This is a genomic window from Microcoleus harperi Pol14_C6 (assembly GCF_036701295.1).
In the GTDB taxonomy this organism is placed as follows: Bacteria; Cyanobacteriota; Cyanobacteriia; order Cyanobacteriales; family Microcoleaceae; genus Microcoleus.
Genome location: NZ_JAUBQN010000009.1, coordinates 1 through 57671, shown reverse-complemented (window position 1 = coordinate 57671; position 57671 = coordinate 1). Strand labels below are relative to the sequence as shown.

Below are 57671 nucleotides of genomic sequence, written 5' to 3'. Positions count from 1 at the left end.
GCTCCATTACAAACGGTGCTCGTGGTTCCTTTTTTAGTGCAAATTGTCGGCACGGTAGGAGTTGTAGGTTGGCTATCTTTCCAAAACGGTCAGCGGGCAGTCAACGAGGTTGCCGCTCAGTTGCGGGGAGAAATTAGCGATCGCATCAAAGACCGCATGGAAAATTATATGTCAATTCCCCACATTGTCAATCACCTGAACGTTCAAGGCATAAAATTGGGGCAGTTGAACCTAGAAGACCACCAAAAACTAGAACATCATTTCCTAGAACAAATTCAATATTTTGATTCGATCAGCATCATTTACACAGGTAAAGAAAATGGAGAACATTCGGGAGCAATCCGCACTAAAGAGCGGACGTTGATATCTGCTGCCGACAGCTCTACTGGCAATAAATTAGCTCGGTATACGGCTGACTATCAGGGAAACCGCGTTCAATTAGTGCAAATTTCACCCGATATTTACGATCCGCGAACTCGCCCTTGGTACATAGCTGCGGCTGCGGCAAAAAAACCTATTTGGACTCCAATTTATACAGATTTTTTGACGAGGGAACTGGCAATTACTGCTGCTTTGCCTATCTACGACGCTGGTAAATTGTTAGGCGTAGCTGGCAGCGATTTGCTGTTTTCTCGAATCAAAGAATTTCTCGTCGGCCTCAAAATTGGCAAATCGGGACAAACTTTTGTGATGGAGCGATCGGGGATGTTAATTGCCACTTCAACGGCGAGTCCAGAATTTGTGGTGGAAGGTAAAGAAACAAGACGCATTAAAGCTTCAGAAAGCGAGAATCCGGTAATTCGCCAAACTGCACAGCATTTAGAGAAATCCTACAATAGCTTAGCTAAAATCAATAATTCTCAACAACTTACTTTTGATGTTGATGGCAAGCGAAATTTTATTCAGGTAGCTCCTTTTAAAGACGATCGAGGGTTGGATTGGCTGATTGTAGTAGTTGTACCAGAGTCTGACTTTATGGAGCAAATTAACCTCAACACGCGCACGACTTTTTTACTGTCGCTTGCAGCTTTGATGGGAGCGACAGTCCTGGGAATTCTTACTGCTAAATGGGTAGTTCAGCCGATTTTAAAATTGAATGCGGCGGCGAAAGCTTTGGCGCGAAATGAATGGGATACAAAGCTCACTCTGAATCGCGAAGATGAACTCGGAGAACTTGCCACTGCTTTTAACAGCATGGCAGAGCAATTGCAGCATTCATTTACTTCCCTCTCAGAAAGCGAAAGCCGACTCAAACAATTTCTCAATGCAGTACCGCTAGGGATTTTTATTGCAGAGCCAAATGGTCAACCTCACTACATTAACCCTACAGGAGAAAAACTTTTATCTCAAGGAATTGTGGCAACAGATGCCGAAAAATTGCGCCAATTATACAGAGTTTATTTAGCTGGAACTCAGGAAATTTACCCGGCGGAACGCGACCCCATTTTAAATGCTTTGCAGGGCAAAAGTGTAACTGTTGATGACATTGAAATCTCCTCCAATAAAAAAACTGTTCCCCTGCAAGTTTGGGGAACTCCTATTTACGACTCCCAAGGAAATATTATTTACGGAATGTGCGCTTTTCAAGATATTACGAAACGGAAAATAGCGGAGAAATTATTAAGGGCATACAACCAAAATTTAGCAGTGCAAGTTGCAGAACGCACCGCAGATCTTGCTAAGGCAAAAGAAAAGTTTTCCAAAGCTTTTCGTTCGAGTCCGAATGCGATTACAATTACAAGAATTCGTGACGGTTGCCACCTAGAAGTTAATGAGAGTTTTTGCCGGATGATGGGCTATACCCAGGAAGAAATTATCGGTAAAACAGCGGTAGAACTAAATTTTTGGGCTAGTTTGAAAGAGCGGGATTGCATGATTCAAATGTTAAAAGACAAGACAGCAATTCACAATTATGAACTGAGGTTTCGCAATAAAAATGGTACAGAAAGAACGGCACTGCTGTCGATAGAAACCATCACTATTGACGGAGAAGCTTGTTTTTTGTCAATTTCTAGCGATATTACCGAGCGCCAAAAAGCAGAAACTGCCCTCCGGGAAGCAGAAGAAAAGTACCGCAACATTTATGAAAATGCTTTGAATGGAATTTTCCAAACTGCTATTGACGGGAAATACATCAGCGCTAACCCCGCTTTAGCTCAGCTTTATGGTTACGAATGCCCCGCAGAATTAATAGCAGCACAGCCGAATTTCAATAACCAGCTTTACGTGAAACCCAACCGCCGCAACGAATTTGCAGCGTTGATGACCGAGTACGGGATACTATCAAACTTTGAATCGGAAATTTACCGCAAAGATGGCAGCATAATCTGGATTTCGGAAAATTGTCGCGCTGTCTGCGATGAAGCAGGAAATCTACTTTACTACGAAGGTTTTATTAAAGACATTACTGACAACAAACAAGCGGAAATCAAAATGCAGCAGGCGAAAGAAGCGGCCGAAGCAGCAAACAAAGCTAAGAGTACCTTTCTCGCCAATATGAGCCACGAATTGCGATCGCCCCTGAACGCGGTCATCGGCTTTGCTCAAGTCCTGATTCGCAGTCAAACGTTGTCTCAGGAAAATCAAGAAAATGTCGGAATTATCCTGCGGAGTGGCGAACATTTACTGGCTTTAATTAACCAAGTTTTAGACTTGTCAAAAATCGAAGCCGGACGCACCATGCTTAATGCAAAAAGCTTCGATTTGTACCAACTAATCGACGATTTAGAAGATATGTTTGCTCTCAAAGCAGAGCAAAAAGGTTTGCAATTAATCTTCGACACAGACGCAGAAGTTCCCCATTACATTTGTACTGATGAAGTTAAATTGCGGCAAGTCTTAATTAATTTGCTCAATAATGCGATTAAATTTACCTCTGAAGGGAGAGTGTCGTTGCAAGTCAAAGGAGGAAGGCGGCATATACATACAAACAGCACTGACCAATTGCCCGGCCGCTACTGGCTGCATTTTGAAGTTCAAGATACTGGCGCAGGCATTGCTGCTGAGGAAATCCATCAGTTGTTTGAAGCATTTGTGCAGACGAAAGCAGGTAAAGATTCTCAGGAAGGAACGGGTTTAGGTTTAGCTATTAGCCGCCAGTTCGTGCAATTAATGGGAGGTGAAATTACTGTTAGCAGCGATATCGGAAAGGGTGCATTATTTCAGTTTTATATCCAAGTTCATCTGGTTGAAGCTAGTGATATTGAAAGCAAAAAAACTCAACGTCGAGTCGTTGCCCTCGAACCGAATCAGCCGAGTTATCGCTTGCTAATTGTGGACGACAAACCTTTAAATCGCCAACTGTTAGTAAAACTTCTCAGTCCACTCGGATTTGAGTTGAGAGAAGCAAATAACGGTAAAGAAGCGGTTGATATTTTTATGGAGTGGGAACCGCATCTGATTTGGATGGACATGAGAATGCCTGTCATGGACGGCTATGAGGCAACGAAACAGATTAAAACTACAACTGGCGGGCAAGCAACGGCGATTGTGGCCCTAACTGCTAGCGTTTTGGAGGAAGAACGAGCGGTGATTCTTTCGGCCGGTTGCGATGATTTTATGCGGAAACCGTTCCGCGAGGAGGATATTTTTGTGGCAATGGGAAAACATTTAGGAGTACGCTATATTTATGAAGATTCAACCGCAGTAAGTGCCGCAGGTGTAGAGGAGTCAAGTCAGGAGGTGCTGACACCGGAGGCTTTTGCCTCTCTTTCTCCAGACTGGATGGCTCAATTCAAGCAAAGTATTTTGAGTGTAGACATGGAGGCGATCGCAACTTCGATCGCACAAATCGGCACTGTCAATCCCTCTCTTGCGGGCAAGCTTCAAGATTGCATTAATAATTTTGAATATGACAGAATTTTGAACATAATCGAACTCAGCGAAAAACAGTAAACACCAGATGATTTCAACTTTACCTAAAACCAATCGAGCTAATATTTTAGTAGTGGACGATACACCAGAAAACCTGCGGCTGCTGGCCGGAATTTTGAGCGAAAAAGGCTATCAAGTTCGCCCCGTGCCCAATGGCAAGCTAGCATTGTCTGCTGCTCAAAAAATACCGCCAGATATAGTGCTGCTGGACATTCTGATGCCAGAAATGGACGGCTATCAAGTTTGTCAGCAACTCAAAACTTCTGAAATTACCAAAGACATTCCTGTTATTTTTATTAGTGCGATTAATGACGTGCTGGATAAAGTTAAAGCTTTTGCAGTCGGCGGAGTTGACTTTATTACTAAACCGTTTCAGGTTGAAGAAGTTTTAGCCCGGATAGAGACTCATTTAAAAATTTGTTCACTGCAACACACTTTGCAAGAGAAAAATCAAGATTTAGCAATGGCGCTCCACCAACTGCAAGCCACCCAAAATCATTTGATTCAATCGGAAAAAATGGCAGCCCTGGGACAACTGATTGCCGGCATTGCCCACGAAATCAATACCCCCTTGGGCATTATAGGTTCCTCTATTAATAATATAGCGAATTTTTCCGAGGAATTTTTAGAAAATTTTCCTGAAATTTATCAAAAACTTTCTCACGAAAGCAAAGCTTATTTTTTAGCTTTACTTTACAGAGCTACTCATCAAGAAGTTTTATTTACAAGCAGAGAGAAACGCAAATTTAAGCAGCAGTTGGCGGCGGATTTGATGGCAGAATCTGTTGAAAACTCCGAGGAAATTGCGGATACTTTAGTTGATATGGAAATCTACGAAAAAATAGAAGAGTTCTTGCCGCTTTTTAAATCGCCGGATTGGGAAGTAGTTTTAAATAGTGCTTATCAGTTTGCGAGCTTTAAAAAAAGTATTAGCTTGATCCAAAGAGCAACAGCGAAGTCGGGGAAAGTAGTATTTGCCTTAAAAACCTACGCTCATTTTGATAGCAAACCAGAAAAAGTCCAGGCGAACTTGCACGATGGCATTGAAACGGTGTTAACCCTTTATCAAAATCAAATGAAACACGGCATAGAAGTAGTTAAAAACTATGGAGATTTACCCCGAATTATGTGCTATCCCGATGATTTAAATCAAGTTTGGACTAATCTCCTTCATAATGCCCTGCAAGCAATGGATTATAAAGGTGTTTTGACGATTGAAACTCGGCAGCAAGAGGCAAATATTTGCCTCAAGTTTACTGATAACGGCAAAGGTATTCCGTCAGAAGTTATTCCCAAAATTTTTCAGCCGTTTTTTACCACTAAATCTGCGGGCGAAGGTAGCGGTTTGGGATTGGATATTGTGAGAAAAATTGTAGAAAAACACGAAGGTACAATTGCTGTAGATTCTGTACCGGGGCAGACAACTTTTACAGTCTCGCTGCCTATTTATTAAACAAAACTTACCTGCAAGGGGGCAGATTCCCGGCGGCACCCGTCGCTGTCTAGCTGAGAAATACAAGATTTATTACCAGAAACCGGGCTGATCTTCGGAAGTCCTATTAAAATAAGAAAGATAGGGGACATATATCCTGCATCGTTGCCCGAAATCAATAATGTAAAAGCAAGTCATGTCAGTAAACATACTAAAATTTCAGCGGACAGGAAAAGATGAATAAGCCTATAATTCTTTGCGTTGATGATGAACCGGATATCTTGAATACTCTCAAGATGCAGCTAAAAAATGAATTTAAAAATAATTACTTTTATGAATTAGCTGAAAGTGGTGATGAAGCCTTAGATTTACTGGAGGACTTTCAAGAAAAAGCTCAGGTGATTGTGGTTGTTTCTGATTGGCTGATGCCGGGAATTAAAGGTGACGAACTTTTAATTAAAGTTCACCAAAAATATCCTAAAATTATTAAGGTGATGTTGACGGGACAAGCGGATGCAGCGGCGGTTCAGCGGGCAGTAGAAGAAGCAGATTTATACTGTTGTTTGTACAAACCCTGGCAAAGCAAAGACTTAATAGAGATTATAAAATCTGGGCTGGCTAAGTTATGAAAAAACCTGTGATTGTTTGTATTGATGATGAACCTGACGTTTTGAATAGTTTAAAGATTGAACTGAAAAAGGCGATCGGCGATCGTTGTATAATTGAAACCGCTGAAGGGGGGGCTGATGCTTTAGAGTTGCTGGCCGATCTGCAGGCAGATGAATACGAGATTGCTTTGGTGCTTTCCGATTACATCATGCCGGATATTAAAGGGGATGAACTGCTCAGAAGAATTCACGAAAGCTCGCCGGAGACGCTGACTATTATGCTAACGGGGCAAGCAGATTTGGAAGCCCTGAGTAATGCTATTAAGTATGCTAAATTGTACCGTTATATTCCTAAACCTTGGCAAAATGAAGACTTAAAATTAACGGTAGTAGAAGCAGTTCACAGTTATTTGCAAGATCAAAAGTTAACAGATGAAATTCATAAGCGCCAAGAAGTAAACGAGGAGTTAAAGCTAGTAAATGAGGCGCTGTCTGCGAGTGAAAGCCGCCTGAGTCAATTTTTAGAAGCTTTGCCTGTGGGGGTATCTGTTTATCATCCCGATGGCTCGATCGCCTATTTCAACCAGGCAGCGCGGGAGTTGCTGGGTGCAGACACTATCCCGGAAAGCACTGCGGAACAATTAGCTGCCACTTATCAACTTTATGTTGCCAATACTGATGAGCTGTACCCGCCGGATAATCTGCCAATTTTGCGCACACTGAAAGGAGAATCTGTCAAGGTTGACGATGTAGAAATCCGTCAAGATGGCAAAAGAATTGCGATCGAGATCAATACTACGCCGATTTTTGACACTAGCGGAAATATTGTTTATGCGATCGCAGCTTTTCAAGATATTAGCGATCGCAAACAAGCCGAAAAAATATTAGCAGATTACCACCACACCTTAGAAGCCCAAATTGACGAACGCACAGAACAACTCCAACAAGCCGCATTAGCTGCTGAAGCAGCAAACAAAGCTAAAAGCACGTTTCTGGCCCATATGAGTCACGAGTTACGTACCCCTCTCAATTCTATACTCGGCTTTGCACAAATCATGGAACCCAGCCCGGATCTTAGTGTCGAAAACCGAGAAAATATGAGAATTATTCGGCGTAGTGGCGAACACTTGCTCACCTTGATCAATGAAGTCTTAGACTTGTCAAAAATCGAAGCTGGGCGGATGACGCTCAACCCGAAAAACTTCGACCTCTACCGCTTGCTTGACGATTTGCAAGATATGTTTCAACTGCGGGTTGAGAATCAAGAATTGCAGTTGCGTTTCCAGCGCGATGCTGACGTTCCTCAGTACGTGCGAACCGATGATATTAAACTGCGCCAAGTGCTGATTAATCTTCTGAGTAATGCGATTAACTTTACGCAAACCGGCGAAATCATCTTAAGAGTTATAAAGTTAGAAAAATCGGGATTTCTGGATTTATTGGATAGTCCCACAGCTTGCTTTGATACCACAAGAAGTATTCGGGATTTTTCGAGAACTAGCAGTGATTTTGCAAGGGTTCGATGGAGAGATGAAGCTGATGAGGATTCAACTGTGCCGGGTTTTTTCCTTCTGTTTGAAATTGAAGATACAGGAGTTGGCATTGCTCCGGAAGAATTGGGTCAGATTTTTAAGGCGTTTGTGCAAACAGCTTCCGGTAATAAAAATCAGAAAGGTACGGGTTTAGGATTGAAGATCAGCCGTCAATTTGTCCGCCTGATGGGAGGAGAAATTGTCGTAGAAAGCCAACTGGAACTCGGTACCACTTTTAAATTTGAAATTCCAGTCGGTGCGGTTTATGCTGCTGAGCTTCCAGATCCGCAACTTAACCGCGAAGTTAGTGGGTTGGAACCCAATCAACCGTGCTACCGGATTTTAATTGTGGACGATCGCGAAGACAACCGCCAACTTTTAGTTAAAATGCTTTCTCCTTTAGGTTTCGGGGTGGAACAAGCCACCAACGGCCAGGAAGCAATAGAAATGTGGGAAACTTGGCATCCGCACTTAATTTTGATGGATGTGCGAATGCCAGTGATGGACGGCTACGAAGCTACTAAACAAATTAAGGCTAGAATCAAGCAGAGAGAGCAACAGCAGCAAGGAAATGGAGAAACGAATATTTCCCATCCCGACTCCCCGATTCCCAAGATTATTGCTTTGACAGCTAGTACAATTGAAGGGAGGCAAGCGTTTGCTTTATTGGTCGGCTGCGACGATTTTATTAGCAAACCTTTCCGCAAAACAGATATATTTGATACTATCCACAAACATTTGGGGGTGAAGTATCTCTACTCTAACTCAACGGACTCGATCTCTATAGGCGATCGAAATAATTTATCTGGCTCCCTCCCTAATGCTGCGCTTGCTTATTTACCTACACTTCCCGCAGAATGGATAGACAACATGAAGCAGGTAATCCGCAGTGCTGATTTTGACTTAATTGTCAGGACAATCGACGAAATAAGGGAGCCTCATCCTGAATTGGCGGAAATCCTCCAGGGTCATCTCGATAATTTTGATTACCAGAAAATTCTCAATTTAATTGCCGAGGCGGAGGAATCAGATAATGCAGATGAAGGCGGAACAAACTGAAAACTATCAAGCCGATATTTTAGTAGTTGACGATACGCCAGATAATCTGCGTTTGTTGATTAGAATTTTGCAAAAAAATGGCTATAAAGTTCGCCCTGTTACTAATGGTTTTTCGGCGTTAGATGCTATTCACTCTAGCGCACCAGATTTGATTTTACTCGATATTATGATGCCGGATATTGACGGCTACGAACTATGTAAAAAATTAAAATCACAATCGCAATTTAGGGAAATTCCCATTATTTTTCTCAGCGCGCTAGAAGAAGGAATAAATAAAGCAAAAGCTTTTGAAGTGGGCGGAGCCGATTATATCACCAAACCTTTTCAGGTGAAAGAAGTATTGGCGCGAGTGAGCAATCAACTTACTGTGCGTTCATTGCAAATGCAATTGCAAGAAAAAAATCAAAAATTGACCGCTCAAAATATCCAGTTGCACCAGGAAATCGCTGAACGCCACCAGGTGGAAATGGAAACAAGATTACTGCTTCAAGCCACTCAAGCTATTAGCAAATCTGAGGATTTCGAGTCGGCTATAGATGTGATTTTAGGTTTAATTTGCCAAACTATTGAATGGAATCTGGGCGAAGCTTGGATTCCTTGCAGTGAGGGCTTTTTAAAATGCGCTACAGGCAGGTACGTCAGCGACTTGAGTTTTGCCGAATTCCGACAAACAAGTTGGCAGTTAATTTTTTCTCCCGGTGTGGGATTCCCAGGCAGGATTTGGCAGTCGCAGGAATCTGAATGGATCGATGATGTTTCTAGTGCACCGGAACAAGTTTTTTTACGAGCCGAAATTGCGGCTACTGTGGGATTGAAAGCGGCTTTTGGGGTGCCAATATTGGCGGACAATCAAGTGTTAGCTATTTTGATTTTTTATCGCAAAAAAGTTTTGAAATGTCAGCCGCGCTTGTTGGAATTAGTGAGCGCGGTTGCTACGCAGCTCGGTTCGTTGATTCAGCGGAAACAAGCTGAAGCAGCGCTGAAAGTGCAGCAAGGACAAACTGAGAAATTGCTGCTGAATATTTTACCGAAACCTATTGCGGAGCGCTTGCAAAAAGAGCAAAAGTTGATAGCGGAGCATTTTGATGAGGTGAGCGTCTTGTTTGCTGATTTGGTGGGTTTTACAGAGTTTTCTGCTCACAAAAGTCCAACGCAGTTGGTAGAAATTTTGAACGGGATTTTCTCGGAGTTCGATAGGTTGTCTGAATTGCACGGGTTGGAAAAGATTAAGACGATTGGGGATGCTTACATGGTGGTTGGGGGTTTGCCGACGCCGCGGCAGGATCACTCTGAGGCGATCGCACTTTTAGCTTTGGAGATGCAGGCAGCATTGAGAAGGTTTAATGCCAAAATGGGAGAAAATTTTCAATTGAGGCTTGGAATTGACAGCGGTTCGGTGGTGGCTGGAATTATTGGGATTAGTAAATTTAGCTATGATTTGTGGGGTGATACTGTTAATGTTGCTTCACGCATGGAGTCTAACGGATTGCCCGGTAAAATTCAAGTAACGGCGGCGACTTACGAGCGTTTGAAAGAGCAGTTTGTTTTGGAAGAACGGGGTCATATCCCGATTAAAGGTAAAGGAAGAATGCTGACTTACTGGTTAATTGAAGAACAAAAAAAATCTTTTTAATTTTTTGATGTTAATTTCAATTAATATGAAAAGTAGACCGCATTTATACTTTCAGGAGGGCTAATCCTTTGCAAACAGTTGAAACAAAATCGCCGACAGCATGGAAAAAAATCCTGGTTATTTTAATATCACTGCTAGCAGTAGCGGTACTGTCGATCGCTAGTTTTATCGCTATACCCGGAGAAAAAACAATGTTTGCTGGAACAAGACCTACCAATATTGGGATTCAGTCAGGAAAACTCGCAGCGTGCCCGAATTCCCCCAACTGCGTTAGCAGCTTCAGTCAAGATGCCGAACACAAAATTGAGCCTTTGGCATACACTTCGTCCGCTGCGGAAGCTATGGCAAAGCTCAAAGGGGCGATCGAGTCTTATGGAAAAACTAAAATTATCACGGCAACTGATAATTACCTGTATGCGGAGTTCACCAGTGCTTTGATGGGGTTTGTTGATGACGTTGAATTTTTGGTAGATGATGAAGCAAAAGTCATCCATGTGCGATCGGCTTCGCGTCTGGGACAGTCAGATATGGGAGTTAACCGCAGTCGGATAGAAGCTATCAGAACTCAATTCAATCAGCTTTGAACTTAAAATTTCTAGCTTTCCTGAAGCCCCTCTCCTGCAAGATGAGGGGCTTTGATATTTTGGTAATACTATGTAATGCTGATTTTTCACCACATAGTTAACAATTATTAACAGTAGGCACAATGCAAAGGAGTATCCTGCAAGGGGAGTAGGACGCAGCAAGGCAGTATCCCTACGGTTGCCTTTGAGTTTTAATACTTGTTATAAGATTGACGATTGTAGAGTTTTACAATCTTTAAAATAGCTGAGTGCGCTAGCATAGAAGCAAAGATGCCGTAGTATTCCTATAGTATTAAACAACCTAAATTATACACTTCTGACTTTAGGGAGAGGGAAGTTAGCGAATTAATTTCTACTATTAACTTAAGTAGAGCAAAGAGGAAAAAACACATGGCACTTCAAAGATTAGCAGAATTTTATCCTAACTATCAGGAAGAAATCTTTGCTGGAGACGACATCAAGGGATTTGATGTTTATGCTGGCGACTCTGATGAAAAAGTAGGCACTGTTTATGATGCTTTGGTTGATGACACTGGTCGTTTCCGCTATCTGGTAGTTGATACCGGTATTTGGATTTTTGGCAAAAAAGTATTGTTGCCAATCGGCTCGGCTCGCTTCGACTATGGAGCTCGTCGCGTCCACGCCACAGGTCTTCGCAACAAAGCTCAAGCAGAACAATTGCCCGCTTACAATGAATTAGAAGCAATAGATTACGATCGCGAAGAACAGGTAAGAGGCGTCTACCGCAATCAAGAAACGGCCGCTGCAAGCACTGCAACTCCTGCTAGCTACGATCGCAGCAGCTATAGCTACGATATGGACCGCCCCCTCTACGACACCAACGAACAGCAGCACCAAAATCTCAAGCTTTATGAAGAACGCTTGATTGCCAACAAACACCGCGCAAAAACAGGCGAAGTAGCAGTTGGCAAGCGCGTAGAAACTGAAACAGCGCGAGCTTCAGTACCCATTGAAAAAGAACGAGTTGTAATCGATCGAGTAACCCCCGTAGAAGCGGGTCGAGTAGTTTCAGTCGGTGAGGCTGACTTCCAATCAGGGGAAGTTGCACGCATGGAAGTCTATGAAGAAACGGCCGACATTCACAAGGAAGCTTTCGTCCGGGAAGAAGTCAACGTCAGAAAAGAAGTTGTTCGCAGCACGGTTGAGGGTGAAGAAACCTTGCGTCGCGAAGAATTAGACGTTAAGACTGATGGAACTGCGGTTGTAGATAATAAAAATAACAAGATCTAAACCAACCGCAACAGCTATTGCATAGGAATTGCGCCTTAATGACATAATTCTGTCACCGCGCAGGTTTGATTGGATTGGTAGCGATCGGGCAATTCCTATGTGAGCGGCGGGGGGGGTACAAAACTTGTCTTGTTTTGGCAACGTTTATGCACTTTCCCCGCGTTTACCAATTTCCCCTTACCAATTCATAATAAAAATACCTAAGCAGGAAAGTTTAAAAAATGAACCGTCAAGCATCAGCAGAAAAGATAGCAACTGCCAAATCAATAACCCGTCTCAACCGGGTGCCTGAAAAAGTCAGAACTAAGCTAAAAAGTTTTACGGTCAAAGACAACCAAGGTCACTTAGTAGGCAAAGTTAAAGATGTCTATTTTGATACTAACGGTCAGTTAAACTTTGTGGTGACCGGGCTAGGTAGCGAAAATCCTCGCACTTTTTTACTAAGTATTAAGCTGCTCAAAAAAGTAGATTATCACCAAAAAGCCCTGTTTGTAACTATTAATTCGGACCAAGTCGATATGCTGCCGGTAGTGTCGGCTAATGGCGCGCATCCGTATTTAGAAAATGCCTCGGAACCGGATAGTGAATTTAGCAACAGTGAGTTAACAAATCCCTCAACAGTTATGTCAAATCTAACAGATGCCGATCTCACCGATCCAAATTTGGAGACAGATGAGGATGAGGAAAACTTGGATATTGTCGATCAAGAAGTAATTCGCCTGCTAGAAGAACGATTGGTGATCAATCGCAGCAAGCGCAAAGTCGGCGAAGTCATAGTGCGTAAAGAAATTGAAACTCGGATGGTACAAGTGCCTATCCAGTGGGAAAAGCTGATTGTCGAACAAGTCGGCGACGATCCGAAGGTGTTAGCCGAAATAGATTTAGGCGAGGGAAAGATCACCGGTATAGATTTGAGGGAGATTCAGAGCGATCGCCAAGAACCGACAGTTAAGGCGGAATTTACCTCTGTGCAGAAAGCTAGCAAGATCTTAAACTCGATCGCCTCTCAACCCCGTCACGGTTGCGTCAAAGTCCGCCTAGAACTCGTTCTCGAAGACAAGCAACTTGAGGATACTTACCAAAAATGGATGACGGAACACCACTCAGAGAGTTAAAATATTCGTTTTTTTCGGTGTAGATTTTAGCTATTAGCGAGAAACTTAAATCTAATAGCTGACTGTGGCGATAGATGCTGTGGGGAAAGTTCACCGCCATCTACTAACATCATGTTCGGTAAATTAACCGTGATTTTGGTAGAGGCGGGTTCACCAATATCTATAATATAAGCCCAATATCCGTCAACCTGCCCCGACCGGGCTATTTAAATCTTTAGCGATCGACCTCTCAACAAAATTGTAACGACTTGCGGTAAAATTGTGGTGGTCAAATTTAAAAGTATTTGAAAATGCCCAGCACAATCTCCGACATTAAAGTAAAAACGATCGCAGGCGAAGACAAGCAGCTAGGAGAGTACGCTGGCAAGGTACTCTTGATAGTTAATGTAGCCTCGAAATGTGGCTATACACCTCAATACAAAGGACTCGAAGAATTGAGCCAGAAGTACAGCGCGGCCGGACTCCGTGTTTTAGGATTTCCCTGCAACGACTTCGGAGGTCAAGAACCCGGAAGTAATCCAGAAATCGTCAATTTCTGTACTACTAAATACGGCGTCAGCTTTGAATTATTTGACAAAGTACGCGCTAAAGGTACTCAGCAGCACCCGCTATACGCTAAGCTTACGAATGCAGTCGATCCCAAGGGTGAGGTTTCGTGGAATTTTGAGAAATTCTTAGTTAGCAAACAGGGTGAAGTGGTTGCCAGATTCCGCAGCAGTGTTGGCCCCGATTCGCCAGAACTAATCGCTGCTATTGAGCGAGAATTGGCAAAATAAGAAGTTCGGCCACTAAGCTGTGTACAGAATTTAGCTGATTTAACGGATGGATGTTTAGGGAAGACGGAAGAAATTAATAGGCTGTTTTTCTAATAAGTTGAAAGCTATTTTCTTCTGATCTTCCCCATTGTGTGCAAGCACTCAACCATGAACAAATACCGATGATTGTGTTTAATTGGAGAACAGTTTAATTTAATGGAAAATACATCGGGATTAGATTTAGTTGTAGGTGTACTTGCTTTCGCAATTCTTGCAGGCGGTATAGTCATGTTATTTGTAGGCATGGCATCCTTTCCTAAAGAATAATAATACTAAGGGATAGTATGTGCGATCGCACAACTCGAATAAAAGTTTTGGTAGTGAGGACTTCAGTTATCCTAGAAATTCGAGGGCTGCACTCCTCACTACCAACTTAAAATGCTTATTTTACAGGGTACTATCTGAATAAATCAAACTGCATTCAATTTGAACATTCGTAATTGACAATCATGCAAACTACCGAAAACAACGTCAAAATTGTCCTCGCGCCGGGGAATTTGCGCCGCGTTCACCATATCGCTTTAAACGTGCGCGACATGAAAGCTTCCCGCCACTTCTACGGTACAATTCTCGGCCTCCACGAACTAACAGGTGCAGAAATTCCCGCAACTTTAACAGAAATGGTAGCCGCTGGTAAAGTTGCTAATTTCGTTACTCCTGACGGTACTGTTATTGACTTATTTTGGCAGCCAGACTTAGAACCGCCAAACCCAGACCCGGAGAAAGCTTTTACCCGCGCCAACCACTTAGCCTTCGATATAGATCCGGATTTGTTCGATCGCGCTCTCGAAGTGCTAAAGTCTAATCAAATTGCGATCGATAGCGGCCCCGTCACTCGTGCTACAGGACGCGGCATTTACTTTTACGATCCTGATGGATTTATCATCGAAATCCGTTGTGATGCAGTTTAAACAGTCGCTATCGGGTTCTCGGTAGTCCGGGTGCACCCTAAATTTACTCTTTGGCTCGCCGTGAGTAGTTTTATTTTCCGTCTTGGCTAATAGGTTGCTTTGGCCAAGTAAACCGAAAAGTTGCTCCCTCACCTTCAGCAGATTCGAGGGAAATACTGCCCCCTTGACCTTCGACAATTTTTTTCACCAGCGACAAACCAATCCCAGTATTTTCTACTTTATCGCGAGCTTCCAAGGTCTGAAAAATCACAAAAACTTTATCGTGATATTGAGGATCAATCCCCGGCCCGTCATCCTCTACAGAAAACTCGTAAAAATCATCTAACTCTTTAACCGATATTTTTACATGACCCGATTCAGCTCGGTTGTGCTTAATTGCGTTGCTAATTAAATTAGAAAAAACCTGCTGTAGCGGCAATTTTTCGGTCACAAAAGTTGGCATTCCCGGTTCAACTTTCACCTCAAATTCAGACGGCGGCGCCAACGAATCAATAATTTCTGCTAATAAATTCTCAACTTTTACCATTTCTGAAGGCACTTGAATCCGTCCGACGCGGGAATATTGCAGTAATCCCTCAATCAAACCTTCCATCCTGTGAACTCTGCCGCGCAGCAGGTTCATTTGGTGCAGAGTATCCTCTGTCATCGACTCGCTGAGGTCTTCTTCTATCCAACTGCTGAGATTTGCGATCGCCCTGAGCGGCGCTTTCAAATCGTGAGAAACTACATAAGCAAACTGGTCTAATTCTTGATTCCGCTTTCTTAAAACATTCGTCGTTTTAGCCAGATTTTGGGCTGTCAACCTCAATTCTTGAGCACGTAACCGCAGCGATTCCTCCGCTTGTTTCCGATCCCTAATATCTTCAACCACACTCATCAGAAATTGACTGTCATCTTGTTCTCGCAGCAGCGAAACCGTTAAGTTTGCCCACACCAACTCGCCGTCTTTGCGGATGTAGCGCTTTTCCAGAGAGAAATTTTCAATTTCTCCTGCTAACAATTGGCGCAAAAGTTCCAGTTCGCTTGCCAAATCTCCCGGCCAAGTAATATCCTGAAATCTTTTCTCCACCAATTCTTGACGGCTGTAGCCCAAAATTTCGCATAGTTTTTGATTGACTAACAGAAATGTGCCTTCCACACTCGCTTGAACCATGCCGACTGCAGCCTGCTCAAAAGTAGCGCGAAACCGCTGCGCGCTTTGGGCCAAAGCAACTTCTGAGCGTTTGCGATCGCTAATATCGTTGCTGATTTCCAAAATAGCAACCGGTTGCTCTCGATCGTCGTACTGCAAAGTCCAGCGGCTTGCCACCGTTATTTTTGTCCCGTCTTTCTTAGTTCGCACCAGTTCTCCTTGCCAAGAACCCTTCTCGAAAAATACTTTTTGAATTACCTCAAAAGGTTGGGACCATTCTGTTTGTAAAAGCTGGTGAATATTTTTTCCTATTGCTTGCGACTTCCGCCACCCGTAAAGCCACTTCGCCCCCAAATTCCAATAAGAAATTGCCCCATTCAAGTCGAGGACCGCGATCGTATCGTTTGCCAAATCCAGCATTTGGGCTTGCTTTCGCAGAGTTTCCTCGGCTTGTTTCCGTCCTCTGGCATCGCGGCAAATCGCAATAAACAAGTGTTGATTTGCCAGATGCATTTCGCTGACAGCTAACTCCATCGGAAACTTCGTTCCGTCGTGTCGAATTCCAACCGTTTCTTGCTGGTAAGTCTTCAGCGTAGTATCTGGATGTAACACAAAATATTCGACCGAATAATCCCCCACGCTGCTGTGCGGCAGCGGTTGAGCGATCAGCCCCCGCAAGTTAGAGCCAATTATTCGATCGGCTTTCTCACCAAAAATCTTTTCTGCTGCCCTATTAAAAGACTCAATATTCCCCTGTGCGTCCAAAGTAATAATACCGTCCGCCGCATTGTCTACCACAGCTTGAATGCGACTTTTACTCTCTTCCAAGCCTGCTTCCCGCTTCCTCAATTCCTTCTCTAAACTATCAAATAAATACCAGGAAGCCACTGCACCCAAACAGCCGGAAAGTAAACCCGCAACTTGCACAAAATTAATGAAATCTACCAACTCCCCTAATTGCCGATCTAGACTTTTCTGGTAGGCTTCGCCGGCATTAGCAAACACATTAATTTTTGCGCGCAGGTTCTCCCTCCTCAATTTGCCTTGAGTGAACACCTCAATTATTTCCGGCGACTGCATCCTTATTGCCGAACTGTCCAGCTTATTCAAAGTGTTTTGCAAGAAATTTATATGCTGTTCGGTACTTTTTTTAATTTCTTCAAATCGCTGAGCTTGCAGTTTGTTTTCTTGAACCAAAACGTTGAGTTTAGCCAGCAGCGGAGGCAAACTCTTCTTTGCTTCTAAGTAGGGTGATAGAAATTCGCGGCGCTTTGTCAACCCATAACCCCTAACGCTCGTTTCCGCATCCACCACCAGGGTTATCATGCGGTTAGTTTCCTGAAGTATTTCCCTATTAGTATCTGCTCGCTTTCTTATCTGTAGGGCACTATCCCGGAGACCGGCAATTGCTAGCAGCGAAGCAAACAGAAAAATCATGGGAATAGCAATGATGACTGTTCCCCGCTGGCGAATTGGTCGGTCTGTCCATACAAAGTGGAGGCAGCGATCGAGCAAATACTTCACGGATATTGAAGGAGAAAGTTTGCTGCCAGTATATCGCTTTTTGACAGTTTAAGCTATGGATAAGTTTGTTTTGTTTGGTTTGACGAGCGCCGGGGACTAACCGTGGAAACTAGATTAGACCCCTGCAATAGCTACCTGCTGACACTAACAGCAGATTTTTTGGCACGTTGTTTAAACTGAGGCACAGAAAAAGAAAGGACTTTTTTCGAGACCGAGACAGCAGGCGAAGTAGAAAGGATAGTTTCTGCTTTACCTTCGTTTTCGCCTTCGGCTTCTGCTTTTAAACTAGAGTCTGTTTCACAAGTGTTTGGAACACTTGTAACTACAGTAGTCCACCTGCCTGTAGCCGGATCGCGATAACAAGTAAAAGGATTTATTTTTAGCGGTTGACTGCAAGGTTTAATCATGTAGATGCACTCCTTTGATTCTGAGAAATTGTGCATTGCTTTCAGCAGCATTGCTATCTCGCCAGTAGAAGCAGTATGAAGGCAAAAAGCAGAATTGTGTTTCTGCGTCCAGAGACTTTTGAAACTTCCTGATTTCCTGTTAACTTTTGCCTTCTACCGCTTCGCGACCATAGCATTACTTTTACCAAATTGCCTGTATGGAAGCAACCCCCCACCCCCTTAATTAGGTTGAGGTGGGACTTGTGAATGCAGCGAGGCGCTCGATCGTGCCTGCAGGACAATCTTGGAATAATATAGGTATTCTAGGCTGAAAAAAAATGCTACTGTGTGATCGACAACAGAGGTCGATCGCGATCGGTGTCACAATTAAAAAGGGAATGGGTAATTGGTAATGGCTAATTTGTAACGTGGGAATTGGTAATTGGGTAATTCTTCCCTCTTTTGCCATCCGTTAAATCCGTTAAATCCGGTACAAAGTTCCTGGCATAACCCACTCTTTAAATCCCTTAAATCTCCTACATTTCTAGTTGCCAAACTTGCTTCTAACTAATATCAACTTCTGCCTTTAAGTGAACAGTAAAAGTAGAGCCAAGATCCAACTGACTCTCAACAGTGATATCGCCGCCCATCATCTGGCAAAACAAGCGGCTAATAGCCAATCCTAAACCGGTGCCGCCGTACTTGCGAGTAGTCGAAGCATCTCCTTGAATAAAAGGTTCAAACACACCCTGCTGCTGTTCTGCCGACATTCCAATCCCCGTATCAGATACCTGCAAATAAACCCAATCCCTGCCGCCTGCTGGTTCGCGAGTCGCGCTCAACAGCACCGTTCCACCTTCGGTAAACTTCAGGGCATTGGATAGCAAATTAAACAGAATTTGCCGGACTTTAGTCAAATCTGCATACATTACCCCCAAATTTTCAGAGCAAGAAACTTGCAATTGATTGTGATTTTTTTCGACCAAAGGGTGCAAAGTGGCAACGACTTCTTCTATTAAATTAGTGAGGTCAAATTTTTCTAAATAAAGCTCCATCCGACCGGCTTCTATCTTAGAAAGGTCTAGAATATCGTTAATTAAAGTGAGCAAATGTTTGCCGGCGTTATAAATTTTTTGGGTATCGGGAATGATGTCTTCGAGTCCCGTTTCCCGTGCTTCTTCTTGTAGCATTTCGCTGTAACCGATAATCGCGTTTAGCGGTGTCCGCAGCTCGTGGCTCATATTGGCTAAAAAAGTGCTTTTAGCTCTAGAAGCTGCTTCAGCTTTGTGTAAGGCTTCTTGCAAGGCTATTTCCGCTCTTTTGCGCTCGGCAATTTCGATCCGGAGCAGTTTATTGGCGGCGGTGAGTTGAGCGGTGCGCTGATCGACGGTCATTTCTAGCTGCGCTTTAGCTTTGGAGAGGGCTTCCTGAGCCCGCTGGCGCTCAAATCCTTCGATCGCCAGCGCTACCAAATTTGCCAAAGAATCAGCGAAGGTGCGCTCCTCCAGAGCCCACTGGCGGGGCGCGCCGATATGTTCGAGAGAGAGGATGCCCACAATCTGGCCGCCGAGCCTAATTGCTACATTTAATATGGATGAATTGGGCTTGCTGGCATTTTGCCGCACAGCGGAATTTTCGGCTAGCGAAGATGAGTGGGACAAATTTGTGTGTAGAGAGTTTTGAGTCTTTGTCGTAGGTTCTAAAGCATTCTCCGATCGCAAATTTTCGCCCGGTGCGTCGCCTTCCACATCTAAAAGAGATAAATTTAAATCGCTTGCCGATATGGACTCCCGGCTCAAGTGATTCTCTTGGGTGCGATCGTACAAGTCGAGACAAACTAATTTGGGGTTGGGGATTTTAAACTTAGAATGATTAACCCCCTCGTGTTGCTCTGGGGCAGCGGCCTCTGTACCAAGTGGCTCTGTTTGGTTCTGGGCGAGAACTCTCTCGGTAAAATTTAGCTGATCGCTGGGGTAGCGAGTTCCAAATCTTCCATGGTTGTAAAGCCAGACGCTGACTTTTTCCACATCCAAAGTCCGGGCTGCAGCTTCGGTAATTTCGCGAATTCCCACATTCAGCGCACCGCTGTTGAGAGTTCTCTGCCTACCTAGCTGCAACAAAGCCAAACTCTGGCGGCGGAGACGCTTTTCGCTTTCTTGGAGGGTTTGTTCTGCTTCCTTGCGCTGGGTGAGGTCGTACAAGGCGCACAATGCCGTCTGCTGGCCGTTAAACATCAGCGACTGAACCGAGATCATCGCCCAGAAAGCGGTGCCGTCTGATTTTTTGCAGTGGAGTTCGTAGTTTTGCAGGTATCCCTCTTTAGCAAGTGCCTCAAGTACCTTTGGGCGATCGGCGGGGTTTAAGTAAAAGTCTGGAGTGGTGCAGCCGATCAATTTTTCTAGGGGTATGTTCAGGAGAGAAGCCAATTGAGCGTTCGCATACATAATTAAGCCGTCACAGAGGCGAGAAACTAATACCGGCACGGGAGTTGCCGAGGCGATCGCCCGAAACTGCTCTTCGCTTGAACGCAGCGCCAACTGAGCTTTGCTCAGCAAGTGAGCTTCCATCGTATCTGAATGTTCGGTGGTAGTCTCCAGCAAAAGTTCTAGGTCAACCTTTTCGCGCTTCAAGTTTTCAAGTTCCGCACTCAGCCGCTGAACGTCGAAAAGTAGCTGTTCTGTCGAGGGTTCTTCCTGCATAGCAATTGAAAATTGGTAATTTTTAGTCGGTTCTGAAGTTTTTTAGGGTTTTGTGCTAGTTTAACTATGACTTATTCCGATTAACTTCAGCCACCCTCATCCTGGTTCCCCGACTTAGCCGACGATTCATCTTTACCTTTTATCGTTGCTATTCGAATTCTAAGTGCAAGGAAGGCATCAGCCGCTGCAAGTTCTTCAGGGATTTGATCTGCCAGGGGATCTGTTTAGAACCTTTGATGGCGATTTGAATATTTTTTTGCTGGCGCACTTTGATCACAAATTTTGAGACAATATTAATTCCAGAGCTATTTAAAAATTCTAGCTTTCGCAAGTCTAAAGTAACGGTGTTTGGGCAGGAGTCAGCCACTTCGTTGAGCAGATCGACGATCGGTGCGTATTCTTCCACCTGGCTGAGTCGGAACGAGCCGCTACAGGTGACTGTTTGCGTAGCGCGATCGTACTGGATCGTGTAATCTTTGGTCTGAATCTCCATACTTTTGTCAGTTGCCGGTTTTGAGTGGTAAAGGGGCTTTGGCTGCGTGAGCGAGGATTGAGCTTCAGGCTAGCACGATCGAGATTCAGCCGTTTGCCGAATGCCGAAGGCCTTTGCGGGTGTAACTTTTATTACATATACTGCCAAATGTACCATTGTCGCAGGGCAGTTATGAGTTATTTTAGGATTTACCAGTTGTGATACCAGTTGGAAAAAAGAATGCAACTGTTGACTAGCTCTCAACCCTGGTAGTCATCAGTCATTGCCAATTTACCATCTCAAATCTCAAATCTCAAATTGTATGAGTTGTGGGGGTTAACGAGACCAACTTTTGCTGCTGTTCCGAGCTATCAATTCGATTTTTTTTCTCAACTTAAGTATTGACAAAATTACCAAAATGTGAGAGATATTTCACATCTGACACCGAAGTGAAGGGGAGAATATTTAATGGCAATTTCAGGAATTACAGAAAAGCTTTTGGCTGCTAAAAAAGCTAAGGGAATTAGTTTTGCAGATTTGGAAAAAGTTTTAGGGCGCGACGAAGTTTGGATTGCCGCGCTTATTTACCGTCAAGCTACCGCATCACAAGATGAAGCCGAGAAAATTGTCTCGGCTTTAGGACTAGATAGCGAGACGGCTGCGGTTCTCTGTGAACCTCTGTTAAAAGGTTCTTTGGAACCCTCGGTTCCGGTTGACCCCCTGATTTATCGTTTCTATGAAATTTTGCAAGTTTACGGGATGCCACTCAAAGCAGTGATTCACGAAAAATTTGGTGACGGGATTATGAGCGCGATCGACTTTACTTTGGATGTCGAGAAAGAAGCAGACCCAAAAGGCGATCGAGTGAAAATAATTATGTCAGGAAAATTTTTGGAATACAAAAAATGGTAAGCCAGTGCCACTTTATTTTCAAGTGAAAATGAAAAATTCAAATTGGCTCGAATGACTCATGACTAAGGACTAAAGCCTCAAAAGTGTTAACTTAGAAATAGAGATCGCGAAGCTTGACTGGCTTGGGTGTCCGATCGGGAAACCCTTCTAGGGCAAAGCTAAGGTCGCTCCCGCGGCAACTTCCCCAGTCGAAACAAGCAACCGCAACCGTAAATTAAGAGGCAAATATGTCAAAATATGACTCCCATCTCAGATGCTCCTTTTGCGGCAAGTCGCAAGAGTACGTCCGCAAGTTAATAGCTGGGCCCGGCGTCTACATTTGCGATGAATGCGTGGAACTGTGCAATGAAATTTTAGAGGAGGAGTTCTTTGACTCCAGTAAAACAATTGGTCAACAGATTCCCCAATCAGAGGTGCGAGAGTCTCAGGGACAAGGAACGCGGCGCCCGGGTCGATCGAATAAATCGAAAATCGTTTTAGCTCAAATTCCGAAACCAACAGAGATTAAGCAGCATTTAGACAACCACGTCATCGGCCAACATTCAGCAAAAAAAGTCCTTTCTGTAGCAGTTTACAACCACTACAAGCGCTTGAGCGTTGACCAAGCTAAAGATAGCGACAAGTCTTCCCCTGACAGCGATGTAGAATTGCAAAAATCCAACATCCTCCTAGTCGGGCCCACAGGTTGTGGCAAAACTTTGTTAGCGCAAAGTTTGGCGCAAATGCTCGAAGTGCCCTTTGCGGTAGCGGATGCGACGACACTGACAGAAGCTGGATATGTCGGCGACGATGTAGAAAATATCTTGCTGCGGCTGTTGCAAATGTCAGATTTTGATGTTGAAGCGGCGCAGCGTGGCATTATTTATATTGATGAAATTGACAAGATTGCTCGCAAAAGCGAAAATACTTCGATTACCAGGGATGTATCGGGAGAAGGAGTGCAGCAAGCGCTGCTAAAAATGTTGGAAGGAACAGTGGTTAACGTGCCCCCGCAAGGAGGCCGCAAACATCCTTACCAAGATTTTATTCAAGTTGACACTAGCAAAATTCTATTTATTTGCGGCGGTGCTTTTGTCGGTTTGGAAAAAATAGTTGAACAGCGTTTGGGTAAAAAATCCTTGGGCTTTATTCAGCCAACGGAAAGCGACAGCAACTCGACTTTGCCGGCGAAAGACAAGCGGGCGGCTGATATTTTGCAGCAGGTACAGCCGGACGATTTAGTCAAGTTTGGTTTGATTCCGGAGTTTGTCGGGCGGATTCCGGTCGTGACGGTGATTTCGCCGCTGGATGAAGCAGCTTTGATGCAGATATTGACTGAGCCCCGGAATGCGCTGGTGAAGCAGTATCAAAAGCTGTTGAAGATGGACAGCGTGGAGTTGGAATTCCAGCCGGAAGCGCTGCGGGCGATCGCCCAGGAGGCCTATCGTCGCAAAACTGGCGCCAGAGCTCTCCGCAGCATTTTAGAGGAGTTAATGCTCGATGTCATGTACGAGTTGCCTTCTCGCAAGGATGTGGCTAACTGTACGATTACTTCTGAAATGGTGGAGAAGCGATCGACTGCCGAATTGCTGTGGCATCCCGCATGGCGCAAACAGCACGAAACTGCATAATTTATAGTTTGTAGGGTGTGTGCAGCGCACCCTACAAGCTTGGCAAATTTACTTTATGACAGTGAAAAAAATGTCAGTCAATGTAGCTAAAGCCAGTAAAAAATCGAGGTTGCCAGTATCCAGTTTGCTGCCGAGGATTGCAATTTACAGCGCGGTTGTGGCTGGCATCATGGCGTCATTTTACGATTTTCAATTCAACAAACTTTCCCTCTCTAGCGCTCCGAAATCCTCAGAAGCTAAACAATATATTAATAGCATTAATAAAATGCAGCAAGCTTACTATGCAGAGTACGGTAAATTTAGCGATAATATTACTCAACTGGCTCTAGGACTTAAAGAACAAACCGATGACTATAATTATACGATCGTATCATCAATGGGTCCGGTGCAAACCTCGTACAATCAACGCCAATCGGCACAATTTGAAAGCGCGATCGCGATTGCTAAACCTAATGATATGAGTACCGGGAAATCCTACACTGGCGCAGTGTTTGCTTTTAAAGAAATGGGTGGCATAACAACTATTTCTGCAATTTGCGAGAGCGATCGAATTAATGCAAGTTATGCAGAAACTTGGAATCCGCCAACTTTTGACGGCAAAGAAATTCACTGCCAGCCCGGAACAACTATCTTAAGGTAAGACCTTGAAACTATTTTGCGTCACTCTTTCACCGTCTAAGTAAAATTCAAACTTCCAATTTCCCGGCTTGTCATCCTTTTGAAAATTGTACCAGCACCAAGTATTTAATCGATCGCCCGTCGTTTTTAAATAAGATTGACTTTGGGCGGCGAATATTCCTTGAGGGTTGACAACCTTACAATAACTTCTATATTCTCCTTCTGGCAAGTTAGCAGCACTTACAGCAAAATAGACTTTTTTGTTTTGCTTCAAAGACCAAACATCCCTAAGTTTCGTTGATTCTAATTCGTCAGTTAACATTACTTGAGTCTTAGGGTTCAAATTTGCTGAGTTGATTACTGGTTTGATATCTACTGCTGTTTGAGGTTCGGGAGATTTCCAAAAAAGCGGAATAAAAATAGCAGAAATTGCTGTTAATACTCCGACTGATATCAATACCGGTTTTAAGTTGTTACGCTGCTGAACTACTTCGAGGGGAATCAAAGCATTGAGGGCAGCATCTGCGGAAGGATAGCGGTGTTTGAAATTGGGTTCCACCATTTTTTGCAGCCACTCAAGAAATTCTGGAGTTAGCTGCGGCAAGCGATTTTTAAAATTAATCCGCCCCGTATCATCCATCAAACTGCCAATTTCGGTAGAAGTGATGCCGATTAGCAAGCAAATTAGCGTCGCGCCGAGACTGTATAAATCCGATGCAACAGTTAGCTGCCGATTGAACATTTGTTCTGGCGGCATAAAGCCCAAAGTGCCTTTAACAACGCTGCTGGCGGCCACTTCTCCCCCGCCGATTCTAGCAAATCCAAAATCGACAAGGCTGACATTCAGGCGATCGTCCACCAAGATATTTTCCGGTTTTAAATCTCTGTGAATCACTGGCGGAACGCGGTTTTGCAAGTATTTGAGAATTTCTAAAACAGAGATAGCAATTTGCTTGGTTCGCTGCGGTGTTAGCTGGCGCAAAATAGCGAGAGAATCGGCATTTTTGTATTCCTGTACCATGCAAAAACCCGATGCAGTTTGGAAGGAATCTAAATAGCGGGGAATGTTGGGATAATCCAGTTCTCGCAAAATCTGAATTTCTTGTTCGCACGCTTGATATTGAGCCCAATTAGCACCTGTTTGGGCAAATTGAAATTGTTTGACGGCGACGGAACGTTGGGTATTAATTTCGGTAGCGAGATAGGTAACTCTCCCGCCGGCGCGGTTGTGTCCGAGTTCGCGAGTTACTTGATAGCCGTAGTTGGAAAAGTCAGGAAAAGCATTCATAAATTTGTCAGGTTTGTAGTAAGGACTTCAGTCCAAAAAAAGTTTGTAGTAAGGACTTCAGTCCAAAAAAGGTTTGTAGTAAGGACTTCAGTCCAAAAAAGGTTTGTAGTAAGGACTTCAGTCTTTAAGGACTAAAGTCCCTACTACGAACAAGTTTTTACGGTTTGATTAAATGGGGTTGGGATTTTCGATAGTTGGCAATAATTTGATTTCTTTTAAAAACTATCAGATTGAGTAAGGGAATAGCAGTGAGGGCGACGGGAGCGATCGTAATTCCTCCGACAAGTAAAAGTTCCATGATTTCAACCGAATCCATATTAGTTGCCAATTTAAAAAACAGTTGCAATGCGGTTCCTAAGCTGATGCAAAATCCAGCCGTGAGAAAGGCGAGTGTCACAGCATCTTGCTTCAAACAACCTTTTTTAATGCGATCGGAAATTCCAGGTTTAGCTAAAGTATAAACTACCAACCAACAAAAGGAACTAAATAAAAGTAGAAGTATCAAGTAAATACTAATCCCTAAAGGTTGTGTCATCCCAAAATTTAATCCCAGGGCAAGCGAAGATATAAAAGTCAGTCCCGAAGCTGCAAATGCCCAGAGTGTCAAAGTCCAACTACTGGCAACACTACCGGCCGCAGCACCAACTAAAGCTGATGCCACCAAGCAAACTAATAAAGGGATGATTTTACTCAGATTATCGCCCAAATTAATCTCGAAAACTGAGGCAAAAGCGCTTGTTAATATCGACATAGCTGTAATTCCAAAGCTCGCTCCGAAAACGGCTCCAAACCAATTGATTTCAGTTCCCTTTACTTCAGCATATAGCGTTATTTCCGCTGCTATAAATCCATTAACAAGCGGAGAAATTAAAAACATCGATAAAAACAGTGGATGGATTTCGCAACCCAACAGCCAACCGGCGAAAACAAACACCACCATGAAAAGCAGTCTCTTTTTAGACAAAGATAGTGTTGGTTTGGATTCGGGAAGGCGCGCAGTTTTAACTTGAATTGCAACTTGATAAGTATTTGGTTCAGAATTAGCGCGCAGTACAATCTGGCGTTGATAAGTTTGGCTGGCCAGCAATTTGCTCGTATCTACCGCAATCTGACACTCCAATTCATTGCTTTCAAATGATGGCGGTTCAAAAGAAATCCAAGAATGGTCGTAAGGCGTGTGCGGCGGATCGTTCGGATGCGGCGCGACTTCCCATCTTCCTGTTAAAATTGTATCGGGAATTGGGTTGCTAATGGCGATCGCCCGTATGATAATTTCTCCATATTCAGTAGCAGTAAATTTCAGTTGATCGCGCTCAATTCTCACTTTTGGCAAGTTGCTGACATCCAAAGATTCTAGTGCAGTTAAAGCATGAGCCGCCGACTGATATCTATCTTGAATTCTCGGCGCTACCATTCTTTCCAACCAATTCATCCAACCTTGCTGCAACGGCGGTACTAAATGCCGAAAATGAATGCTATAATTAGCATCAATTAAATTACCGACATCCGCAGATTTTGTCCCAGTTAACAAACAAATCAGCGTTATCCCCAAGCCGTAAAGATCCGAGGCTTTGCTTAATTCCCGGTTGAACATTTGCTCCGGTGGCATAAATCCCATCGTACCTTTGACAACGCTGCTGGCGGCGATATTTCCACCTCCTAACCGCGCAAAACCGAAGTCTACTAAGTAAACATTTAACTGTTCGTCGATTAACAAGTTTTCCGGTTTGATGTCGCGGTGAATTATCGGTGGTTTCTGAGCTTGCAGGTAAACTAAAATCTCTAAAGTGGCGATCGCAATTTGCTTGATATCCGGCGGCGCAAAAGTCCGGGCGACAGCAGATTCGGCATTTTTGTATTCCTGCACCATGCAGAAACCGCTGTCAGTTTGAAAAGAATCGAGATAGCGGGGAATGCCCGGAAAATCCAGATTTTGCAAAACTTTAATTTCTTGTTCGTAAGCTGCGTATTCTTCCCAGCTAGCACCTAATTGGGCAAATTGAAATTGCTTAATTACAACGGATTTTTTTGTGTTAATTTTTGTGGCGAGATAGGTAACGCGGCCGCCCAAACTGTTGTATCCGAGTTCGCGACTTATTTGATAGCCATGTTGGGAAAAGTCAGGAAAAGCGTTCATAGGTAATTACTATGGTTGGTAGTAAGGACTTTAGTGCTGAAGCCGTTATCTTATAAGGACTAAAGTCCTTACTACGAACGAAACGATCGCTCCTACAAACATAACTTTTTTGAAAAAAGGCGGCAAGTGCGGTATGATGTGATTTCGCGATCGGTTCTAGCGGGGAGCAGTCGCTAGAGGAAACGGGGAAAGTTCGGTGCAAGTCCGGCGCTGTCCCGCAACTGTAATGAAACGCTTGTTGTTTCTAAAGTCAGAATGCCCGCCGATATCTAACTCACTTTTGAACGCATCTGCGAGGTACGGATGATGGATGGAATTAATGCGACTGTACGCACAAAGCACAATTTGTTTGTTTGCACTGCTTGCGCTAGTGTTTGGAAAAACGGCAAGCGCGAAGGCAAAAGCGGCGGTCAACAATTCATGGAAAATTTGTCCGAACTCGCTAAAGATTGGGAGTTTTCCGATAAATTTGAAATTCAAGAAGTTGAGTGCATGAGTGCTTGCAGTCACTCTTGTGCGGTGTCTTTTGCTGCTGTCGGAAAGTACACTTATCTGTTTGGCGATTTACCAGCAAATGAGGCGGAAAGCATCGAGGCGGTACTCGAATGCGCGGGTCAATACTATGCTAAGCCGGACGGTTTGTTGCCTTGGTCTGAGCGTCCTCAAGCTCTGAAAAAAGGCGTTTTAGCAAAGATTCCACCGCTGGCAAATTAGAACCTTTCTCGTTACCATGCTCTGCCCATTGGTGACAACTTAACGTCAAACCGATCGTCTCTGTTGTTTTTATCTAAATCTAGATCCCCCTAACCCCCCTTAACAAGGGGGGGACAAGAAATATTCTCAAATTCCCCCTTCTTAAGGGGGATTTAGGGGGATCTAGACTTTGCCAAAAAGCGACTTTTATTGTAGGTTTCAGTCTTAAGTTGTTACCTACGATCTCGGCCTGGTAACGCATACTCAGAGGATCTGCTTCGTATTAAAAGCGCTCCTTTATTCCAGCGAGGCAGAGCCTCTAGATCGGCATTCCCCGGCAGAGCTTGGGAACGAGATATCCCACCATCAAATAAGCACAAAATTATCAATGCACAAAATTCCTGTTACTGTCATCACTGGTTTTCTTGGTAGCGGCAAAACTACTTTAATTCGCCACTTATTGCAAAATAATCAAGGTCGCCGCATTGCTGTTCTGGTTAACGAATTTGGCGAAATCGGAATTGACGGAGAATTGCTGCGCGATTGTCAAGTTTGCGACGAAGAAGAAGATGTCAACAGCAATATTGTAGAACTAACAAATGGTTGTCTTTGCTGCACTGTTCAAGAGGAATTCTTGCCGACTATGCAGGAATTGTTGAAGCGCAGAGAAAAAATTGATTGTATTGTAATAGAAACTTCTGGTCTCGCACTTCCTAAACCTTTAATTCAAGCTTTTCGCTGGCCGGAAATTCGCACGGGTGCTACTGTAGACGGTGTTGTTGCTGTTGTCGATTGCGAAGCTGTTGCTAGCGGTACTTTTGTCGGTGATATTGATGCTTTGATGGCACAGCGACAGGCTGATGATAGTTTGGATCACGAAACTCCGATCGAGGAATTGTTTGAAGACCAGTTAGCCTGTGCCGATATGGTACTTTTAACGAAAGTCGATCGCGTAGATGTGGAAACTCACACCAAAGTCCAAAGCTGGTTGCAGCAAGAGTTGCGTCCGAGTGTGAAAATTGTGCCCTGCAAAGGTGGCGAAATTAACCCTGATGTTCTCATGGGATTTAATGCGGCGGTTGAGGATGATTTGGAGTCTCGCCCGAGTCACCACGATGCTGAGGAGGAACACGAACACGATGATGATATTAACTCAACTTACTTTATTGCCGATCGCGAATTTGAACCTGAAGCATTGGTGAAAAAACTGCAATCCTTGATGCAGCAGGAAGAAATCTATCGGATTAAAGGGTTTGTGGCGGTTCCCAAGAAACCGATGAGGATGGTGTTGCAAGGTGTGGGTTCGCGGATAGAATATTTTTACGATCGCCCTTGGCAACCTTCGGAGCTGCGTCAAACCAAATTAGTCCTGATCGGTCGAGAGTTAGAGCGCGATCGAATTGCAGCTATGATTAACAATTAATTGTCATCTGAGAGGGGCGGGTCGATCGATATTTTGAATTGCAGCAAATATTATTGGTAAAACTCGCTCCTCCAAGCTCTCACCAACAATTTATTAACATTCTTTAATATTGTGGGCGTTTCCAGCAGGTCGGGTGTAAAATAGCGATAATGGTTATCATTGTAAAATAATCGAGGTCAAGTATGGTGACTGCTGGGGCGATCGAATCAGTTCCTGTTACCGTTCTCACGGGTTATCTCGGCGCAGGCAAAACTACGCTACTGAACCGCATTTTAACACAGGAACACGGCAAAAAAGTTGCAGTCATCGTCAACGAATTCGGCGAAGTAGGCATCGACAACCAACTCATAATAGATGCCGACGAAGAAATTTTCGAGATGAACAACGGCTGCATTTGCTGTACAGTCAGAGGCGATTTAATTCGGATTATCGGCAACTTGATGAAGCGGCGAGACAAATTTGACCACATAGTCATCGAAACCACAGGTTTAGCCGACCCCGCACCCGTAATTCAAACCTTTTTTGTAGACGAAGATATGCGGGAAAAATTACTGCTAGATGCAGTTGTCACCGTAGTCGATGCCAAGCACATCTGGCAGCACTGGGACGCCGACGAAGCTCAAGAACAAATTGCCTTCGCTGATGTAGTTTTGCTCAATAAAACTGATTTAGTGACTGACGAAGAATTGGCAGAATTAGAAAAGCGAATTCGCACCATGAATGCAATGACCAAAATTTACCGTACCCGCAACGCTGAATTAGCAATGGAGGCTTTGTTGGGCGTTAAAGCATTTGATTTGAACCGGGCATTAGAAATCGAACCAGACTTTTTGGGCGAACACACTCACGAACACGACGAAACAGTTACCTCCGTAGCCATAGTAGCATCCGGCGCCCTTGACCGCAACAAATTTAGCGATTGGATGGAGGAATTGTTGCGAACTCAAGGCCCGAATATCTTTCGGACAAAAGGCATTTTGAATATCGCCGGAGACAACCAGCGATTTGTTTTCCAAGGAGTACATATGGTGTTTGATGGCCGCCCGGATAGACCTTGGAAAGCTACCGAAACTCCGAAAAATGAACTCGTATTCATCGGTCGCAACTTAAACGAAAATCAATTGCGAGAGGATTTCTGTCGGTGTCTAGTTTAAAAAGTAGCGAACAAACCCTGGAATTTCACGCCGAAGCAATGCTGTCTGACTACGTAACTGCTGTTACTTGGTCGCCGGATGGCACAAGTTTAGCAGTGTGTTCCGCTGCGGGGGAAGTGATGCTGGCGGCAGTAGGGGAAGTTAATGAATTGTCCTTGCAAACACTACAAAGTGCCACGGGTAAGTCAGCCGATTGTTTGTCTTTTTCGGGCGACAGTCAATTCCTAGCTGCTGGCGGACAAGATGGAAAAGTACGAATTTGGCGGGTTAATTCTGGGGAATTAATTGCTGATTTGGATAACCACCGCGTCTGGGTTGATAAGTTAGCTTGGAGTCCCAACTGCAACCAGTTAGCTTTCAGTATGGGCCGCTACGTTCAAGTCTGGAATGTTGAGGATAATGTTGTTGAAGTAACGCTGAATTTCGAGTCATCATCTATTCTCGATTTAGCATGGCATCCGATGGTTCAATATCTGGCAGTTAGCGGCTATCAAGGCGTCAAAGTTTGGCATGGCGAAGACTGGGATGAAGACCCGGAAATTTTATCAGTACCCTCTGCAACCGGTGCAATTGCTTGGTCACCACATGGGGAATATTTAGCTTGTGGCAATATGGACAATAGTCTCATTGTTAATGAATGGGGAAATTTTGAACCGTGGGTAATGCAGGGTTTTCCGGGGAAGGTTCGGGAGTTAGCTTGGTCGGATAAAACTAATTCTTTGGGTGCACCTTTGTTAGCTGCTTCGAGCTCTCAAGGTATTTCTGTCTGGGAAAGAGACGCTGATGAAAGAGTCGGTTGGGATTCTTGGGCGTTAGAGGTGCATGAAAATGTGGTAAATGCGATCGCCTTTCAACCTAGCACATTTTTATTAGCTTCCGCCGCCGCAGATGGTCAAGTTTGTTTGTGGGGGGAAGCAGAACAATTGCTGCAAATTCTAGAAGGTGCAGAGGGCGGTTTTTCCTGTCTCGCATGGCATCCCGAAGGTCAGTTTCTCGCCGCTGGCGGATGCGGTGGCGAATTGCTGGTTTGGTCATAAATCTATGAGCTGCAAAAAGTTCGGCCTGAGCAAGCTGTTATAAGTAGGGCGTTAAATTACTTTTTGCGTAAGTAAGCGTAAAAAACGTACAACAGATAGAGCCTGTGCGTCCTGGACTGTTATCCTCTCTTTCTTGTCAAAATTCCTTGACTGGGACTGAACAATAAAGCTAGTAAAAATAACCCAAAAATAACTAATACAATTGCCGCCCCGGACGGCATATTAAAATAATAGCTGAGATACATACCAGTCACGCTAGCTATAATCCCAATAATTGCTCCTAATCCCATCATTAAATGTAGCTCTTTTACCAACAAATACGCCGTTATTCCCGGCCCGATTAACAGCGAAATTACTAACAGCGCCCCCACAGTTTGCAAACTGGCAACAATCGTCAGGGTAATCGCCGAAATCATCCCCAAATAAATCCAGTTTACAGGCAAACCGGACGCTTGCGCCCCCAACGGGTCAAAAGTATAGAATAGCAGTTCTTTGTAAAGGAGTTTAACCGCCACCAAAATTATTAAAGTTATGACAAAAGTCTGCTGCACGTCAGCAGGTGCAACTGACAAGATATTTCCGAACAAAAAACCGTCTAAGTCTAATTTGGTTGTCCGCAACAGGCTAATTAGCGTGACGCTAATTGCTAAAAATGTAGACAAGATTAATGCCATAACTGCATCAATTTTTAGGCGCGACTGCGATTGAATCCCCGCCATAATTACGGCGCTGATAATTCCCGATATAAACGCGCCGATGGAAATATTGAAACCTAAAGAAAAAGCCACTGGCAATCCTGCTAATACTGAATGGGCTATCATGTCAACCATCATTCCCATTTGCTGTACAATTAAGTAGGAACCCACAACGGCGCAGAGAATTCCTAGCAAAATGCCGACGGCGATCGCATTTCGCATGAACTCGAATTTTAGTGGCTCAATTAGTAGGTTTAACATTTAATTACTTACCTCAACAATCTTATTGTTTTAACCGCAGATACAGTCAGATAGACGCAGATATAAGATAATTATTTTGGTGCATTTTGGTTCATCTACGGTTAAATATAAATCTTGTTTTGTTTACGCTGAAACTAAACTTAAATCGTATCCATAGGCTTTTTGAATATTGGCTGCGGTGAGCACTTCTCGGCAGGAACCAGTTGCAATTAACTGCTTATTTAGCAATAATAAATTGTCGTACTGTTTTAAAGTTTCGCCTAGATCGTGGCTGATTACTAGCAATGTTTTATTTTCTGCTTTTAGTTCGGCAAAAATATCGAAAATAATTTCTTCGGTTGCTTTGTCAATCGCGTTAAAAGGTTCGTCGAAGAAGAATAAATCGGCTTGTTGGGCGATCGACCTTGCTAAGAAAATCCGCTGCTGCTGTCCGCCAGACAGTTCGCCAATTTGCCGATCGCGCAAATCCCACATTCCTACCCGCAGCAAAGCAGCTTTCACCAATTCTTGCGACTGCTTCGAGGGGCTGCGAAACCAACCAGTCTGGACAGTTCGCGCCATCATCACCGCATTCCACACCGTAATCGGATAATCCCAGTCAATTTGCGATCGCTGCGGCACATAAGCTACCCGCGACAACTGTTTTTTCAACAACTGCCCCTGATATTTCACCAAACCCCGACAGGCCGGGATCAATCCCAGCATCGCTTTCACCATCGTGCTTTTCCCCGCGCCGTTGGGGCCGAACACACCGGTTAATTGTCCCGATTCTAAATGGAAATTCACGCTGTTGAGGGCCGAAATTCCGCGATAATTGACAGCCAAGTCTTGCACTTCTAGCATAATTCGAGATTTTGAGAACGATTCTTGTTCGTAGCTACTAGAATAGGATAACTCGAAAAAGCAATAACGATTATCGTTCCAAAGGTGAAAATGTTAAAGAAGTTGGTTGGAAAAACCCGCAGATTGTGGGGGGTGGCTGTTTTGGCGATTGGCTGCGGAGTGGTTGGGTGCAGTGGAGGAGAAAACGCCAGCAATCGGGCGCCGGAGAGTCCGGCTGCCAACTTGCCCAAAGTCGTCGCCACGACTGGTGTTATCTGCGACCTAACTAAAGAAATTGCTCAAAGTTCGATCGACACCACCTGTCTAATTAAGCCGGGAGACGACCCCCACGCCTACCAAACCAAGCCGGAAGACCGCAAAGCGATTGAAACAGCAAATCTGATTTTATACGGCGGCTACAACCACGAACCCAGCATCATTAAGTTAATTGAATCTAGCAGTAATTCCGCGCCCAAAATCGCCGTACACGAACTCGCAGTTCCCAAACCGCTGATGGGCGAACACGAGCACGAACACGGTGAAGAGAAAGCGGAAAACCCATCCCACGCAGAAGGTGAAAAAGTCCCTGACCCTCACGTTTGGCATAACCCTCAAAATGGCCGGCGCATGGTAGAAATAATTCGCGATGAATTGATCAAAGTTTCCCCCAACAATGCTCAACTTTATACAAAAAATGCAGCAAGCTTAACAGATGAGTTGCAAAAAATAGATACTTGGATCAAAGCTCAAATTGCGACTATTCCAGCCCAAAAACGGAAGTTAGTAACAACTCACGATGCTCTGAGTTACTATGCCGATGCTTACGGTTTGGAGATGGCTGGAGCTTTGCAGGGTGTGACGACAGAGGAACAGCCCACCGCAGCAAGAATTGCTGAATTGTCCTCAGAAATTAAGACTGCAGGAGTGCCGACAATTTTTGCCGAAACTACAACTAATCCGAAGTTGATGGAGACTGTGGCGAGGGAGGCAAATGTCAAAATTTCGGACAAGGAACTTTACAGCGACGAGTTGGGCGGCCCCGGCACTGGTGCTGATACATATCAGGGAATGCTGAAAACTAATACTTGCGCGATTATTTCAGGCCTCGGTGGCAATTGTACTTCCTTTGCCGGAGAAACTTTACCAAATCCCAAACCATAGACTTTCTAAACTTCGTCTACTAGCAAGCACCTTACCTTTGCTGGGTACGCAGCAAAAAGCAGCGCTCACAATCGCAGGGGTTTTCGACGGTAAACGCTGCGTTTGCAGCGATGACTTTAAGGTGAATTTTGCTCCTCGGCACTGGGGGGTTTTTGGCCAATTCCCAATTGCTTCTTAGAGGATTTTAAGTCTTTCCAAAGCATCTTAATATCTTTATAAGCTTTCTCAGCGCTAATTTTCCCCCCTGTTTCCAGCGAGCAAATATAAGTTATTTTTTGAGCAAACTCCTGCAAGTTGGCATTAAACGCCAAGTTTTCTGGCGTGAAATCACCGTAGTAGCGATTGCGAGGATGTAAAAAATCTTCCCGCTCTTTCATTGCCCCCTCCTAATTAAACTTTTGGTATTCAACTTTTGGTTCGGTCTCTGCTGTTAATAGCACTATTTGTACTCAGTATCGCGGCGCTAACTTGCTTCTATTGTATTGCGTAAGTAGCAATTGTGCTTTTTCGCTCTGTATTTAGTCTATTAATGCAGTCTTAACCTTAAGTTAGCTTTATTTTAACTTTTCTTTAACCTAAAAGCACCAAAAATGGGAAATGCGCGGTTCGCATCTCCCTTGAGATATATTTAGCAGTTGGTGATTAGCCTTTTTTGAAGCCGAATATTTATTTGTGGCACTCGCAGCCGGTGTGACCGCAGCCGCTGCCGTTGGGGTGGCCCTCAGCGCAAGCATTGGAACAGTATGTTTTGCCGTCTTTTTCAATGGCTTCGCTGGGGCTGACAACGCACGAACATGAAGGACAGGCACATTTTGTTTGGGTGGCGGTAGTCATTTGAGATTTTCCTCGTGAATTTGTTTCTTCTTACTTATATCTGAACACATATTCAGATATAAGTCAAGGGAATGTAAAAGTTTTGTTACAAAAGGTTTGCCGATCGCACTAAAATGAAAATGAGAATTAAAACCAGGCGGGAAAAGATGTCACCTAAGTCTGCTGTTAATGGAGCGATAAATCAGTCTCACGAACAAAACGATACACCAACGTGCGATCCATCGCACCTAGTTGACTGTTGGCGGGCCGAGGACATCCAAACACAAGTTCTAAACACCGCAAAAGCGCAGCGGATGGCAGAGTTTTTCAGTCTTTTGGGAGATGCCAACCGCCTGCGGCTGCTGTCTGTATTGGCAAAACAAGAACTGTGCGTGTGCGACTTGGCTGCGGCGTTGAGTATGAGCGAGTCAGCGGTATCGCACCAGTTGCGGGCATTGCGGGCGATGCGGTTGGTAAGTTACCGCAAGGTTGGGAGACAAGTTTTTTATAGTTTACTCGATCGCCACGTTTTTGAACTTTACCAAGCAGTCGCCGAACACTTAGACGAAGCCTAATATTATTCTCCTTGGATGGTATGGCCTGTCACCACAACCGCCTGTTTAATTGATTCTTCAGAAGCTTGAGCCTCAACCGTAACAGTCTTAGCAGCGACATCCACATTGACAGAAGCATCGGAGTCAACTGTTTTGATGGATTTGGTAATTGTATCACCGCAGCCAGAACAGACGATCGACGGAACTTTAAGTACCAGTGCCATAATAAAACCCAAATATTGTAGATGACAGTATTGATTGTGCTTTTATTTTAATCTAATTTCGCTTTCCAAACAAAAGTGCGCCAGAATAATTTCTGACGCTACAAGAAGTAACTCTTCCGGCGCCCATTAATGACTGATGACTAATGACTGATGACTAATGACTTAGTATCTGGTATGCACCGCCCAACGGCTGCTGCTACAGGCCGCAAACTAACAACTAAATCAACCATATCTGCCAAAGAAAGAGCTTGCCGCGCGTCAGAAACCGATTTTTCGGGTTGCGGGTGACATTCAATAATTAATCCGTCTGCACCGCAAGCAACCGCTGCTTTTGCTAGCGGTGCAACTAATTCTCGCTTGCCGACGGCGTGAGAAGGGTCTACAATTACTGGCAAATGAGTTAACTGTTTCAGCGCTGCGACTGCACCCAAATCTAATACGTTTCGCGTGTAATTATCGAAGCTGCGGATGCCTCTTTCGCAGAGAACTACATGAGGATTTCCGTGACTGAGAATGTATTCGGCGGCCATTACAAATTCTTCGATTGTCGCTGACAAGCCGCGTTTTAGGAGGACTGGTTTTCCGGCTTGACCGATCGCCTTTAGTAACTCGAAGTTTTGCATATTGCGACTGCCTACTTGCAGCATATCAGCATAGGTGACAACTGGCTCGATTTGGGCGATCGACATTACCTCTGTCACCACGGGTAAACCGTAACGCCGGCTGACATCGGCTAAAATTTCGAGTCCCTCAATTCCCATGCCTTGGAAAGAATAGGGAGAAGTGCGGGGTTTGTAGACTCCGCCTCGCAAAGCTTGCACCGATGCGCCGGATAGTTGGCGGGCGACTGTTTCCATTTGTGCGGAACTTTCGACGGTACAAGGGCCGCCGATGATTAATAATTCTGTGCCGCCGACTGAGACTGTTTCTGAGAGTTTGACTATTGTTTGGTGTTCGGGATGAGATTTGGTTGCGAGTTTGGCTTCTAACATGAGGGTATTTTCCTGGAAATTTAAGTGGGTGGTTGACAACAAAAAACCCGGAACTTTTAAGGAGTTCCGGGTTGGTGCGAAAAGACAGCACGACAATTTACCCAGAACTCCTGTGGGGCCAAAAATAAAAGCCGTAATACCAGTTACTGAATAATGTCATTGCTGTTTTCGCTTGTACTCGATTGGTTGTTGGGAAAAGAAGTAAAAAAAACAAAACCGCAGGTGTTAAGCTGCGGTTCGCCCGGATGTTCACAGTGAATTGTAAATTCACTCCGGGCGAACTCTCCAGTACCAAAAATAAAAATTGCTGTTGGCTGTGAACATAGTTGAAGTGCTGCGATTTGTGGATTAAACACAATACTATTCGACAAGCTAGCACAGGGAGAGGGGGATGTCAAGTTATTTTTTGCAAAATGTAGAGAAACGGCAATGGCGTTTAACTCGGCGCGGTTGTCGTTTTTTGGCTATGTCTGTTATTATATCGATATAGTGACAAAGCGATAAGTCCTTATATAGACAAGTGACCCTATCCGAATCGCGCGCCTGTGTGTCAGGCTAGACACATAGACAAATCGATATAGCGATATGGAAACTTTGACTGCAAGTAAAACTGTGTCCGTAAAAATCTATCTACCTGAAGAGACAAGAGCCAAGTTCAAAGCATCTTGCGCCATGCGTAGCCTCAGCATGAATGAGGTTCTGTTGGAGTACATCGAAACTTGGTTACAGGAAAACGAACCCGTTTTAGAGCCAAAGCCGCAGCGCGTCAAGACGATCGCCAAAACTGAGGAAACAGACTGATGACCGATAGACTATATCGAATAAACGGCATCCTCGAACAAACCGCGAGGGACAAATGCTGAGAGATTCAGATAACCCAGAAAAATCTTGGGAGGATTTAGAAGCCGAACTGCTTCCTCACCGTCCTTTTTATGCCCCCGGCGAGACTGAAATGGAAAAAGACCTTTATGCTAAGCGACGATGTGCTCAGCAAAAAATGAAGGCTGAAAAACGCCCCGATGTTGCAGGCCGCTCTTATTACTACTGCACGGAGACAAATAATGATGACTAACTCGAATTACCGACTGCTACCTGCCAGAGATGAGTATGTCCAAGTGTCTATCTATCTCAATCGGGTGCATTTGGACGGATATACGCCCGATCGCGCGATCGCACAATTGATCGAAATGGGTTATGCTCCTATTTTGCAATATCAGTGGAATCCAAAACGAAATGAGTTTGATTTATTTGCTCTGATTCACGATCGCCCGATCGCAGATTCACTGATGGATAAACAGGCTTGTGATGCTCTCTGGGCTGCTTTTAACCAATCTTCGCTGTACGTGATTGGTTGCGAGGCGGCGCAAAATCCTAACTGGCTAGCGGCACGAAGCTTTAACGATCCGCGCCGTCACGCTACGCCGGAGGAAATCGAGCCTTTGGAAGCAAATGCTACGGCCGCTGCTTAATATTTTAGTCCTGAGCACAACTGGCACAAAAAAGGTACGTAGTTGCGCTTAAGCGCTCTTACTTAATATCTATGAAAGAGCGCTCTCTTGGCAACTATGTGCCTCAAAAATCTTTAACTATTGGACACTACGGATATTCGATATTAATCCCAGCCGAAGTCTCGATCGCACAATTCGGCCAGTCTTTGGTTGTGCGATCGAAAATATGTTCTCAATTGCTGGTATACTGTCTCGCTGATGGGGGGATATTGGGTAGCGTTGTATTTTTCGTAGGTTTGTAGTTGGTGTGGCGGCAATTCTAGAAATTTTAAGACGCTGTTGTATGTGCCGAAGGGATTGGTATACAAGTCTTCGCTTTTGAGGATTAAAAGTTGGGATGTGGGAAAAAGTTTCATCCAGGCTGGGAGTTGATCGGCGTAAATGCCGCGGGTTAGATAGCTGTGGTGTTGGTGTTCGTAACTGTAGTAGTTTGGGTTGGCTATGAGTTTTTCTATTTCGCCTTTTAGTCTTTCGGGCTCGGCGGCGATCGCACTTTCTAATGATAGGGATTCGTAGCCTATTTTTATATAGTAATAATAGTGGGAAATTGCGCGTTCTACTGGGTTTCTCAGCAGGGCGATTATTTTAACTTTCGGGCATAAATCGTGGATTCGTTGCGGAACTTGGGGGTGACAGATATAGTAGGGGCTGGCTTCTCCGGTTAGTAGATTTTCGCTTGTTTGGGGCTGGGGAAATTGGGCATAGTACCAGTCTGGGCTTTTGTCGAATTTTAAGTCGAAGTAATGGATTTCTTTTTCGGTGGCGGGGGCGATTTGGGGATGTTGGATTAAGTAATTGTACAGAGAGGTTGTGCCGCCTTTTTGGGCACCGATTATGATGAAGTTTGGGGGTTTGGGAGTTTGTTTCATGGGTTGTAGGTTTTATATTTTGCAGTTGTACTGACAGTGCCCCGGAGGGGAAAACGAAAATTCGATCGCACTTGGACGGATGAGGGAAACAGGATTAAGACCAACTGGTACAAAAGTATGTAGTTGCGCTTGGGCGTTCTTAGCTTAGGAAAGAGCGCCCAAGCGCAACTACATACCTAAGAGTCTTGTTACAGTTGGCCTTAGTCCTGGGAAATTCGATCGCCCAATTGAGATTCGATCGCACGGATACGCCTAACCATAATTCCATTGCCCACTCTACATTCTAGATTCCGGTGGTTGAAACCGAGCCTAAACCAACAAAGCCTGCAAGGGCTGGGCAATAGGTCGGATAAGATCCCGATCACTGTTTTGGGGTGATCGAATTCACTCTCGCTCTTGGTACTGACATTTCAATTTAACTCGATTAGAGTGGAGTTAAGGAACTCACATCCTTGCTGGGCAAATCTTTCGATGAAAAATATATTATCGGCGGTGGTTTTATTTGGGGGTTTGTGGGTTTTATTTTTCAGCCAAAGTACAGATTAAAATTTGTGCAAGAGACTGATATGCAAGTTGCAAAAAATGGGAACAATAAAGATGGGATTGTACTGTCAAGCAGTAACTACCTGCAATACCATCTCTGAAATTATTCAGGAAGGCGTCAATGTTTAAGAGCAAATTATCCAAAGTTATCGTGTCCCTGCTGCGGCGGATTGCTGGTGTTACCAGATCCGGGGCGAAGCGGCTGATGAGAGCAATGCTGCAAGCGCTGATGGCTATGGGCCGCAGGGCAAGACTACCGATGGCGGGGTTTGTGCTGCCGACGGTGACGATGGTGTTGCTGGTAGTGATTTTGTTGACTGTGGCGATTACGCTGCGATCGTTCGATCGGGCTAATACGGCGCGTAACGTGCGCGTGAACCAGCAGGTGCTGGCGGCCGCGACTCCCGCGCTCGATCGGGCGAAAGCGAAAATTCAGTTTATGCTGGATCAAAGCCAGGGTAGGGGTACTCCTTCTGATGAAGATTTGTACCTGCTGATAGCAAACCCCGTTACAGGTGGAAGTGCAACCGATTATTATACTTTCGGGGACGAAAAACGCCTGAAACTTCAGTACAACCTAGACGGTACCGGCGGCATAACTCCCGATCTTCGCGTTAACGATCCTAATTTTAATCTCGAAACCAATGAATCTATAAACACTGCTTGGAGATATGCCGTCGATACGAACAACGACGGAAAATTTGACACTTTTACGCTCTACGGCATATTCTTCCGCACTCCCCCAAGGGATGACGATAAAAACAACCCTACTGTGGGCGAGTTCTTAAGACCAAGAAAACCGCTGGAAGCAAGAACGCCACCGATGTCGGTGGCAGGACTTAATCCTAACTGCTTGCAGGGTGGAGGTACTGCTGCTAGTTTAGCGGGCGACTCAGGCTGGTACAGGCTAGACGGAAAACTTAAAAAAAGTTTTTTTGTTTATACAGTTAACGTACCTATAACCGATACCGAAGCGGCCGCGTTGGGTAGTAATTATCAAAAATTCACAGGCACTTCCAGCATTTCAGCATTAGAATATCAGCAAGACCAAAGCCGCATTCCTATCGCTAACAACGCGGTGGTTTATGAAGACGATTTAGAAATATCGCCCGGACCTCCGCTGAATCTAAACGGGCGGGTATTTACAAACAGTAATTTGCTCGTATCAGGGGCAAGTGACGATTACAGCATCAAACTGTATCAGGTCAGCAGCCCAGAGTCTTGTTTCTATGATCAAGAAAACAGCAAAATTGTTGTGGCAGGCAATGTAGTAAGTGGTGTGTCAACTGACAACGCGACTAAAAAAGTAGTGGACGTACACCTTTTCAAAAAAGGTAGCCTCCCTGCGGCCGGTACAAGAACCACATTCATGGCGGTGACGAAAAAATTAGAAATTAAGACCAGTGAGGAATCAGCTAGCAATCCAACCTTAGACGTTCTTTACAACAACGAAGCCTATACAAAGCGCCTAGATTTGCTAGTAGAAGCGCAGATGGGAGAAAACGGCACCAACCCCGAGACTAACGATCCGTTGTTAGTGCAGCAGCGACCGGACACCCAAGATCGCAAACAAGCGCTGACAGAATATTTTAAACAGCTCACCCGGAAGGTTCCTTTTGCGGAAGTGCCTCTTGTTGGAGGAGACGCAACGGCAGGGTACGGTCTTTCATGGTCAATACCGCCCGGAACCCCACCCATTCTAGGCAGCCAAGACACCCTAAGACCTGTAGACAAATGGAGCCTTCCAAACCCTGCCGACACCAAAATTAACCTAAAGCTGGATAAGCTACCAGCAACAAACCCCCTACCAGAACCTCCTACTGAAGAAGAATTTCTGGGCGATCGCGTTGTGGCTGGCAACAACTTGCCAGCCCTCAGATGGGACGGCGCCAAATTTATCAACACACCGGAAACAGTAGCAGCGAAGTGGAATCCGACCGACAGCGGCACTACGCGCGAACGATCGCCACAGGTGACGAAGCTCGCTGATGTGGGAGCGATCGATCGCGACGGTTTCTGGGAAAAAGAAGCGGCCAGAAACCCCGAAAATCCATTAGACGGCAATGGCGGCTTGCGGGTCATTACGGGTGCAGGGGTTTACGAGCGCAAAAATTCTTTCCTGCCACCCCCCAGTTGGGTAAATTCTGCTGGGACTCCCGTAACAGGGGACACGGCAACTTACGACGACCCGGCAACTCCCGCTACAGAAACGTTCCCCGTCGTTTGGCCAGACTCTATGCCGATGTCGCCGCTGGGACAAGGATCTAAAGTTTACAACAATAGTGCTGGCGGTCCTTTTAATGCGGCAAATTGGATAAATTGGCCCGGAACCGTGCTGCCAACAACTCCTCCTCAACCTCCTGGAGGGCTACCGCCACAGGGGCTGCCATCGGCTGTCACAGGCTCGATCGACCCCAACACTCCCCAGTATGCCAAAGGCGATTTGCGGATGCGGGCGACAGTAGTTTATCACTATGCAGATGATCCCCCGGATCCAGGAGAGTTCAATGACAAACCTCTGGCCTGCGTCAGCAGCTATTACGACCCCAGCACGGCTTCGACAGCAAGAAATTTAAGCGGACTTGGCCAAGATGTCAGTGGCACTCCTACACTAGGGTTTCCCGGTACTCAAGTTGGCTCCAATAACGGCATCACCTACGGCCCCCCACCAGCAAGACCGGGTGCTTCCACTCTGGGGTCTAACGGCTTGTTGAGCGGTGGCGATGCAGTTTTGGCGAATCAAGCCAACTTAGTCTTTCCCGACGGTCGGTTTGCCAACGGGCCTTTGAGAGAGGCTCTCCAAGTGGCTGACACTAATCGCACTTTGGCACAAAAAGCTGCTATTGACTCTACTCTTTGCGCTCTGGGCATTCTCAAGGGTACTATCACTCCCAATCCCGCATTGATTCCTCACGGGGCAATTAAAGAAGTAGCATTTTTGAACGGTCGAGAAATCAAGGCGATCGACCGGGATGACTGGACAACCAACGTTAACGAAGCCTTTACGCTGAGCAGCCCCACCACAGTTGCCCAAGCAGCCAAATTAACAGGGAACTACAATCTGCCTTTAGAAGAACGGGAACCCCTAGAAATTCGCGCCACTCGGATAGACCTCCAACAACTGCGAACAACTACATTTGGAACCGGGGAGTTTTTACTGCCAAACAGCGGGATTATTTATGCCAGTCGCGATGATGCGCTGCCCGATCGCAGTTTTCGCCCAGCTCTTGCTGCCGGCGGCATAGATGAAAGTAGGAGCGAAACCGTCAGTCCCACAGATTCCCTACTAGATCCTACTCGCAAGCCCAACGGAATTTTACTTGTTAATGGTCGGGAGCTAGGCAGACTTCCCAGCCCCAATACTCCTACTGTGCCAGATGTAGTCATAGAAAAGGGGCTGACTTTGGCATCTAATTTGCCTGTTTATATCCAAGGTGATTTTAACCTTCACTCCAAGCAAGAGTTTGATCCGGCCGGTGATTTGGCTAGCTTTTACGATCGTACAAACCTCGATAAAAACTTTGCCTGTCGCCCAAAAGACCCCCGATTACCTGGTAATTGTATAACAGGCGATACTTGGCGTCCCGCAAACGTAATATCAGATGCAGTCACTCTGCTTTCACAAAATTACCGTTTTGGCTTCCGCAACGAGGGAGATTTTGACCTGAGAAATAATGCCGGTGCTGCTGCTGTAATGCCTCGCAAACAGCAAGGGTTTTACAGCAACAACTTTGTCACAAACGGACTTTCCAGCGGGGCATTCAAAGCTACGAGTGGCACTTTAGTTAACACAGGAGGCACAGCAGTTACAGACCAAAACTACGCAAACAACAGCAATCCTGTTGACAGTTCTTACTTCAACAACTTTGTTACCCCAGTGCAGCGACGCGGGGCTTTCCCAGAGTATTTAATGGAGGTTTGTAACAAAATCCCGGTTTCTGCGTGTACGGATGCCGACTGGTATGTAAATCCGCAACAGACAGCTATTAAAAAGGCAGGGATTGCCATTACCGGTGCAGACTTTATAGCCGGAGCTGGAACAACAGCGACGCCGCCAGCACCCGAACTGCAACGCTTCCCCCGCCGTGTTGCTTTTTTGAGAGGGGGAACTACTCGTACATCTGACGCACTGGATACGCCAACTACTCCTGTGCCATTGGGGATTAGTGGCACAGGACCATCAGCTACAGTTGTTAGTGGACCGGGCGCAAATCTAACAACAGCTAATTCTCTGTGGTTTGGGACGACTGCTGCGTCTGGCGATACTACGGTGACTTACGGCTCAAACAATTTTCCCTATGTGTTTAACAAGGCGCAGAAGGACGGGAGCGGTGCAGAACTGCCAGAATTAGCCGCAACATCCGCACCAGCAGGCGCAGGAACAGTAGCTAAAGGCTCGCAGCCACTACTAATGCCCGTTTTGCAGATCCAAACTGTGACGGCCGCGCCAGCCCGTGCTTCATCGACCAGCTTACCAGCAGGTACAGGTATCGTGGCCGCCACCGGGTGGATACCGAAGGCTGTAAAGACAACATCTAATATGGTCGTAGGCTCGAATGATACTCCTTCCCGAGCGATCGGTAATGGCGTTGGTGACTCTAACGGCGGTGTGCAAAATTTGACCCGATTCTTGGAAAGCTGGAGTGGGATGGGATCTGTAATCCAGGGTTCCTTTATCCAGTTCAACCGGAGTGCCTACAACACCGCGCCCTATATCCCGATTCTGAATCCGGTGGCTCCGCAGCAGACTGCTCCACTTACTAAATTGCGGAGTCTTTTCGATTCATCGCCCAACCCACCCTCAACTACTATCACTTACACTGGCGGCGCTCCATTGCCTTATTACAGAACCAGTAACGCCAGCGTCACCATTAGTGGCACTACTGTAGGTCGCCTTCCCTTCTTCACCCCGCCCCTGCGGGATTGGGGTTTTGACGTGGGTCTGCTATCTCAGCCGCCCGACTTGTTTACCCGAAAGTTCACGACTCCTCCCTCAACACCCACCCCGGCTGAGTATTTCCGGGAAGTACCTCGCAATGACGAGTGGGTAAAAACTTTGATGTGCGGAGTTCTAGAAGCAGATACCACCAAGAAAGCCACCCAAACTATCACAACTGCTGACTGCCTCTCAACCCTCTAACTTTCCGCCGCGCAATTACTGGAGTCCTATTTATGACTAAGCAAAAACAACACCAAAATTTATCCCAGTCACCAGATGGTGGCTACACGATTATCGAGTCATTGGTAGCGATGATTGTAGTTTCGGTGCTGATGATCGCGATCGCCCCTGTGATGGCTTTCTCAGTAGCGACTCGCGTCCAAGCGCGGCGGACAGAACTGGCAACGCAGGCCGCGAAAGCTTACATTGACGGTTTACGATCGGAGTCAATTAAGTTTGGTGGAACAATAAAAGGGTTTCCCGCTAGGTACACAACGACAAATCAGGAAGATTTGGCTAACGCACCAGTTCCGGGAAATAAAGACAATTTATACTGCGTTGACATGGATGGAACGGGACTTTGTGAGACGAGTAGCACCAAAGACTTTTACGTTCAGGGTGCTTGGCTAAATAAAGATACATCTATTACTAATGACGATCCCACATTAAAAGGCTATCAGCTCTTAGTCCGAGTTTATAGGGCTGATTCTTTTGATGGCACTGTAACTTTGAATCCGACCCCAAAGACTGCTAAAAAGCAATCTGTTGTGGGTTCGGGTTTGGGCGATCGGACAATGCCAGTAGTAGAAATGTCTACAGAGATTCCCGCTACCGGCAATCCTTCGTATAAGTCAATTTCGGATCGCCTCAAAAAACTATGAACTACTGTACGCCCATAATTACAGTGAGTGTTATTAGATTAAAATCTCTCCCAACCACTCGACGAAGGAAGAAGTCAAAATGAAAAGTTTACTCAGGTTGCTTCTAAAAACTCAGCACCAGCGAAACCTCTCAGGACCAGCTCACACAGAAAAGGGCATGACTCTTGTCGAGCTATTAGTCGGAGCAATTATGGCGTTTTTAATCATTACGCCGATGCTCGGTTTTGTAGTGGATATGCTGAATACAGACAGGAGAGAACAAGTCAAGTCAAATACCGAGCAAGACCTTCAGGCAGCCGTTGATTTCATCGCCCAAGATTTGAGTCAAGCTATTTATATTTACGATAATAAGGATATTAATGTAGGAACTGCGGCTAATCCTGCTATCAGAAATCAACTTCCAGAAAATGGAAATCCTAATAGAATTCCGATCCTCGTGTTTTGGAAGCGGCAACAGATGAAAAATTCAGTTCCTATTAACCAGACTGTTACTGCCAAACCAAACACCTGCGATACTAGGCCTAATGAATGCAACGATACCTACGTACTTTCATTAGTTGCGTACTACCAATTTAAAGACAACGACGTTACTTGGTGTCAGCCTTTAGGAGTCACTTGTCCTACCCGCATTGCCCGCTATGAAATTAGAGATGGAGTAAAAAACCAGTCAACTTTGGCTTACTACACGGCCGCTGAGACAACAACTGGTCAAAGAAAAGATCTAGCTTTTAATGAAAAGTTCGACCTCAGCAAGCCAACACAAAATGTGACAGAGGTTGGGGAACTGGGAAATCCTCTATCGACAGCAACAAAGCCGGAAATTCTGGTGAACTACATCGACAACAGTACAGCTAACGTTCCAGCTCCACCAGACTGTAAAACTACTCTTGGCGTCACAGACCCACCAGCACCAGCACCAGCATTAACTCAAACAGATTTATTAACAGCCGACCGCTCAACCAACAGCTTTTACGCTTGTGTAGATACATCTAAAAACATCGCCAGAGTGACTATCAGAGGAAATAGCCTCCGCCGCCTTCAAGCCAACGATGCTGAGTTCAAAACCACCAGTTCGGCATATTTCCCAACAGCAACCGTGCAAGTACAAGGTCTAGGTGCGCGAGGAAAGTAACTTATGGCTGAAACACATTTCCCACTCGCTGCCCGCCGATAAATAATAGGAGAATATGATGAAAACCCCACCAATATTATTAAAACTTTTGCATAACTCGGCTGCCAAGCCCAGCCCTAATTTCAACAAAACTGCATTCAGTAAGGGCGATGGAGGATTCACCCTTCTAGAAGTGCTTGTGATAGCATTAATCATAGGTATATTAAGTTCGATCGCCGCTCCAAGCTGGCTGGCATTCATCAACAGACAAAGAGTTCGCACTGTGAACGATCGCGTTTTCCAATCATTACGACTTGCGCAAAGCGAAGCAAAGCGAACTAAGCGCGAGGTCACAGTTACCTTTTCTGCCCCATCTGTTGATCCACCAACAATTACGTTTACCCCCCCACTAGCCACGGGTGGTAGTACCCAGACGTTAAATGCTGGAGGTGAAATTAAACCCGGCACTATTAAACTTGTCTCTAATGCAACCTCAATCACTTTTGACTACCTGGGAAACGTGAAGGATCAACTTCCCTTAGATACATCAAATAGTCGTCGATTTGTTGCCACAGCTTCTACTGTCAACGGTGCTGCTAAGCAGTGTGCGCTCGTGGAAACTATCATAGGAGGAATGAGAACGGCTGAAGGAAATGATTGCACAACGGTACCATAGTTGTCAATAAATTTAATCTTAATCCCTAACATCTATTCCGCATAAATGCAGAATTGCTAAAATTTATTAACTTAAATTATTTTATATTGAAAATCAAATTAAAAATGTCAAAATATGCAGCTAGAACTAAAACAAATAATCCTCCAGCCATGAAATCAACTATTACTCAAAGACATAACCTGGCCGATGTTTGAAACCCTACTAACAGAACTAGGAGAAAGTCGCGCATCCCGACTTTCATACAGCAAGGGAACATTAGAAATCCTGGTTCCGGTAATAGCACACAAAGTTACCAAAGTCCTGATAACTGCTTAACTAACCAAGCGATCGCCCCTTCCACATCAGCAACCTTCTCAACATCCCCAATCGGCGGCCGTTGCACCATCACCACCGGAATTCCCAGTTCCCTAGCCGCCACAATTTTCGCATAAGTAGCACCGCCCCCGCTGTTTTTACTAACAATCGTATCAATCTGATATTCTAATAATAATTGACGCTCATCTTCCAAAGAAAAAGGCCCCCTTGCTAACAACAATTTACCATTAGGAATAGGAGAATTGAGTGCCGGAGGATCGATCGCCCGCATCAAAAACCAAATAGCATCCAAACCAGCAAAAGCAGCCAATTCCTGCCTGCCAATAGTCAGAAACACCCGCTGAGACTGCCCTAATAAAGCCCTTGCAGCCTCCGAGTGGCCCGCAACCTCAATCCAGCGATCGCCCTCCACCCTCTCCCAAGCAGGACGCACCAGCATCAAATACGGCACATTGCACTCAGCAGCAGCAACAGCAGCATTAGCAGAAATCTGAGCCGCAAACGGATGAGTAGCATCAATCAACAAATCGATCGGGCGATCGAGCAAAAACTGGGTCAGCCCAGCCGCCCCACCAAACCCTCCAATTCGCACCGTACCCGTTTTTGGGCTAAAAGGCTGTTGAGTGCGTCCTGCCAGCGAAGATACCACTTCAATTTCAGCAATTTGAGACGCTCTTACTGCCAGTTCAGCAGCATCCCCCGTCCCGCCCAAAATTAGCAACCGTTTTTTCACCAAATTACCCCTAACTTATGCCATTTGAGATTTGATATTTGATATTTTAGATTTGAGAATTGTAAATGACTGATGAAATAAGGGTTTGAAGGTTGCCTGCGGTCACATCCTTTTTTGAAACTGGTACTCTCCAAGCAACGCCCGCAATTTGGGTTAATAATATGTTTAGTAAAGCTTAAACTGCCAACAACGATGATTCGCTCACTTTTCACATTTTTTACAGTATTAATTGTAACCGGGTTAGTGTGGTTGGGAAATATCGCCCCCGTTGCCGCACAAGTACAACCAACAGATATCGCCGATCCTCAACAGGAATTGGGAGAACTCGTTCAAAAAGCTTTTGAAGCTACAAATGAAGGCAAATTTCCCGCCGCTGAAACTTTTTGGACTCAAATCATTGACAAATTTCCCTCACAAGCCGCCGCTTGGAGCAACCGAGGCAATTCTAGAGTCAGCCAAAACAAACTACAAGCCGCTATTTCAGACTACGAAAGAGCGATCGAACTAGCACCCGACGCCCCCGATCCCTACCTCAACCGCGGCACCGCCTTAGAAGGTTTAGGACGCTGGGAAGAAGCGATCGCCGACTACAATCACGTACTAGAATTAGACTCCCAAGATCCAGCGGCCTACAACAACCGAGGCAACGCCGAAGCAGGTTTAGGGAAATGGGAACAAGCAATTGCCGACTACAGCAAAGCCTTTGAATTAGCCCCCGAATACGCATTTGCCCGCGCCAACCACGCCCTCGCACTTTATCAAAACGGGCAAACCAAAGAAGCAATTCGCAACATGAAAAACATCGTCCGCAGATACCCCCAATTTGCCGACATGAGAGCCGCCCTCAGCGCCTGTCTTTGGGAAGCCGGAAAGCGCGGCGAAGCTGAGAGCAATTGGGTAGCCGCCATCGGCCTCGACTCGCGCTACAAAGACCTCGATTGGGTTGCCAACACCCGCCGCTGGCCACCACTTGCAGTCAGCGCCCTAGACAAATTCTTGCACTTGAAATAATCTCACAACACCCATGAAAAATTGCGAGCATCCCGATAATTGTGGGGTATTTTTCCTAAAAGGGATGCTCCAAATAATTGTCAAATGTCACCCGAAGCTAGCAGTCAATAAACTATTGAAGAACAATTATAGATCGGTTTTCAAAAAAGTGAGGTATGCCCTATGCCCTATACTACCTCATCTTTCTGAGAAAGGCTATAACACTTCTTCCTTCTTTCTTCTTTCTTCTTTCCTCAATATTCACCAATACACCGCTCGCTGCCAAACTTCTTTATTCTCAAAACTCGTATTCAAGTTCTCCGGCAACAATCCTATCTGTCACAAATATTCTGTACAGTTCCAGTTCTTCAACAGAAACTTTTCCGTCCGCCCAAATCGTTCTCTTGATATCTTCCATTTCTTGCTTAGATATCTTGCCGTCAGCAACAGCTCGCTCGATTTGGACTTGGAGCTTTTCTAGTTGCCGCGTTTCTTCCGTCGTAGGTTGTTTATCACTCGATCGCGAAACTAACATAGTTCCATTCTCCTAGAGATTGACCTCTACTCTGTACTAAGCCGCAGCAGCAGATATTGTCAACTCAAAGATGCAAAAATTGACAAATAAACGTAACAAAACTACATTTACTTGTCAATAGGGTAAAGTGCAAAATTATTTAACAAAATTACATTTGTTGGTCAATAATACGGTGCCAAATCCGCGCTTCATAGTCGGCCGCAAAGTCCACTCAAGCTGCCAACAAATAATTCGCGCAATTTTCATTTTTTTGACCCCTCCTTCTACAGTCAACAGTCAACAGTCAACAGAACTAATTCTCCAATCCGCGCAGCAGTCAACTCCTCGACATTCCTGAAAACCGCTGCTGCACCCGCATTTTTCAGCACTGCAGCATAATCCTCGCAGCGCACAGCATCCTCCAAAACATGAGGCGGCAAAATTCCGATTCCGAGCCAAACCCGATTTGGTTGTACTTCCCGCGCCTTCACAACCGTGTAAATATCCGCCACAGTATCTCCCGCGTAAATCACGGGCAAATTTTTTTCTAAACCGTGCAGAGTTTCCAACTGTTCAATTGCCGCGAAAAGTCCAGCCGGATCGGGTTTTCCCGGTGCATCTTCCATCGCTACCAACACAGGGGAATTTAAACTCAGTTTCCCTGACAAAACATAAGCAGCTTCATCCCGCATCGCCCCGCTAAAAAAGCCCCAAACAATGCCCCCCACTGTTAAATGTTCCAGGTAAGCCGGACTTAACAACAGCGGTTCGTCGCAAATGTAACCAGTCCAATTTTTCTCATCGGGCCCGCGATAGCGACTTTGGAAGAAAGCCACTAATTCGTCATAGTTGAGAGCGAGTTCGTTTCTCGATCGCCCCATCCCCTCAAAATAACGGCAAACTAACTCGAAAGACGCCTGCCAGTCATTATTCCACACTCCCTCCGACTTCAGAGAGTCGATATCGAGAGAATTCGGGCGAAAAGCACCCGCCGTGAAATGTTCCACCGCATCCGCAATTGCCCGCCGGTAGGAACCGGACACATCCCGCACCACACCGTCAATGTCGAAAACTAAAATAACTCTGTTCACAGCTTAACTATCCTTGTACCTAGGGCGGGTGAGAACCCAAATTTTATCTGTTCCCAGCCCCTGAGTGGCGCTAAAACCAGCCGTGCCACAAAACTTTTCATGGCCGATGACCAATTATCGAACAGAGTGTGCTACGCTTAGCGATTGTAGAAATTTTTAACAAGTTCGATCGGAACCCTGGAGGTTTGCTTGTCCAAGTTCATCTTAAAAGTTCTCTGGCTAGAAGAGAATGTTGCCCTCGCCGTTGACCAAGTTGTCGGCAAAGGAACTAGCCCGCTGACATCCTACTTTTTCTGGCCTCGCAAAGATGCCTGGGAAGACCTCAAAAACGAACTCGAAGCCAAACACTGGATTGCTGATAACGATCGTGTCGAAATCCTCAACCAAGCCACAGAAGTCATCAACTACTGGCAAGAGGAAGGCAGACGGCGCCCAATGACTGAAGCTCAGTCAAAGTTCCCCCTAGTGACTTTTACCGGCAGCAACTAAGCCCATCTTTAAGTTGCTACCCATATACATTGCCTGTTATGGCTGACGAGGGGAAGGAGAGAGGGGAGAAGGCGAGAGAATTTGACGCTTTTTCCACCTCGCCGTGAAACATACAATTTAAATGCGCTACAGCTTATATTGATACTAACTCCGATTTTGGAACCTACGCGGGTTTTGGGCTGGGTCGAGGTGAGATTGTAGATTTGAGATTTATTCAAAATAAAGCTCTCAAATCTGATTTAATACAATCTAAAAAGACTAAGCAACCAAACCAAATAAATCTAAAATCGGCTTTTTTATACTCTTGAATTGTACAGTCAGCTCTCAACGTAATTCCCCCGAACCTCCAACCTCAATCCTCACACTCCATCGGTTAAATTAGTTAAATCTTGTACACGGCTTCCTAGTTGAACTTCTTTCTTATTTCTTCCTTCTTCCTTCTTCCTTCTTCCTTCTTCCTTCTTCGCGGAATTTATGGGCGCCGAAAGTACGATCGACCAGAACGAACAGCTACCGCTGGTAGTAAATCCCGACATTCTCCAGCAAGCTATCCTCTACAAAATTAATACTCGCATAAACGCTCGCGGAGAATTAGTTTTCCCCTGCATACCGGGAATGCTAAGCCACTATCTCAAGTCGATAGAAAAGCTATTTAGCACTCTCGACAGACCCCTGCCAGAAGACCGCAGAGACGAACTCAGCAAGCTTTTAGCCACCAAGTTAGAACAAGGCTACCGCACCTCCACAGCATCGATGCTGATTCTGCAATACGAATCAGTGCAACCGCCACAAACCGGTTTAGCTTGCAAAGTCATTGTGACTAGCTCAACAGTTGGAGAACAGTACAAAAGCTGGGTAGACACCAGAGAACCTCCGCTTTTTGGCTCTCATCCCGATGCAAAATTGATGGCAACGGCTGCTAAATTGGGCACACCCGATCGAGTGCGGATTTTGGACGTGGGCGCTGGTACCGGCCGCAATACCTTGCCTCTGGCGAGATTGGGCTATTCTGTAGATGCGATCGAACTAGCTCCAGCTTTTGCAGAACAATTGAAAGCTGCAGTAACAGCCGAAAACCTTCCCGTGACAGTGACTGAAGGCGATGTGCTCGACCCCTTAATGCGGATGAAACCAGCCCGCTACCAGTTGGCAGTTGCCGCCGAAGTCATCTCACATTTTCGAGACAGCGATCAAGTACGGCTTTTCCTCGCAAAAATGTGCGATTCCCTGTGTCCGGGAGGTCTGTTGCTGTTCAGCACGTTTTTAACCGTCGGTGACTACCAGCCGGACGCCCTGGTGCGACAAGTTGCCCAACTCTCCTGGTCTACTTTATTTACCCCCCAAGAACTCGCCACCGCCATGGAAGGGTTGCCCTTAGTCCCAATGTCCAACGAATTGGTGTTTGAATATGAACGCCACCATCTGCCGGAAGAAGCCTGGCCACCAACGCCCTGGTTTCCCAGTTGGGCCACCGGTCGAGATGTCTTCCCGATGGCAAACGCACGCCCGCCCATGGAATTGCGCTGGATTTTGTGTCGCCGAAATTAAAAAATTTTGTCATTTCTAGGCGGACACAGCAATCAAAACTGTTAACCGGCAGTAACATTTTCCTCAAATATTTTTATTTCAACAGCTTAAATCAGGGTCGCTGTTAATGTTGTGCATCCTGCATAGAAAAATTTACAAAAATATATATTAAAATGTAAAGAGAGCGAAGTTCGATCGCCCCTGGGTGACAAACCCAGTGCCTGATTAGATCCAACGCTTGCCAACCTTTTGTTTCTTGCGAAAAATCGGGTTGCTAATGGCAATCGGGCTTGCATAAAATTCGATCGCCATCTCGATGGGTGCAACTAGAGTTAAGATGAATTCAACAAACCTATTCCTCCCGATAGATGACTTTTTAGGGAATAGGATTACCCAATAGATTAGCTCGCTAGTCAGCGATGCTGCTGAGAAACAAATATGCTTTTAACACATCCACTACAAGCGTTTGGAGCAATCTTCGGGCACAAACCTTCCACAAATAGATCGTCAATCGACCAAAAAACCAATAAAAATTATTGGGAGGGGAATATTAAGCCCGCTGTAAACGAACAAATTGACTCGTACATCCAAGTGGAAATGCTAATGAGTAACGCTAAATCTTCCTGCACCAATGAAGAGATTACTGCTTGGCTGCGGGGATTGCTGACAATTGCTTGGGCAGACGGCAACTTTGACGAAGACGAGCAAAAAATGATTGCAAATCTAACTCAGGATGAACTACACCCGGTATCTTTTGATGCGGGTTTTGAACCTATTTCCCCAGAGGAATTAGCCTCTGTGTTAGGGAAAGAAACCGCCAAAGGTGAGGATTTTTTGAGGACAGCAGTCATGGTAGCTTTGGCAGACGGTACCTACTCGCTCAGCGAAGACGAGGTAATCTCTAAGTTTTGCACAGCTTTGGGGCACAATGTAGAGGCGATCGAAGCTCTGCGACACACCATCGAAGACAGCAAGTGCGATCCGCAGGGGCCCAGCAGCCAAATAGTCTTTGATGCGAATGTCGTCCCCCTCGTAGGAACACCGCTTTCATCTCGGCTACCTAAACCTCACCACAAAAATGTCCTGCAACCCGTCAAAGACTGGCTTGACGGCTGGGAAATTCACGACCCAAAATTGGCCCACTTTGTCTGTAAAATTATTCCGCCCCAGTGTCCGTTTGAGCGAGATGTCGTGTTATTTGGTCGCAAAATCGTCCATATTCCGGCGATGTGCCAGATTAACCCGCTTTACGAACAGTTAGTCGGGATGCGCTTTCGAGCTCTCTGCTATTTGGCAGATGAATGTAAGGAAGATGTATCGTCATATTGTTAGTAGTTAGTAGTCATTAGTCAGTAGTCATTAGTCATTGGTCATTGTTGTGAAATCTTGGATTAATGACTGTAACTATTAACCAATGACTACTAATTAGTCCAAAATGCAAAAAACGGGTTTTTCTAGGACAAAACATCGTTACACCATCCGCGTCAGTAGAAAAACCCGGTTAATTCATTTTGTGTGCGTGATTCCTGTTAATATCAAATCTGCTTTGATAATACTAATTCACGAAAAGTCTTGGTACAATCCTCAAATTCTTATACAGATTATTAAAAGATTTCGGAGCCGGACAGGGCAGTGCCATTTACCTACAAATGCTCGCGTACAATTTTTCACTCTGCACTACTTTTCAGAATTAGTATAATTATATTTTTCCGCCCACTGTAAATCGCGACTAAACTTGGCTGTCGTTCAGCGACCTGTACTAAAGGCAAAGACGAATATTGTGCTTTGATCTGGTATCATAATAAGTAATGACTATTGACACTGACTATTGACTACTGACTAAATTATGCAATTTATCGATCGAGCAGATATTCAAGTCGCAGCCGGCAAAGGCGGCGACGGTATGGTAGCTTTTCGCAGAGAAAAGTATGTACCAGCGGGTGGCCCCTCTGGTGGGACGGGCGGCAAAGGCGGTTCCGTGTATATGGTAGCGGTGGAAAGCCTGCAAACGCTGCTAGATTTTCAGTACAACCGGATTTTTAAAGCCGATGACGGGAAGCGCGGGGCGCCGAAAAATATGACCGGTGCCGGTGGGGACGATCGCACGATCGAAGTTCCCTGCGGTACAGTAGTTTACGACGCGGAAACTCAGGCCATATTGGCAGATTTGGTGACGCCCGGACAGACTTTTTGCGTAGCCAAAGGTGGCAAAGGCGGTTTGGGGAATAAGTGTTTTCTGACCAATTCCAACCGCGCTCCCGATTATGCGATGCCGGGAAAAGAAGGAGAACACAAGTTTTTGCGTTTAGAATTGAAGCTATTAGCTGAAGTGGGAATTCTGGGGATGCCAAATGCTGGCAAATCCACCTTAATTTCAGCTTTGTCTGCGGCTCGCCCCAAAATAGCAGATTATCCGTTTACAACTTTAGTCCCGAATTTGGGCGTAGTCCGAAAACCCAGCGGCGACGGTACAGTGTTTGCAGACATTCCGGGATTGATTGAGGGAGCGCACGAAGGTGCTGGTTTGGGTTACGAGTTTTTGCGCCACATTGAACGAACTCGGTTGCTGCTGCATTTGATCGATATTACCGATGAAGATCCGATCGCCAATTACGTCACAATTCAGGAAGAATTGAAGGCTTACAGGCGTGGTTTAGCCAATAAACCGCAGATTTTGGCTTTTAATAAGGTAGATGCGATCGATCTTGAAAGCGAAGAAATCGGTAATTTAATCAGCCGACTTAAAGAAATTAGCGGCGCTCCTGTTTTGTTGATTTCCGCCGTTAGTAGACTTGGATTGGATGAATTGATGCAGCAAGTTTGGCAAAAACTCGACGAGATGAACGAGAAAGAGGCGGCGGAACTCGAAGCCGTCGCGAGTGTTTAATCGCTTTCTGGTTCCTGAAATTTCCGTGAATGGGTAAGTGTTTTTTTGAGGGGGTCAAATCTTTCGGCTGTAGGACGGGTGCGGCAAGGGTTTGAGCCCCTGTGTCTTGAAAAAAGATCGTTTAAAAGTATCTACCGACTGCTTTAAATCGCCTACAAGCGTGACGGTTAAAGTTCCCAAAAGGGTATGGGGCAATCGCTAAGGCTGTGCTGCAAAGGCAGGAAATTTATTATTAGAAGCTTTATTTTATTAGAAGTTTTATCTTATTTTGTGGATATGAGTTGAGCTGCATTCAGGGCATTTCTTAAAAAATCGCCTTATTATCCCTCATGAACTCATATTGTAATTCCGCAACGCCCTAAATTACTATTTTTAACCAACTTTCTCCTCTAAACTGTCTTTTTTTTGTTCGAGAGCTGTCGATACAAATAGTCGAGGTAGTAAAAGTCCAGACCTAGTTTTGTAGTCGGCAAATTCAGGATATCGTTCGAGTGAACGATCTTTTTTTATCATGTTAGGAATAAACATACCAGCAATAAAAGCTGCCAGAATTAAAAAAGGTAGCCAGTGCTGAACTAGCATCGCAAACGATCCGTAGATGAGGATTTCTCCTAAGTAATTCGTATTGCGCGCTCTGGCAAAAAATCCTTCAGTTATTAGTCCCGAACGGTACTTAAGGGTGTAATACTTCTGTGCATCACTACTATAGTGTAGAAAGACACCGATGATATTTAGGGAAATTGCTGCTGCCACTAACGGCAGAGGTGGTTGTAAGCCACTGCTAATCAAAATAAAAGGTGCTACCCAATAGAGGCCAAGTGACACAAAGCCTAATATTCCCGTTCCGACAGAGATTTCTTGTTCCCACTGTTTATCTGGATATATCTGGTCTTTGAGCAGCCACAACAAACCATAAGTACCGTGCAGGGCGAGATAAACCCAAGCACCCAAATTAAAATTTTGGTAAATGAACATCAGTGTCAAAATAAATGGAAAGCTGAGTCCTTTGTGCAGATTGATAAAGTGCTTTAGTTTCATAGCTTTTGCTAATCTCTATCTAGTAAAGTCTATCTCTCTTTATATTACACTTTTTTATATCTAATACCAATTTTATATGAAGTTGCATAGAATAAAGATACTGTTTAGAGGTCATTAGTTATGGCACGTCAACTGATTGT

49 protein-coding genes and 1 riboswitch (1 of these 50 running past the window's edge) are annotated in these 57671 nt (G+C 45.1%); of the genes, 32 read left to right on the top strand and 17 right to left on the bottom strand.

Annotated features, from left to right (window positions below; genetic code table 11):
* The 10 genes from QUA27_RS09520 to QUA27_RS09475 form a co-directional block, all read left to right on the top strand.
* A protein-coding gene (locus tag QUA27_RS09520) for a PAS domain S-box protein (RefSeq protein WP_445251489.1) crosses the window boundary here: on the top strand, positions 1-3894 show its 3' portion. Its footprint begins 48 nt before the window's first position; the window shows 3894 of its 3942 coding nt (coding positions 49-3942); the start codon falls outside the window, past its left edge; it ends in the stop codon at positions 3892-3894.
* Between the two features lie 7 nt (positions 3895-3901).
* The gene (locus QUA27_RS09515) at positions 3902-5326 is read left to right on the top strand and encodes a hybrid sensor histidine kinase/response regulator (protein WP_333067626.1); all 1425 of its coding nucleotides are present in this window, start codon (positions 3902-3904) and stop codon (positions 5324-5326) included.
* Between the two features lie 215 nt (positions 5327-5541).
* The gene (locus QUA27_RS09510) at positions 5542-5934 is read left to right on the top strand and encodes a response regulator (RefSeq protein ID WP_333067625.1); all 393 of its coding nucleotides are present in this window, start codon (positions 5542-5544) and stop codon (positions 5932-5934) included.
* Positions 5931-8504, top strand: a complete 2574-nt coding sequence (locus tag QUA27_RS09505) for a response regulator (protein WP_333067624.1) — start codon at positions 5931-5933, stop codon at positions 8502-8504. The genes QUA27_RS09510 and QUA27_RS09505 overlap by 4 nt, the downstream gene beginning before the upstream one ends.
* Positions 8479-10137: an adenylate/guanylate cyclase domain-containing protein gene (locus QUA27_RS09500; RefSeq protein WP_333067622.1), complete on the top strand. Its 1659-nt coding sequence runs from the start codon at positions 8479-8481 to the stop codon at positions 10135-10137. Before QUA27_RS09505 ends, QUA27_RS09500 begins: the two co-directional genes overlap by 26 nt.
* 68 nt (positions 10138-10205) lie before the next feature.
* Positions 10206-10721, top strand: coding sequence for a DUF1499 domain-containing protein (locus tag QUA27_RS09495; RefSeq protein WP_333067621.1), 516 nt, complete (start codon positions 10206-10208; stop codon positions 10719-10721).
* Between the two features lie 390 nt (positions 10722-11111).
* The gene (locus QUA27_RS09490) at positions 11112-11972 is read left to right on the top strand and encodes a DUF2382 domain-containing protein (protein ID WP_333067620.1); all 861 of its coding nucleotides are present in this window, start codon (positions 11112-11114) and stop codon (positions 11970-11972) included.
* Between the two features lie 221 nt (positions 11973-12193).
* A complete protein-coding gene (locus tag QUA27_RS09485; protein WP_333067619.1) occupies positions 12194-13087 on the top strand; it encodes a PRC-barrel domain-containing protein in 894 nt (297 codons plus the stop codon).
* A gap of 290 nt (positions 13088-13377) precedes the next feature.
* Complete coding sequence (locus tag QUA27_RS09480; RefSeq protein ID WP_333067618.1) at positions 13378-13863, top strand: glutathione peroxidase; 486 nt, start codon at positions 13378-13380, stop codon at positions 13861-13863.
* 488 nt (positions 13864-14351) lie between these two features.
* Complete coding sequence (locus QUA27_RS09475; RefSeq protein WP_333067617.1) at positions 14352-14813, top strand: VOC family protein; 462 nt, start codon at positions 14352-14354, stop codon at positions 14811-14813.
* 70 nt (positions 14814-14883) lie between these two features.
* On the opposite strand, the gene QUA27_RS09470 is transcribed toward QUA27_RS09475, so the two are convergent.
* The 4 genes from QUA27_RS09470 to QUA27_RS09455 form a co-directional block, all read right to left on the bottom strand.
* Entirely contained in the window at positions 14884-17469 is a 2586-nt protein-coding gene (locus tag QUA27_RS09470) for a PAS domain S-box protein (RefSeq protein ID WP_333067616.1), read from the bottom strand.
* Between the two features lie 131 nt (positions 17470-17600).
* Positions 17601-17927, bottom strand: coding sequence for a hypothetical protein (locus QUA27_RS09465; RefSeq protein ID WP_333067614.1), 327 nt, complete (start codon positions 17925-17927; stop codon positions 17601-17603).
* Between the two features lie 491 nt (positions 17928-18418).
* Entirely contained in the window at positions 18419-20554 is a 2136-nt protein-coding gene (locus QUA27_RS09460; RefSeq protein ID WP_333067613.1) for an ATP-binding protein, read from the bottom strand.
* Between the two features lie 148 nt (positions 20555-20702).
* Positions 20703-21047, bottom strand: a complete 345-nt coding sequence (locus QUA27_RS09455) for a slr1659 superfamily regulator (protein ID WP_333067612.1) — start codon at positions 21045-21047, stop codon at positions 20703-20705.
* 447 nt (positions 21048-21494) lie between these two features.
* Here QUA27_RS09455 and cynS point away from each other — a divergent pair, with 447 nt between their 5' ends.
* The 3 genes from cynS to QUA27_RS09440 all read left to right on the top strand — a co-directional run bounded on the left by cynS (position 21495) and on the right by QUA27_RS09440 (position 24188).
* Positions 21495-21938 (top strand): cyanase, encoded by a 444-nt coding sequence (cynS, locus tag QUA27_RS09450; RefSeq protein ID WP_333067610.1) that lies wholly within the window; start codon positions 21495-21497, stop codon positions 21936-21938.
* A gap of 227 nt (positions 21939-22165) precedes the next feature.
* Entirely contained in the window at positions 22166-23548 is a 1383-nt protein-coding gene (gene clpX, locus QUA27_RS09445) for an ATP-dependent protease ATP-binding subunit ClpX (protein WP_333067609.1), read from the top strand.
* 55 nt (positions 23549-23603) lie between these two features.
* A complete protein-coding gene (locus QUA27_RS09440; RefSeq protein ID WP_333067608.1) occupies positions 23604-24188 on the top strand; it encodes a type IV pilin-like G/H family protein in 585 nt (194 codons plus the stop codon).
* Here QUA27_RS09440 and QUA27_RS09435 read toward each other — a convergent pair.
* The gene (locus QUA27_RS09435; protein WP_333067607.1) at positions 24180-25454 is read right to left on the bottom strand and encodes a serine/threonine protein kinase; all 1275 of its coding nucleotides are present in this window, start codon (positions 25452-25454) and stop codon (positions 24180-24182) included. The two genes, QUA27_RS09440 and QUA27_RS09435, sit on opposite strands and share 9 nt — an antisense overlap.
* A gap of 157 nt (positions 25455-25611) precedes the next feature.
* Positions 25612-27591 carry a serine/threonine protein kinase gene (locus tag QUA27_RS09430; RefSeq protein ID WP_333067606.1) on the bottom strand — a complete coding sequence of 660 codons (1980 nt, stop codon included), beginning with the start codon at positions 27589-27591 and terminating at the stop codon, positions 25612-25614.
* A gap of 134 nt (positions 27592-27725) precedes the next feature.
* Positions 27726-27872: riboswitch (cobalamin riboswitch) on the top strand.
* Between the two features lie 22 nt (positions 27873-27894).
* Between QUA27_RS09430 and QUA27_RS09425 the strand changes: the two genes are divergently transcribed.
* The 4 genes from QUA27_RS09425 (at position 27895) to QUA27_RS09410 (ending at position 31898) form a co-directional block, all read left to right on the top strand.
* Positions 27895-28305: a DUF1636 family protein gene (locus QUA27_RS09425; protein WP_333067605.1), complete on the top strand. Its 411-nt coding sequence runs from the start codon at positions 27895-27897 to the stop codon at positions 28303-28305.
* Positions 28306-28672: 367 nt separating this feature from the next.
* Positions 28673-29707, top strand: a complete 1035-nt coding sequence (gene cobW / locus QUA27_RS09420; RefSeq protein WP_333067604.1) for a cobalamin biosynthesis protein CobW — start codon at positions 28673-28675, stop codon at positions 29705-29707.
* Between the two features lie 182 nt (positions 29708-29889).
* Entirely contained in the window at positions 29890-30861 is a 972-nt protein-coding gene (locus QUA27_RS09415) for a CobW family GTP-binding protein (RefSeq protein WP_333067602.1), read from the top strand.
* Positions 30849-31898 (top strand): WD40 repeat domain-containing protein, encoded by a 1050-nt coding sequence (locus QUA27_RS09410; RefSeq protein ID WP_333067601.1) that lies wholly within the window; start codon positions 30849-30851, stop codon positions 31896-31898. The genes QUA27_RS09415 and QUA27_RS09410 overlap by 13 nt, the downstream gene beginning before the upstream one ends.
* A gap of 119 nt (positions 31899-32017) precedes the next feature.
* Here the strand turns inward: QUA27_RS09410 and QUA27_RS09405 are convergent, their stop codons facing one another.
* Together QUA27_RS09405 and QUA27_RS09400 are read right to left on the bottom strand one after the other, a co-directional pair.
* Complete coding sequence (locus QUA27_RS09405; protein WP_333067599.1) at positions 32018-32854, bottom strand: metal ABC transporter permease; 837 nt, start codon at positions 32852-32854, stop codon at positions 32018-32020.
* A gap of 123 nt (positions 32855-32977) precedes the next feature.
* A complete protein-coding gene (locus QUA27_RS09400) occupies positions 32978-33697 on the bottom strand; it encodes a metal ABC transporter ATP-binding protein (RefSeq protein ID WP_333067598.1) in 720 nt (239 codons plus the stop codon).
* A gap of 90 nt (positions 33698-33787) precedes the next feature.
* Between QUA27_RS09400 and QUA27_RS09395 the strand changes: the two genes are divergently transcribed.
* Complete coding sequence (locus QUA27_RS09395) at positions 33788-34837, top strand: metal ABC transporter solute-binding protein, Zn/Mn family (protein ID WP_333067597.1); 1050 nt, start codon at positions 33788-33790, stop codon at positions 34835-34837.
* A 116-nt stretch (positions 34838-34953) separates the two neighbouring features.
* Here the strand turns inward: QUA27_RS09395 and QUA27_RS09390 are convergent, their stop codons facing one another.
* Positions 34954-35214 (bottom strand): DUF7219 family protein, encoded by a 261-nt coding sequence (locus QUA27_RS09390; protein ID WP_333067596.1) that lies wholly within the window; start codon positions 35212-35214, stop codon positions 34954-34956.
* Between the two features lie 289 nt (positions 35215-35503).
* Positions 35504-35671 carry a metallothionein gene (locus tag QUA27_RS09385; protein WP_333067595.1) on the bottom strand — a complete coding sequence of 56 codons (168 nt, stop codon included), beginning with the start codon at positions 35669-35671 and terminating at the stop codon, positions 35504-35506.
* Between the two features lie 146 nt (positions 35672-35817).
* On the opposite strand from QUA27_RS09385, the gene QUA27_RS09380 reads away from it, so the two are divergent.
* Positions 35818-36225 carry an ArsR/SmtB family transcription factor gene (locus QUA27_RS09380; protein ID WP_333067594.1) on the top strand — a complete coding sequence of 136 codons (408 nt, stop codon included), beginning with the start codon at positions 35818-35820 and terminating at the stop codon, positions 36223-36225.
* 2 nt (positions 36226-36227) lie between these two features.
* Here QUA27_RS09380 and QUA27_RS09375 read toward each other — a convergent pair whose 3' ends face one another.
* Both QUA27_RS09375 and aroF read right to left on the bottom strand, forming a co-directional pair.
* Positions 36228-36428, bottom strand: coding sequence for a heavy-metal-associated domain-containing protein (locus QUA27_RS09375; RefSeq protein ID WP_333067593.1), 201 nt, complete (start codon positions 36426-36428; stop codon positions 36228-36230).
* 140 nt (positions 36429-36568) lie between these two features.
* Positions 36569-37459 carry a 3-deoxy-7-phosphoheptulonate synthase gene (gene aroF, locus QUA27_RS09370; protein WP_333067592.1) on the bottom strand — a complete coding sequence of 297 codons (891 nt, stop codon included), beginning with the start codon at positions 37457-37459 and terminating at the stop codon, positions 36569-36571.
* 546 nt (positions 37460-38005) lie between these two features.
* On the opposite strand from aroF, the gene QUA27_RS09365 reads away from it, so the two are divergent.
* From QUA27_RS09365 to QUA27_RS09355, 3 genes are read left to right on the top strand one after another with little or no spacing between them, the layout of a single operon-like run.
* Positions 38006-38221 carry a plasmid partition protein ParG gene (locus tag QUA27_RS09365; protein WP_015177672.1) on the top strand — a complete coding sequence of 72 codons (216 nt, stop codon included), beginning with the start codon at positions 38006-38008 and terminating at the stop codon, positions 38219-38221.
* Between the two features lie 55 nt (positions 38222-38276).
* A complete protein-coding gene (locus QUA27_RS09360) occupies positions 38277-38492 on the top strand; it encodes a hypothetical protein (protein WP_333067591.1) in 216 nt (71 codons plus the stop codon).
* Positions 38482-38889, top strand: coding sequence for a hypothetical protein (locus QUA27_RS09355; protein ID WP_333067590.1), 408 nt, complete (start codon positions 38482-38484; stop codon positions 38887-38889). The genes QUA27_RS09360 and QUA27_RS09355 overlap by 11 nt, the downstream gene beginning before the upstream one ends.
* A 143-nt stretch (positions 38890-39032) precedes the next feature.
* Here QUA27_RS09355 and QUA27_RS09350 read toward each other — a convergent pair whose 3' ends face one another.
* Positions 39033-39797: a sulfotransferase domain-containing protein gene (locus QUA27_RS09350; protein WP_333067589.1), complete on the bottom strand. Its 765-nt coding sequence runs from the start codon at positions 39795-39797 to the stop codon at positions 39033-39035.
* Positions 39798-40249: 452 nt separating this feature from the next.
* Between QUA27_RS09350 and QUA27_RS09345 the strand changes: the two genes are divergently transcribed.
* From QUA27_RS09345 to QUA27_RS09325, 5 genes are all read left to right on the top strand, one after another.
* The gene (locus QUA27_RS09345; protein WP_333067588.1) at positions 40250-40441 is read left to right on the top strand and encodes a hypothetical protein; all 192 of its coding nucleotides are present in this window, start codon (positions 40250-40252) and stop codon (positions 40439-40441) included.
* Positions 40442-40461: 20 nt separating this feature from the next.
* Positions 40462-45480, top strand: a complete 5019-nt coding sequence (hpsA, locus tag QUA27_RS09340; RefSeq protein WP_333067587.1) for a hormogonium polysaccharide biosynthesis protein HpsA — start codon at positions 40462-40464, stop codon at positions 45478-45480.
* 32 nt (positions 45481-45512) lie between these two features.
* On the top strand, positions 45513-46160 hold the full coding sequence (gene hpsB / locus QUA27_RS09335; RefSeq protein WP_333067586.1) for a hormogonium polysaccharide secretion pseudopilin HpsB: 648 nt from the start codon (positions 45513-45515) through the stop codon (positions 46158-46160).
* 79 nt (positions 46161-46239) lie between these two features.
* Positions 46240-47292, top strand: a complete 1053-nt coding sequence (gene hpsC, locus QUA27_RS09330; protein ID WP_333067585.1) for a hormogonium polysaccharide secretion pseudopilin HpsC — start codon at positions 46240-46242, stop codon at positions 47290-47292.
* Positions 47293-47347: 55 nt separating this feature from the next.
* Positions 47348-47947, top strand: a complete 600-nt coding sequence (locus QUA27_RS09325; protein WP_333067584.1) for a pilus assembly FimT family protein — start codon at positions 47348-47350, stop codon at positions 47945-47947.
* 289 nt (positions 47948-48236) lie between these two features.
* Here QUA27_RS09325 and QUA27_RS09320 read toward each other — a convergent pair whose 3' ends face one another.
* Positions 48237-48995, bottom strand: a complete 759-nt coding sequence (locus QUA27_RS09320) for a cobalt-precorrin-6A reductase (RefSeq protein ID WP_333067582.1) — start codon at positions 48993-48995, stop codon at positions 48237-48239.
* A 192-nt stretch (positions 48996-49187) separates the two neighbouring features.
* Here QUA27_RS09320 and QUA27_RS09315 point away from each other — a divergent pair, with 192 nt between their 5' ends.
* Positions 49188-50006 carry a tetratricopeptide repeat protein gene (locus QUA27_RS09315; RefSeq protein WP_333067581.1) on the top strand — a complete coding sequence of 273 codons (819 nt, stop codon included), beginning with the start codon at positions 49188-49190 and terminating at the stop codon, positions 50004-50006.
* 277 nt (positions 50007-50283) lie between these two features.
* Here QUA27_RS09315 and QUA27_RS09310 read toward each other — a convergent pair whose 3' ends face one another.
* Positions 50284-50520 (bottom strand): hypothetical protein, encoded by a 237-nt coding sequence (locus tag QUA27_RS09310; protein ID WP_333067580.1) that lies wholly within the window; start codon positions 50518-50520, stop codon positions 50284-50286.
* A 269-nt stretch (positions 50521-50789) separates the two neighbouring features.
* A complete protein-coding gene (locus QUA27_RS09305; RefSeq protein ID WP_333067579.1) occupies positions 50790-51590 on the bottom strand; it encodes a TIGR01548 family HAD-type hydrolase in 801 nt (266 codons plus the stop codon).
* Positions 51591-51767: 177 nt separating this feature from the next.
* Between QUA27_RS09305 and QUA27_RS09300 the strand changes: the two genes are divergently transcribed.
* The 4 genes from QUA27_RS09300 (at position 51768) to obgE (ending at position 56493) form a co-directional block, all read left to right on the top strand.
* Positions 51768-52079 carry a 30S ribosomal protein PSRP-3 gene (locus QUA27_RS09300; RefSeq protein ID WP_333056906.1) on the top strand — a complete coding sequence of 104 codons (312 nt, stop codon included), beginning with the start codon at positions 51768-51770 and terminating at the stop codon, positions 52077-52079.
* 474 nt (positions 52080-52553) lie between these two features.
* Complete coding sequence (locus QUA27_RS09295; protein ID WP_333067577.1) at positions 52554-53627, top strand: class I SAM-dependent methyltransferase; 1074 nt, start codon at positions 52554-52556, stop codon at positions 53625-53627.
* A gap of 417 nt (positions 53628-54044) precedes the next feature.
* Positions 54045-54938, top strand: coding sequence for a Mo-dependent nitrogenase C-terminal domain-containing protein (locus QUA27_RS09290; RefSeq protein WP_333067576.1), 894 nt, complete (start codon positions 54045-54047; stop codon positions 54936-54938).
* A 514-nt stretch (positions 54939-55452) separates the two neighbouring features.
* On the top strand, positions 55453-56493 hold the full coding sequence (gene obgE / locus QUA27_RS09285) for a GTPase ObgE (RefSeq protein ID WP_333067575.1): 1041 nt from the start codon (positions 55453-55455) through the stop codon (positions 56491-56493).
* Between the two features lie 372 nt (positions 56494-56865).
* On the opposite strand, the gene QUA27_RS09280 is transcribed toward obgE, so the two are convergent.
* Entirely contained in the window at positions 56866-57531 is a 666-nt protein-coding gene (locus QUA27_RS09280; protein ID WP_333067574.1) for a methyltransferase family protein, read from the bottom strand.
* Between the last annotated feature and the right edge of the window lie 140 nt (positions 57532-57671).

Bases quoted from the DNA above. Each gene is read 5' to 3' on its own strand.
- cobW (WP_333067604.1), top strand. From the start codon at position 28,673: ATGCACAAAATTCCTGTTACTGTCATCACTGGTTTTCTTGGTAGCGGC.
- QUA27_RS09280 (WP_333067574.1), bottom strand. From the start codon at position 57,531: ATGAAACTAAAGCACTTTATCAATCTGCACAAAGGACTCAGCTTTCCA.
- QUA27_RS09440 (WP_333067608.1), top strand. From the start codon at position 23,604: ATGACAGTGAAAAAAATGTCAGTCAATGTAGCTAAAGCCAGTAAAAAA.
- QUA27_RS09465 (WP_333067614.1), bottom strand. From the start codon at position 17,927: ATGCTGCTGAAAGCAATGCACAATTTCTCAGAATCAAAGGAGTGCATC.
- QUA27_RS09475 (WP_333067617.1), top strand. From the start codon at position 14,352: ATGCAAACTACCGAAAACAACGTCAAAATTGTCCTCGCGCCGGGGAAT.
- QUA27_RS09510 (WP_333067625.1), top strand. From the start codon at position 5,542: ATGAATAAGCCTATAATTCTTTGCGTTGATGATGAACCGGATATCTTG.
- QUA27_RS09405 (WP_333067599.1), bottom strand. From the start codon at position 32,854: ATGTTAAACCTACTAATTGAGCCACTAAAATTCGAGTTCATGCGAAAT.
- cynS (WP_333067610.1), top strand. From the start codon at position 21,495: ATGGCAATTTCAGGAATTACAGAAAAGCTTTTGGCTGCTAAAAAAGCT.
- QUA27_RS09290 (WP_333067576.1), top strand. From the start codon at position 54,045: ATGCTTTTAACACATCCACTACAAGCGTTTGGAGCAATCTTCGGGCAC.
- hpsA (WP_333067587.1), top strand. From the start codon at position 40,462: ATGTTTAAGAGCAAATTATCCAAAGTTATCGTGTCCCTGCTGCGGCGG.
- QUA27_RS09355 (WP_333067590.1), top strand. From the start codon at position 38,482: ATGATGACTAACTCGAATTACCGACTGCTACCTGCCAGAGATGAGTAT.
- QUA27_RS09390 (WP_333067596.1), bottom strand. From the start codon at position 35,214: ATGAAAGAGCGGGAAGATTTTTTACATCCTCGCAATCGCTACTACGGT.
- clpX (WP_333067609.1), top strand. From the start codon at position 22,166: ATGTCAAAATATGACTCCCATCTCAGATGCTCCTTTTGCGGCAAGTCG.
- QUA27_RS09350 (WP_333067589.1), bottom strand. From the start codon at position 39,797: ATGAAACAAACTCCCAAACCCCCAAACTTCATCATAATCGGTGCCCAA.
- QUA27_RS09310 (WP_333067580.1), bottom strand. From the start codon at position 50,520: ATGTTAGTTTCGCGATCGAGTGATAAACAACCTACGACGGAAGAAACG.
- QUA27_RS09385 (WP_333067595.1), bottom strand. From the start codon at position 35,671: ATGACTACCGCCACCCAAACAAAATGTGCCTGTCCTTCATGTTCGTGC.
- QUA27_RS09400 (WP_333067598.1), bottom strand. From the start codon at position 33,697: ATGCTAGAAGTGCAAGACTTGGCTGTCAATTATCGCGGAATTTCGGCC.
- QUA27_RS09325 (WP_333067584.1), top strand. From the start codon at position 47,348: ATGATGAAAACCCCACCAATATTATTAAAACTTTTGCATAACTCGGCT.
- QUA27_RS09360 (WP_333067591.1), top strand. From the start codon at position 38,277: ATGCTGAGAGATTCAGATAACCCAGAAAAATCTTGGGAGGATTTAGAA.
- QUA27_RS09435 (WP_333067607.1), bottom strand. From the start codon at position 25,454: ATGAATGCTTTTCCTGACTTTTCCAACTACGGCTATCAAGTAACTCGC.
- QUA27_RS09455 (WP_333067612.1), bottom strand. From the start codon at position 21,047: ATGGAGATTCAGACCAAAGATTACACGATCCAGTACGATCGCGCTACG.
- QUA27_RS09515 (WP_333067626.1), top strand. From the start codon at position 3,902: ATGATTTCAACTTTACCTAAAACCAATCGAGCTAATATTTTAGTAGTG.
- QUA27_RS09460 (WP_333067613.1), bottom strand. From the start codon at position 20,554: ATGCAGGAAGAACCCTCGACAGAACAGCTACTTTTCGACGTTCAGCGG.
- QUA27_RS09315 (WP_333067581.1), top strand. From the start codon at position 49,188: ATGATTCGCTCACTTTTCACATTTTTTACAGTATTAATTGTAACCGGG.
- QUA27_RS09500 (WP_333067622.1), top strand. From the start codon at position 8,479: ATGCAGATGAAGGCGGAACAAACTGAAAACTATCAAGCCGATATTTTA.
- QUA27_RS09375 (WP_333067593.1), bottom strand. From the start codon at position 36,428: ATGGCACTGGTACTTAAAGTTCCGTCGATCGTCTGTTCTGGCTGCGGT.
- QUA27_RS09485 (WP_333067619.1), top strand. From the start codon at position 12,194: ATGAACCGTCAAGCATCAGCAGAAAAGATAGCAACTGCCAAATCAATA.
- obgE (WP_333067575.1), top strand. From the start codon at position 55,453: ATGCAATTTATCGATCGAGCAGATATTCAAGTCGCAGCCGGCAAAGGC.
- QUA27_RS09380 (WP_333067594.1), top strand. From the start codon at position 35,818: ATGTCACCTAAGTCTGCTGTTAATGGAGCGATAAATCAGTCTCACGAA.
- QUA27_RS09425 (WP_333067605.1), top strand. From the start codon at position 27,895: ATGATGGATGGAATTAATGCGACTGTACGCACAAAGCACAATTTGTTT.
- QUA27_RS09295 (WP_333067577.1), top strand. From the start codon at position 52,554: ATGGGCGCCGAAAGTACGATCGACCAGAACGAACAGCTACCGCTGGTA.
- QUA27_RS09490 (WP_333067620.1), top strand. From the start codon at position 11,112: ATGGCACTTCAAAGATTAGCAGAATTTTATCCTAACTATCAGGAAGAA.
- QUA27_RS09365 (WP_015177672.1), top strand. From the start codon at position 38,006: ATGGAAACTTTGACTGCAAGTAAAACTGTGTCCGTAAAAATCTATCTA.
- QUA27_RS09505 (WP_333067624.1), top strand. From the start codon at position 5,931: ATGAAAAAACCTGTGATTGTTTGTATTGATGATGAACCTGACGTTTTG.
- QUA27_RS09480 (WP_333067618.1), top strand. From the start codon at position 13,378: ATGCCCAGCACAATCTCCGACATTAAAGTAAAAACGATCGCAGGCGAA.
- QUA27_RS09430 (WP_333067606.1), bottom strand. From the start codon at position 27,591: ATGAACGCTTTTCCTGACTTTTCCCAACATGGCTATCAAATAAGTCGC.
- QUA27_RS09395 (WP_333067597.1), top strand. From the start codon at position 33,788: ATGTTAAAGAAGTTGGTTGGAAAAACCCGCAGATTGTGGGGGGTGGCT.
- QUA27_RS09415 (WP_333067602.1), top strand. From the start codon at position 29,890: ATGGTGACTGCTGGGGCGATCGAATCAGTTCCTGTTACCGTTCTCACG.
- hpsB (WP_333067586.1), top strand. From the start codon at position 45,513: ATGACTAAGCAAAAACAACACCAAAATTTATCCCAGTCACCAGATGGT.
- hpsC (WP_333067585.1), top strand. From the start codon at position 46,240: ATGAAAAGTTTACTCAGGTTGCTTCTAAAAACTCAGCACCAGCGAAAC.